Source organism: Hymenobacter qilianensis (assembly GCF_014489555.1).
GTDB lineage: Bacteria > Bacteroidota > Bacteroidia > Cytophagales > Hymenobacteraceae > Hymenobacter > Hymenobacter qilianensis.
In genome coordinates, this window is the sequence record NZ_CP060784.1 from 1,782,507 (window position 1) to 1,838,917 (window position 56,411).

Genomic DNA, 56,411 nt, shown 5'->3' on the forward strand with positions numbered 1-56,411 from the left:
AATCACGTCTTTTCAAGAGGGTAAGGTTTTGGGAAGATGAGAGGAGAGTTAAGTTTAGAGAGAAATCGGGAGAAACTCAATTTCAATGACAAAGAATGCCCCCCAGGGCTGCATTGGGGCGTTGTCTAAAGTGCACTTAAAAAAGCTGTCATGCAGAGCGGTAGCGAAGCATCTGGCGTGTTTAGTAAGATTACAAACCTCACGTCAGCACGCGAGATGCTTCGCTACCGCTCTGCATGACGGGCTGGTATTGCAGCCGATTCTTTATTCAATCAGCTTCAGCAAATCAGTGGCAATACCAGACCAGGGCTGATTTAAATCCAGGGTCACGACGCGGACGGGGTGAGCGCCGAGGGTGTAGCGCAAGTCAACCTCGCGGGTGGCGGCGGGGTAGAGCAGAATACCTTCCAGCTGCTGCGTGGGGGGCAAATCTTGGTTCTGCAGGTAAGCGTACAGCTGATACAGATGGGGCGAGATAAGCCGCTGCCGGTCGTAGCGCGGACGCAGGGCGGCGCGGTAGTATTTGGTGTCGAGGATGATTTTGCGCTCCGCAGACTCCAGCGTGGTATCGGTAATCATAGCGGGCAGGAGGCTCAGGTCTTCGGGCTCATCGGCGGCGGCTTGCCAGCTTATCGTTTCTGACAGCACCCGAAACCGGCGCTGCTCTAGGCGGTAGAAGTTGCGCACAAACGCCTCAAAAACCTGGGCCATCAGCCGTTCATCGCGCCGAAAATCGACGAAGCGTGTGCGGCCATCGGCGGCGGGCTCAGGGAGGGCGCTGCGGTGCAGAAGCTCACACACATTCAACAATAAGGCTTCGTGGCCAGTTGGCCGAGAGCGACGCACAGCCCGCAGCGCGTGGCTGCTCAGCGAGGTGGGGGGCAAATCGGTGGGGAAACGGCGCCGCAGGGCGCGCAGCTCCTGGCGCAAATCAGCGGACACTTGCCGTGCTCTGATTACCTGATCTACTGCTCCCAGCAGCAGCCGGATAAAAGGCGTATCGGGCCTCAGCTCATCATAAGCGCACACGGCCCGGCCCCGCCGCAGTAAGTCGCGCGACAGGGAAGCATCCAGCAACACGCGCCCGCGCAGCTCGTCCAGCTCTTCCTCCCGCGCCACATAGGTCTGCCGCAGCCCCTGGCTCAACAGTCGGCGGGTGCCCATGAGCAGCACTCGCCCCAGCAGCTCCACCGGCCGATGAAACGCCGTCGCTTCCGAAGTCAGCCATTCCTCCTGCTCGGGCAAACGGTTCCAAGCGTAGCAGAGCAGATAGTAGAGGTTCTGAATCGGAATCGGAATCATATGACGAATGAGGCTACCGCAACAGTCGCTTTTTATGGGCCGCTGCTTTTGCGGGCTGGTCCAGCCAGTATTCATCCAGCAGCGGCGCAATTTCCTGCTCCAGAATAAGCGTCAGCCAACTATCAGCGGCGGCAGAGTCAGGTGGCGGCTGACAGAAATAGCTGTGGCCCAGCTGGAAATCTTCGCCCAGATCGGGGTCGTCGCTGATGGCTTGGTTAAGTTCCGTGAGCCGCGTCACAAGCCGTGTAATGACAGCGGCCGGCACCCTTTTTTGGGCCAGAAAGCTTTGTAAAGGCGCGCCAAATTCCGGCTGCATTTTCACGAACGCAAACCGGCGCCGCAGGGCATAATCCAGCGGGGCCAAGGAGCGGTCGGCGGTGTTCATGGTGCCAATGACGTACAGGTTTTCGGGTACGAAAAACCGGGGCACATGGGGGGGCGAATAAGGCAGGCGCACCGCGTGGGCGGGACCGCGCTTGTCGGCTTCCAGCAACAGAAAAAGCTCCCCAAAAATCCGACTCACATTGCCCCGATTGATTTCATCAATCAGCAGAAAATAAGGCTTGTCGGGCTCCTGGGCAGCGCGGTGGCAAAACTCCAGCAGCACGCCCAGCGTCAGCCGAAAATTGCCCTGCGCATCGGGCCGGAATCCCTGCACAAAATCCTCGTAGCTGTAGCTGGGATGAAACTGGACCAGCTCCACGCGGGTAACATCCGTGGAGCCTAGCTCCAGCCAGGCCAGGCGTCGGGCCAGAAAGGTTTTGCCCGTGCCGGGCGGACCATATAAAATAATATTGCGGCGCCGCCGCAAGGCCGATAGCGTGTCATCGAGCTTTTGCTCGGAGATAAACAACTCCTGCAAGGCCGTAGCGCGGTCGTAGGATTCTGTGGGGGGCAAATTGTAGCCGGAAACCGGCTCCTGTACGTCCATTCTCTGTCCTTTCGCCTTTTCCATGGGGGCTGAGTCGCTGGGCCGGCCGGTGTACAAATCCTGCATGGCCTGCTGGGCCGCTACGTCGCCGTCAAGGGGCGAATTAGCCAGACTTGGGCGCTTGGTGGCAACGGTGAAATCGAGATGCTCGAGCAGGCCGTTGGTGGGGCCACCGGCGGGCAGGGGCCACTTGGCATCGGTCTGGCCAGTGGCTAAGCGGTAAGCGAGCTGGGCCACCGGCCGGGGCGGGTAGCGCCGGCCCCGATACACCAAGTCATAGACGGTGCTGGGGGCAAATTCAGCCCTTGCCGGTCGATGTGCCGGAGCGCGCGCAGCACATGGTCGCGGGTGAGTTGAGAAGGATCGAAAGAAGGGGTGGGCATCCGGTTCTAAAGGTAGAAGCAAAACGAATGCAACACCAGAAAGGGTTCGGTGAGAGGTCAAAACCGAATTTTGGAAAATGAGGGGCTTGCGCAAACGGGTAGCCGGCACCGAAAGCAGGCAGCTTTTAAGTAACTAGGGCGCCCATCGTGGCCTTTGCCTTATCAAAGAATGTCATGCAGAGCAGCGCGAAGCATCTCGCGTGTTTATCAGGATTACTAAACTCAACCAAGAAGAATGTCATGCGGAGCTTGTCGAAGCATCTCTACCGCTTTGTTGATTCTACTAATCAGTAGAGATGCTTCGACAAGCTCCGCATGACAATTACCGTGGCTACGACTGCAAGCGAGGTGCTTCGCGCTGCATGACGGTTAGATTAGCGCAGATAGTTTCTAGCTTGCCGCCAGCTTCCTAACCAGCCACGGTTGCCTCACGCATTCTTTTATGAACAGTTCTCTAAAGCTATTCCTGCTCATTCTTCTTGTAGCTGCCGCCGCTCAGCTGGTGCTCCCGTGGTGGATTATCACGCCTATAGCTCTCGTGTTGGCTTTTATGATAGGCCGCAGGAGTTGGGGGCTTTTTTAGCCGGTTTTGCTGGGGTTGGGCTGGGGTGGCTGGTGCTGGCCGGCTGGCTAAATATTCAGAATGAAGGCCACCTCAGCCACCGCGTAGCCGAGCTGATTCCGCTGGGTGGCAGCGGCTGGCTGCTGGTGCTGGTGACGGCTGTGCTGGGCGGATTGGTTGGCGGACTGGCTGCCTTGGCGGGCGTCTGGCTGCGCCAAGCCTTCGCCAAAAGCCATCAAGCTCCTTCGGCTTGAAGCGCTGGTTCCCGACACAGACAGACACGGACATATCCTCAAAAAAGCCCCCCAGCGTCGTTCTTACGAAAGGCTGGGGGGCTTTTTGGTGCAATCAAATTGGAAGTGGCAAGCTTCCGTGATGAACAGCCACTAGCGATGTTGCTTTGCTACTCGCAAAGCGGATGCAGGTTAGTTGATCTCCTGAAACTCGCCAAAAAAGGCCAGCGCCTCCAGCGTGTATTGGGGCACGGCGGAAAAGTGGTTGCCGTCTTTGATGGGATGTAGTTCTACCTGCGTAGCGCCACGGGCGCGCATGGCCTTGTAGGCATTTTCGGAGTTGAAAAAGGGCACGTAGTCGTCGGCGGTGCCGTGGAAAAGCGCCAGCGGAGCACGGGGGCGCCAGTCGTAGATATCGTTGTCGCGGAAGGCGGCCGTGATGGGCTGGTCGGTTTTGTTTAGCACACCCGCCCGGAAAGGCTCTGTAAATAGCTCTTTGGCCTGTTCAGGTACTTTCGCAAACGGATTGGCTTGCAGCTGCGAGGCCCAGGGCTCCTGGAAATAGCCGGTGTAGGGCCGGTTGATATTGTACACTCGATTATAAGTGTCCAGCACCCAAACATAGGAGCCGAGGAAATTCAGCGGCTTATCCGACTTCAGAATGTAGTTGGCAAAGGCTGACTTATTATAGGCTCCGGCTCCGGGCGCGCTGGCCGTGACCGTAAACTCCGTGGCGTGCTGCTCCTCAATCAGCTTGTGCAAGGCCAGCGTGGCAAAGCCCCCTCTGAGTAGCCCAGCAGGAAGTTCTTATCGTTCAGCTGAATTTTTTCCTGCTTACAAAACTCCCGCGCGGCCCGCATCATATTCAGTGAGGCCGAAGCCAGCGAAGCCGCGTGCTCGTAGGGGTGCGGCAAACTCTTGGAAGCGCCGTAGCCGATATAGTCGGGAGCCACCACCAGGTAGCCCGAAGAAGCCAGCACCGATATGGCCGTCCAGACTTCCCCGCCGGAGCGGTAGTAGGAGGGAGCCCGCGCTTCATCTTTGGGCGAAATAGTGCCATGCTGATAGCTCAGCAGCGGCAGCGGCTGCGAAGCCACGGGCACAAGCACCGCACCTGAGGCCGTCACGGGCCGCCCATCGGTATTGGGCGTGGTATACGTCAGCTTATACACCCGAATGGAATACTGCGTCAAGGCACTGACGATGGGCAGATCGGGCACGCGGCCCGCCAGCGTACTCGGCGTGTACTCACCAATCAGGGTGCTGCTCAGTAGGCGGCTGCTTGCTGCCGGAGCAATAGGTGCCGCCGGAATGGTTGGCGCAGCGGCTTCTAGGGCCGGCTCTTTGGTGCAGCCCGGGCCGGGTGCCACCAGCAGGCTCAGCCAGAAAAGAAAGGTGAAATAGGACAAGCGGCGGCTATTGATTTTCAAGGACATTAGGAAGTTGTTGGGGCAATCTGACTTCATAACACCATTCTGCTTAAAAGATTTCGTGCCGCTACCGAGAAAAGAAGGAGGCTTGCACAGTCAGCTTTCAAGCGAAAAGCAAAGGCAATAATCGCTTTCACCTAAAATATTAGTTGTTCAACTAAATTATTAGTTATATATTTATCAATACAAAAAAGCCCCCCATGCACACCTTCCCTGAGCTAACCCGTGCCGAAGAACAAGTGATGCAGGTGCTGTGGCAGCGCGGCCCCTCTTTCGTGAAAGAAGTGGTGGCCGAAATGCCCACGCCCTCACCCGCTTACAACACGGTTTCAACCATCATCCGCATCCTGGAGCAAAAGGGGTTTGTGGGGCACGAAGCTTTCGGCCGCACGCATCGCTATGAGGCTTTGGTTGCGCAGGATGAGTACCGTCGCTTCTCGCTGCGCAAGCTGCTGGGGGCTATTTTGGTAATTCGTTTCCGCAGCTGGTGTCCTTTTTTGCCAAGGAAGAAAACCTTAACGCCGCTCAGCTCGATGAGTTGCTGCGCCACGCCACCCAACCTCTTGCCCCCGACTCAGATGGACCCGATCAGCCTGCTTAAATGGATGATGCTCAGTGCGGTACTGCTGGGCGCGTGGTGGCTCTGCTACCACATAGCTTTGCGCCGTGAGCGCAGCTTTGGTTACAACCGGGCGTTTCTGGTGCTCGGGCCGCTACTAGCTGCGAGTTTGCCGCTGCTTCCGCTAGAGTGGCCGGGCAGCTGGGGAACTGGTCCGACGACGCTGGTGCCGGGCATAGCAACCGTGCTGCTGCCCACTGCTCAGGTAGGCGCATCCAGTAGCCAGGCTGCGCCCGATTGGTTGCAGTGGGTATTGATGGGCTACGTAGTTGGGGGGCTGATCGTGTTAGCGCGACTGGTTTCTGGGCTGGCCAAGCTTTGGCTGACTACTCGTCATCTGCCGCGCGAAAAACAGGCAGGCTACACGCTGGTGCGTACCGGTGGTCGGCTGCCAACCAGCTCATTTGGGCGGGTCGTGTTTTGGGATGAATCGTTGCCGCTAAGCGACGCGGAAGCCCAACAAGTGCTACAGCACGAGCTGGCGCATGTGCAGCAAGGCCACACCTACGACCGGCTGCTGCTGGAAGCGCTACGCGCAGTGCTCTGGTTCAATCCATTCGTGCACCTGTGCGCCCGCGCCCTTACGCTCACCCACGAGTATCTGGCCGACAAGGCGGCGCTAAGCCCTGCTACTGTCGCCTCATTGGTTACTGCATCTCCTGCGCACTCTTACACCCACCTACTGGCCCGGCAAGTGGCCACCCGCCTCGGTTTCTCCATTCCGCTTGCGCACTCCTTTTCTCATTCCCAAACCTTACGTCGCATTGCCATGATTCACCGAACTTCCCCCATCCGCCGCTGGAAACAGTGGCTTGCCCTGCCGCTGGTGGCTTTACTAGCGTTCACCGTCGCCTGTGAGCGACACACGGAGCCAGTTGCTCCATCTAAGCGCGCTTCTTCACAGAACGCCGAAATGCCACCCCCGCCTCCGCCGCCACCCCCAGCTCCCGATGCTGAGCCTGCGCCCCCTCCTCCGCCACCGCCTACAGCTAACCGTGTTTATACCAGTGTAGAGGAAATGCCGCTGTTTCGAACGGGCAACAACAATGATATTGTAGCCTTTATTCAAAGTAAGCTCGAGTACCCTGCTGAGGCTGTGCGAAACAAGGTAGAGGGCAGGGTTATTATTGCTTTTGTAATTGATAAAGAGGGCAACGTAACAGATGCGTCCGTCTATAAGGGAATAGGATCAGGCTGCGACGAAGCCGCGCTGAATGCTGTCCGCCAGCTTCCACGGTTTAAGGCTGGCAAGCAGGATGGCAAGCCGGTAATGGTGCGTTTTATGGTGCCTATTCAGTTCGAGCCGTACTCCGCCCCGATCAGTAATTTATTTGGCAGCTTGGTCGGTTCGCCTAAGTGCTAAAGTATAATCTGGGGGCTCCGTAGAGCTCATTACAAGGAGGAACCGTTGGAAAAGCTCCGAATTTTGTCGGGGCCTTTCTGCGTTTAGGTCAATAGTAACTGCCCGAAATGGGCTAACTTGCAGATAGTTTTGGCCTTCTAATCAAGATTTATTCAGTGTTGTTACCGTTTTCGCCGCGTCACGCCGTAGTGGCCGCCACCTTAAGCCTCTTTTCTCTGTCAGTATTGCCCAGCTGTGGCACCCGCTCCGACGGAGAAACTCCTGCCGCCAAAGCTTCGGTTGAAGCAGCCAAGCCAGCTCCCATTGACACGATGGCGCTGAAAGTGGCCGCCATGCGCCGCGACTCGCTAAAGGCCGACTCCATTGTAAAAGCCAATGGTCAGCTACCAGGGGCCATTTTGCCCGGCAAGCGCATTGTAGCTTTCTATGGCAACATCCGGGCGAAAGGCATGGGTATTCTGGGCCGCGAGCCCAAGGATCAGATGTTCCGCAAGTTTGATAAAGTAATAGCCGAGTGGCAAGCTGCTGACCCCAGCATCCCGGTGCAGCCTGCTATTCACAACGTAACTATCACGGCCCAAGCTGCACCTGGTAAGGACGGTAAATACCGTCTGATGAACTCCAAAGCCACTATTGAGGAGGTTATTCAATGGGGCAAGGAGCACAACTGCATCGTGTTCTTGGACGTGCAAGTGGGCCTGAGCAACCTAGAAAACGAACTGCACAAGCTGGAGCCCTACTTAAAGGACCCAATCGTGCACATGGGCATCGACCCTGAGTTTGCAATGGAAACCAAAGGCGTGAAGCCCGGCCGCAAAATCGGCACCTTCGATGCCAAGGATGTGAACTACGCCGTGAAGTTTCTGGCCCGCATCGTGAGCGAGAATAATTTGCCCCCAAGGTGCTCACTGTGCACCGCTTCACCCAGGGCATGATTACAAACTATAAAAACATCAAGACCGACCCCCGCGTGCAGATTGTCATGCACATGGACGGCTGGGGCGACCCAACTCTGAAGAAGGACTCCTATAAGGCGTACATCCAGAAAGAGCCCGTGCAGTACACCGGCTTTAAGTTGTTCTACGAGTACGACAACCGCCCCGCGCCTCATCACATCATGACGCCGACAGAAGTGCTGGCCCTCACGCCAAAGCCGATGTACATTCAGTATCAGTAAGCTGCTAGGTTTCAAGCAACAAAAAAGCCCCCCAGCCTTGTGTTGGGGGGCTTTTTTGTTGAGAAACAGTTGCTTCAACCGCACTAAATGCGAGCGAAAACCGAACTTAGATCCTTTGATTTAGCTCTATGAAACTTCTTAGACTGTTGCCGGTGCTAGTACTGTTGAATGCCTGCGCCGTAAGGCCAGCCACTATTGCCCCCTCCACGCTCCCCGACTTCTCCAGTTATCCAGTGTACTACGGGCCGGATCTGGGGCTTACGTTTCAAGCGGGGCGCGCCACGTTGCGGGTGTGGGCCCCACGGCCGAAGCGCTGCACCTCAAGCTTTATACAAACGGGATAGGAGGGGAGCCAGTGGTCGATTTTGCCATGCGAAAGGCCGAAAGCGGCACCTGGACCTTCACATTGCCCGCGCAGCCGGCTGGCCGCTTTTATGTAGTGCAGGCAACCATTGGGGGGCAAAAAATGGCCGAAGTACCTGACCCCTATGTGCATGCCGTGGGGCTCAACGGACAGCGTGGCGTTTTGCTCGATCCGGCCACGGTGAACCCCATGGGTTGGCTTGATGACCAACGTCCTACGCTGGCCAAGCCTACTGACGTGATAATCGGGGAGTTGCACCTGCGCGACTTGTCTATGCACCCTAAATCGGGGATTGAGCATAAGGGCAAATACCTGGGGCTAACAGAGCCCGGAACCCAAGGACCCGCTGGCGTAAGCACAGGCCTTGATCATCTGGTGGAGCTGGGTATCAGCCATGTCCATCTGCTGCCGACCAACGACTTTGCTTCCATCGATGAAAGTACACTAAGCGAAAACCGCTACAATTGGGGCTACGAGCCGCTGCATTTCTCCGTGCCCGAAGGCTCTTTCGCCACTGACCCCGCCGACCCTGCCGCCCGCATCCGGGAGCTGAAACAAGTGACACAGGCGTTGCACCGGCGCGGCCTGCGCCTGGTGCTCGACGTAGTGTACAACCACACTACCGATGCGGCCCGCACCAGTTTCGAGCAGCTCGTGCCCGGCTACTATTACCGGCACAATGACGATGGCAGCTACTCCAATGCTACTGCCTGTGGTAACGAAATAGCCTCGGAGCGGCCCATGGTGCGCAAGCTCATTGTAGAATCGGTGGCGTACTGGGCCCGCGAGTATCACGCCGACGGGTTTCGGTTTGATCTCATGGGGGTGTTGGATATAGAAACCATGCGGGCAATTCGCGTGGCCCTCGATCAGCAGGACCACAGTATTTTGCTGTACGGGGAAGGCTGGACGGCGGGCCCCAGCCCTCTGCCCGAAACGGCCCGCGCGGTAAAAGCCAACGTGCAGCGCCTAGAACGCATTGCTGCCTTCAGCGACGAGCTGCGCGACGGCGTGCGGGGGCACGTGTCGCGGCGCACGGAGCCGGGTTTTGCCAGTGGGCATCCGGGGCTGGAGGAGAGCGTGAAATTCGGCATTGTGGCGGCCATCGAGCATCCACAGATTGACTATTCGAAGGTTAATTACAGCAAAGTGCCCTGGGCCGGCACGCCCGCCCAAACCATCAACTACGTGGCCTGCCACGACGACCAGCTGCTCTGGGACAAGCTAAAATCATCGAACCCCGGCGCGACGGAAGCGGAACTGATTCAGCGGGATATCCTCAGCAACACCATTGTGTTCACCTCGCAGGGAATCCCATTCTTGCCCATCGGCGACGAGTTTTTGCGCACCAAAGGCGGCTCCCACAACTCCTTCAATCAGCCCGACAGCGTTAATCAAATTGACTGGGGCCGCAAAGCGCGCTATGCGCCGGTGTACGAGTTCTACCGTGAGCTGCTGGCTTTGCGCCGCGCCCATCCGGCGTTTCGGCTGCCCACGCGCGAGCTGATACAGCAGCACCTAGAGTTTCTGCCAAATTTGCCCCCCGGCACCATTGCTTACCGCCTGCGAGACCACGCCGGGGGCGATACATGGCGGAATATCGTGGTGGTTTTCAACGGCAACCAGGCCCCGGCTTCCGTCACGGTGCCGGCTGGTAGCTACACGGTAGTATTGCGCGGCGACCAGCTTGTGCCGGCTGGCATCGAGAAAATGCCCCCCAGCCGCGAGCCAATCGCGCTAAAAATGCCCCCCAGCACCGCCACGATTTTAGTGGAGAAATAAGAGTATGCCAAGCAAGCGCTTCTCCGTTAAGCAACGATGATTTCGTGCTTGCTGAGCAGGCCGGGCAAACCCTCCAGACTAAAGCGGGCCCGCTTCACGACGTTCGTATCGGGGTCGATGAGGAAGCCGGAAGCGGTGGTGAAATCAGTGGCGGTGAGCTGCGTTTGCTCGAATATTGCTCCCGCCAGATTACACTCCGCAAACACAGCATCTGCGAGGTCGGCGTAGGAAAAATCTACCTCCGTCAGAACGCAGTTGGCGAAGCGGGCGCCGCGCATGCGCTTGCCGTGGAAGGAAGCATAAGGAAGCTGACAGTGAGCAAACTCCACCTCAAACCACATATCCCGACAGGCCGAAAACTGCACGCCCGAAAGCTTGCACTCCCGAAATGTCACGTTCTGCAAACCCGCACCCGCCAGCGTAGCCAATGATAGGTTACAACGCTCAAACACGCAGTCAATGAAGCGCTTATCGGTCAGGTTGGCACCCGAGAAGTCGCAGGCCACGAACCGGCATTGCTCCATTTCCTGCTGGGAGGCAATTTCCGCCGCCGTCCAGCGCTCAAACACATTTTCAGGGGCGAAAACGAGCGGTTTTCTGACAGCCGGAGTAGAGCGCCGTGGTTTCATTGAGCGGGAAATAAAAGAGCCGTGAGTTGTTTGGGTTAGTCCAGCGAACGGCCATGAAACAGCAGATAGCCAATGTGGCCAAACACCCCAAAGCGCTTGGCTGAGTCGTCGTAGTAAATGCCGTGCAAGGCCAGCGGCCCAACGGGCGTCTGATACACAAAGCCAGTACTAGCCGTCAAACGAGGCCGGTCGAAGCCGGATTTTTGGATGGCCCGCTGCCCTTCGCTGTCGCGCAAGGGCTTATACACAAGGTGGGTGAAGGCTTCGGAACGCCACTCCAACTTGCTGGCCAGCAGGCTTTGGGAGAAGCGCAGACCAGCGGCAGCATAACGCGGCGAGCGGTAGTTATCCAGAAACAGCGTGCGCGAATCAACCAGTGGCGAGAATACCGGCGAGGTTGTCTGAGACGAACGGAAGTTGGCGAAGCGGGCCTGCCCACTGACGACAACTTCTCCAAAATAACCCCAGATCTGCTTTTTGCTGGGCAGCATAAAGTACTGCTCCGCGGTAGCTGAGAGCTGTAGCCATTGGTGGTCGTCGCGGTACTCATTCTCAAATACGGAGGTAGAGCCGGGGCTGTAGATTTCGGTGCCGCGCACCCCACGGATGCTGGCCAACGCCCGGCGCCCGGCCGTAGGATACTGCTTGCGGTTCAGGGAGTTGCGGCTGTAGCGGAGCGCCGCCGTCAGGCCGCGGAAGCTGGTGCGGTCCAGCACGTCGCTGGATGATACTTCCCGCGTATTGGCGTAGTTATCCTGGTTGCCGAAGTAGCCCGCCTCCAACGAAACCCGGCTGCGGTAGCGCGGACTAATCCCAATCTGTAGGCCCAGCGCCAGGTCGCTCTGCTCGATCAGGGTATTCTGAATATCGCGGCCCAGCAGGCCGCCGGTTTGCTGATAGCTCCAGTTATTGTAGGTCACGCTGGGCTCCACAAAAAAGGGTAGCTTCTCCGGAATACTCACCCGGAAGCGGCCCTGCACGGCATTGTAAAAACGCCCCAGATTGGCGTTAGCAGCCGCTGAATACAAGTATTTGGTCAGCCAGCGGTATTCCAGACCCACATAAATATTATCCACGGCCCGCGTAGCCAATACGAAGCCTGCCTCGGCCGAGAGGTTATTATTCTGGCGGGCATCGATGTTGAATATATAGCCCTGTTGCTCTTTGTCGTAGCGAATACGGGGGTAGATATTGCGGAAAAAGTCGTCGGCCGCCAAGCGGTAGTAGCCTTCCTCAATCTCGTCGATGGAATAGCTGCGGCCCTCGCGCCGGAAAAAGCGGCTTACGTAGGTATTCTGATTTTTCGCCAACCCCTGCACCGTCACGCGCTTAAAGGCCGGACCGGGAGCCGAATTCTGGAACTCGCGGCGGCGGCTGGCCAGCGCCAGCGTATCGACGCGGCGCGGAATGCGGCGCAGCATCTGCGTGAGCTTATCCTGGGCCGCCTTTTCGCCCAACTCTATCAGCTCGCGCACTTTGTCGAAGTCAGTGGCCCCGTAGCCTTCCAGATCAGGCTGAATAAATACCCCGTTCGGACCTACGGCCAGCGTATCGGCTACATCGGCGCCCAAAAACACGATGGAGCCCAGCAAAAGCTCGTCGTCCTTCTCAAACGGATACTTTTTGTAGGCCACGTCGCCTACGTTCACCCCAATGATAATATCAGGCTGAAACGCAGACCGCATCACATCGGTGGGGAAGTTGTTGTAAATGCCCCCATCGAACAGATAGCGGCCATCGGGGTTACGGATGGGCCGAAATACCAGCGGCACCGCCATCGAATTGCGCACCGCGTCGGCAAGCGAGCCGCTTTCCTGCACTACTTGCTTGCGGGTAAACACCTCGGCGGCGAGGCAGCGGAAGGGAATGAATAGGTTATCGAAATCGTAGTTGGCGGCGGCGGCGGCCGGAGCCAGAAACTTGGCCAGCGCAAAGTTCAGGTTTACATCGTTGATCAGATTGGGCGAGATGCGCGTGTTCAACGATGAGTCGATAGCCACGCCCACGCGCAAGGCCGCCGGCGAGGCGTCGGCGTTGAGGTAGTTGAAAGCTTTGTCCTGCAACTGCTCGCCCGACACCCAGTACTGAAAGTCGGGGTCCATCACGATTTCCTCAATTTCAGCCGGCGAATAACCGGCCGAGTACATAGCGCCCACCACCGAGCCCATGCTTGTCCCGATGATGTAGTCAATCGGTATCTTGTTCTTTTCCAGAACCTTCAGTACGCCTACGTGCGCCAAACCCTTGGCGCCGCCCCCGCTTAGCACCAAGCCAACTTTCTGCGCCTGAGCGGGCAGAGTGGGCCCGCCGAGCCCTATGATCAGAAGGCCGAAAAAAAGAAACCAGTTACGTATCATAGAGAAGAAGTAGCACAAAAAAGCCCCCAGGGGGAGCGAGCCGCCAACATTGAGCGCGACTGGTCAGCAAATTAGCGCTTTCCGGCGGCACTAGCGTTCAGCTTACCATTTGCGAAAGATGACATACACCGCCGCCACCAGCAGCCCGAAGCCCACCACGTGGTTCCAGGCCAGCTTATCGGTTTTGAAAATGTACACCGCGCACAGCGTAAATACGCTCAGCGAAATAACCTCCTGAATAACCTTGAGCTGAAACAGGTTGAAAGGCCCCCCGTTTTCCTCAAACCCAATGCGGTTGGCGGGCACCTGAAACACGTACTCAAAAAACGCCAGGCCCCAGCTTACCAGAATCACGCCGACTAACCCGAGCCCATGCAGCCAGGTTATCTTCTTGAACTGCAAATGCCCGTACCAGGCAAACGTCATGAAGAGGTTGGAAACAGTGAGCAGCAGAATGGTATAGAGGGCTTTCATAGGATCATTTCACTGATAACAAAAACTAAAGCACGTCATGCAGAGCGGAGCATCTCGCGTGTTTAGTTTATTGCCGCTTCCATTCTTCCTCATTCCTCGTGGCCCGGAATACTGCGTTGGGGGGCATTTTTTAGCTCCAAATTTTCCTTATCCAAGCGGCGCTGCTCGGCGGCGGAAATGCTGGGGGGCAAATTTTTCAGATCAGGCTGCCCGGCATTCACCCAGCAGGTGTACCAGAAAGCGCCTACCAGCTGCACGGCGCGCCGCATTTGGCGTTCTACCTGTCCGTGCAGACGCTCATGGTAAGCCCTGCTAAACTCGCGCGAATACACCCGCACGGCACCCTGGGCACCGCGCTCCTCGAAGCCGTATTTCTTGTCGTTGGGAAAGCGAGCCGTCAGCTCCTGCTCAAAGCGCAGCACCGAGTCGACGGCGGCATTAGAGCGGCCCACAGCTTCCCAAATGCTGAAGGCGGGGTTATCCAGGTAGGGCGCCGGGCCGGTAAAGAAGTCATAATTGGCACTCAGCAGCTCCGGCAGGCGGCTTTCCCACAACCCATGAATGCCGCGCTGATTTGTGAGCTGGCCGTTATAGTTGCGGGTGCTATGCAGCGGCACGCACGCGTCGGCTACATAGTGTCCCAGGTCGGCGGAAAGGTGCAGAATACGGTCCGTGTCGCGGGTACGAAAGGCCTCGGTTAGCTGAAGCTGCATGCGCGCCACGTGCCACGGCACAATGCCGTGTCGCTGCAAGGTGTCTTCGCCATACTTCGCTACCGCGTCGGCCCAGCTGCGGGGTAAGCGTACCATCGCGCTGTCGCCGTACGCATCTACGTCCAGAAAGTGACGGGCCGCCTCGCCCGGCACCACGGCCCGGCGCTGGTCAGGACGGGTGGCGTGGTCGGTGAGGTAATCGATGTGCTTTTTATAAAATCCCAGCAGCTCGGTCGGCAGCGTAAATACCGCCAGCCGATTAATCATTCGATGCCCGAAAAACCCCCACGCCCGCGGCTGCAAAGGCAGCAGCAGGAGCAACAAAAGCAGCGGGAGCTTCTTCATAACCAGTGGCTGGGGGGCAAATTCTTTCGACTTAGCGCCGCCCTTGCCCCGCGAAGCGCAACCGATAGTCGGCCTTCACATCGCCCTTGCTGATGCGGGTAAGCTTGCCCTTGAGCAATTGCTTTTTGAAGCCCGACAAATGATCGGTGAACAGAATGCCCTCCAGATGATCGTACTCGTGCTGAATAACGCGGGCGGTCATACCGGAGAAGGCTTCTTCGCGTACCACGCGGTTTTCGTCCTCGTAGCGCAGCACAATATTGGCCGGCCGATACACCATTTCGCGTACACCCGGAATACTCAGGCAGCCTTCCTCGAAGCCCCATTCCTCGCCAGTTTCGCTCACCATCACAGGGTTGATGAAGGCGCGCTTCACGGCTTGGTCCTGGGGGCATTTTCGTCGGCTGACGGAGCTTCAGTAGTTTCTTCATCCTCCCCATCCTCGTCGTCCAGCATAGGGGCCGAGTCGATAACGAATAAGCGCACACTCCGTCCAATCTGCGGAGCGGCCAAGCCCACGCCACGAGCGTGATACATGGTGTCATACATGTCGGCAATGAGCTGCTTTAGCTCCAGCGCGTCAACATCTGCTGATATGTCTTTGGCGGGCGTTTTCAGCACTGGGTCGCCGAAGGCAACGATGGGGTAAATCATCGGGAATTAAGGAAAGATTGCAAAATAAGCGTAGCACTCACGCGGTCAACTGTGGCTTTATCGCGACGGTCTTTCTTGGAAAGCCCCCCGGCCAGCATAGCGGCGTGCGCCATACGCGAGGTGTAGCGCTCGTCGAGTTCATGCACCGGCACCGTCGGCAGCTCGCGACGCAAACGCCGCACCAAACCAACTACCGCGCTTGTCACATCAGTTGGCTCATTGAGCAAGGTGCGTGGCATTCCTACTACAATGGCCGCCAACGGCTCGCGCTGGTGATACGCCTGAATGTAAGCCAACAGGTCCTGACTGTGGATGGTTTCGAGGGGCGTCGCAATGAGCTGCATCGGATCCGTCACGGCTAGTCCAACACGTTTGTTGCCGTAATCAATGGCAAGAATTCGGCTCATCGCTTCAAGGTAAGATAAAGGGCGTGCAGTAATGCTGCTTTCCGCCTCAAAGATACAGCCCTCATCCGTATTGCCCTGCGTGCTCGTTCAGGCTGGGCTAACGCAGGCTGGAAGCGCCAGTGATTCTTTTTATTAAAAAAATTATATAACAAACTGTTCAGGCAAGACAGCATTATTGAGCTCATATAAGTCTTTATAACCCCTTTATCTTATAAATATGTCTTACAAAATATAAAATTGTATTGTTATTTGAAATCAATTCACAGTTAATAATAGGCATGGTTTTCCCGTAATAGTTTTAATAGATTTGGAATGTTGCCTTGTCGCTAACTGCAGTTTATAGTTAAAACATCTACTCTTCCAGCTTTTTATGAACGCCAAGTCGAACACTGCTTCGACGCCTGCTCCGGAGCTTTCTCCGACGTCGGCGCCTCGTGCTTCCCGCTTCCAGGTGCGGCAGCCATGGCTATTAGCGTTGGTGCTGGCGGGCGGGATGCTGGTTGGGGCCAATCCCTTCAGGCCATCGGGGCAAAATCCTGACAGCACCTCACGGGGCTACCTGAAGTTCAAAGAGATCTTGAGCTACGTCGACCGCGATTATGTCGATTCGGTTGATGCTGAAGCCCTTTCTGACTATGCCATTGGCCGTATGCTGGAGCGCCTCGATCCACACTCGGTATTCATTCCCGCCAAAGACCAAACGCAGGCGTCAGCCTTTCTGCAAAGTGATTTTGACGGCGTAGGAGTAGAGTTTAATATTTTTCAAGACACAGTTACAGTAATAGCTTCGCTGGGGGCGGCCCGGCGGAGCATGCTGGCCTACGTCCCGGCGACCAACTGCTGGCCGTAAATGGCGAAGCTGTATCAGGGGTGCGCATGACGACCGAACTGGTGTACAGCAAGCTGCGCGGTCCGCGGGCCAGCCGGGTGCAAATCCAGGTTCATCGCCGTGGCTTACCCAAGCCGCTGAACGTAACGGTAACCCGCGAGCGGGTGCCAAACAATTCGGTGGAAGTGGCTTATATGGTTGACAATCAGACTGGCTATATCAAGGTGAGCCGGTTTGCCAACAATACTTATGAGGAGTTCAAGCAAGCCTTGGGCGACTTGCGCCGCCAAGGTATGTCGCGCCTGGTATTGGACTTGCGTGGCAACCCCGGCGGCTACCTCGACCGCGCCACCAAAATGGCCGATGAGTTTATTGCCGGCACCCGCAAAATCGTGTATACCGACGGCAAAGGCGACCAATACGATACCCAGACGTATTCCAGGGTGCTGGGCGAATTTGAAGAAGGCCCCCTGGTAGTGCTAGTCGATGAAGGCAGTGCCTCGGCCGCGGAAGTAGTGGCCGGAGCATTGCAAGACCACGACCGCGCCCTGTTAGTAGGTCGTCGCACTTTTGGTAAAGGCTTAGTGCAGCAGCCCATCGCTCTGAATGATGGCTCAGAGCTGCGCCTGACTATTGCCCGCTATTACACGCCCTCAGGGCGCTCCATTCAGAAATCGTATCAGGGGGGCACGCTGAGTATGAGCAGGAACTGGCCAAGCGTCAGCGCCAGGGCGAGTATTTCCACGCCGATAGCATTCATTTCGCCGACTCGCTTCGGTATCGCACCATGCACGGTCGCACGGTGTATGGCGGTGGCGGTATCATGCCCGACTTATTTGTGCCCCGCGATACCACGGCTTTCTCCAAGTATTTACGCCGTTTGCAAAGTCGCAATCTGGTGCGCGAGTACGCTTTGAAGTTTTACCAGGATCATCAGGCCGAGCTGGAAGGTCTGCGCTTTGAGCAGTTTAATGCTTCATTCCGCATCACGGATACTCAGCTGCAAGCTTTAAGTGCACTAGCTGCCCGCACAGGTTTGGTAGCCGATGCAGCTGGTTTGCGCCGGGCGGCCCCGCTATTGCGTACGCAACTCAAGGCACACATTGCGCGGATTGCTTACGGCAAAAACGCCTACTACACAGTGTTAGCCGCGCAAGACATAGAATTTCAGCAGGCCTTGCGCGCCATTGATACGAGTACGGCTCAGCTTACTGGGAACTGAGCATAGTTCTTGCCTATCACACCATCCCGCTATATAGTGCACAAAAGTGCGTCGGGAAAGCAGATAGGTGTTAGTAGCTCAATTGATTGATTAATAGGTGATTGTTGTTAGGACTCTAACACCTGCTTAGGCTGTTTTTTTGGTGGAAAGCCCCGCCGTTACGGTAGACGCAAGTAACTTTTTTCGGACAACGAATGAGCGACACACACAAAGATTTGCAGCAGGCTTTAGAGCAATTCTGGAGCTATATGGCGCGGCGGCAAGGTGGAACAGTGTTGGTGGAAGAACTGAAGCTAAACTTCTGGGACGACGACCACGATACTATGGAGCGTCGGCGCTACCGTAGCGACCTGCACCGGGCCACTATATCGGAGATTGAAAAGCAGAATGGCGGTTGGGGCGATGTGAGCGGCATCGACTTACTGCTGGAAGCCATTACCGCCGACTATCTGCACGAAGATGTTCTCTATGAATGCCTTGAAACACTGAAGCCCGCTCGGCGCACCATTCTGCTGGAGCGCGGGTTGCTTTCACCGCTCTACCATACGCGCTACTTAGCCGCTGAGCACGTAGCGCACTATGTCATTCCGCACCGTACGGAACTGATGGAGTTTCTCATCTGCCACGACGATCATAAATTGGTTAGTCGGTATGCATTGAATACGCTCTCCGACCTGCATCCAGCGAAAGCTGTGGAGTACGCGCTGCCTCGCCTCACCGATGAGGATGCGTATATGCGTCTGGCTAGTGTGTTGGCGCTGCAAGCAGCAGGTCACAGCTTACCAGCTGAGTTGGTGGCCGCCCTGCGCACTGATTCCAATGAGTATGTTCGCGAAGCCGCTACTGAGTTAGTAGTAGCTAAACAGTAACTTGTTACCAATATCTATTTGCTAAAACTCTACTATTAGTAATTGCTTATCAAGCAAAAAGCCGGCTGTGCCCAGTATTGGGAACGACCGGCTTTTTCTTGTTTTAGTACGCAGGACTTTTTAAGATCAAAAGGCTATTTACGCTTGCTGGGGGGCAATTTCAGGTCTTGGTAGTAGAAGTGCTGCTCTAAACTAGTAAAGGGCTGACCATCTACTTCGGCATAGGGATAAACGAAATAGTTGAGGGGCGCGCCTTGCTGGCGTGGGGCCAGGGTAAGGTCGCGGCCGCGGGTTAGCTCAACGCGGTTTTCATCGTGGGCTCCGAAAAAGTAAGTGCGCTGTGCGGGATTTTTGGCCGCTTCTGATGCATCGATAGGTACCCAGCCGGTTTCAGCAGTGTAAAACTCTGCCCAGCAGTGATACCCTTTTACCTCGCCTGTGCCTCTTTCAGGCGGTAGCGGAAAGCCGATGCTGAAGCGCGCCGGAATACCAAGGGCGCGGCAGTAGCCAATAAATACCGCGTGAAAATCGGTGCAGTTGCCCCGGCGAGCATCGCAGGCATAGTAAATGTCGCCGCGGCCCCAGCCCTGACCGGTTTTGTCGTACTTGACGGTAGAAACCACGTGATTATAAATAGCTTGCGCCTTTTCAAGATCGGTGCGCGCATGGGCTTGCACCACCACCTCGTTGGCCCACTGCCTGATCTTATTGTCCAGCGGCACGAGGCGGTCGGGCTCCAGCCAGCGGGCCATATTGGGGTCTGGTGCTTCGGTGGTTTTGGCCGCTACGGTGCTGGATTTGGGCGCTACGGCTGGGTTCAGGTGCTCGCGCCTTGCCGCCTGAAAACGCACCGACACGGTGAAAGGCTCTGCCGACGGATTCTTCACCTTTAGGTGCAGCATCTGGTTATTATACTGCGCCTTCACTACCTCGTAGGCATGCGGCGAATCTATCTTTAAGTCGCTAATGGTTTGCGACTTATCGGAGTGCGGCACAGGTAACCACAGATCAACGGCCTTCGCGCTGGGGGGCAAATCCCGAACGGTTGTCTTGTATTCGAAGGCAAACGTACGAACGCGGATCGGCTGGGGGGCTTTTTTGGGCGCTGGCTCCGGCAACGAGCCTGTGCTGGGTGTGAACGCGGTAATCAAAAACAGAAAAGCAAGTTGCCCGAGTCGTTCAGGCGAAAGAAAAGCACGAATCACAATAGGGAATAGTTTTGCTGCAAACTCCGGCTTCAATAAAAAGTTGGCGAGCAGCAGCTTATAAATGAAGTAGATATGAAGAACGGTGTCCGCCGGCAAAGGTACGGTGCCGGCGCGAGGCAAGCCTCGTGGGTAGCGTTTTTAGGGGAATTTGCCGACCTTCCAGCTCGTATTACTAGGCAATCCCACCCTTGCTTTCTTTACTTCTATGGCTTATTACCACCGCCTCGGCCAGATTCCGCGCAAGCGCCACACCCAGTTTCGCCAACCCGATGGGTCGCTCTACGCAGAGCAGCTCGTGGGCACGCTCGGCTTCCACGGCGTCTCTTCCTTGCTCTATCATATTAACCCGCCTACCCAGATAAAAGAAGTGGGCGAGCCGGTGCCTTACAGCGAAAAGCTACTAAAGGACAGAGCGTTACAGCCCAGTCATCTGCGCACACTTGCCCAAACCACCACCGGCGGCGACTACCTCCAGGCCAGGCAAACGCTGATGGGCAATGCCGATGTGATGCTCAGCATCTGCAATCCTACGGAGCGGCGCATGCAGTATTACTACAAAAATGCCTTGGCCGACGAGGTGATTTTCGTGCACGAAGGCCGCGGCGAGCTGTGGAGCCAATTGGGCAAAGTCAGCTTTGAGCCCGGCGACTACGTGGTGGTGCCGCGCACTATTATTCATCAGTTTCATTTCGAAGAAGGGCCCGTGCGGTTGCTCATTATTGAGTCGTTTAGCCCCATCGAAACGTGCCGGCGCTACCGTAACCACTTCGGGCAGCTGTTGGAGCATTCTCCTTACTGCGAGCGGGATATGCGGCCGCCCACGGAGTTAATCATTGAAGATGAGCCCGGCGAATACCGCGTGCAAGTCAAGAAAGAAGGTTTTTTGCACCAGCTTACCTACGCCCATTCGCCCTTCGATGTGGTCGGCTGGGACGGCTACTTCTTTCCCTACGCTTTCTCCATTCATGATTTTGAGCCCATTACGGGCCGCATTCACCAGCCGCCGCCCGTGCACCAGACCTTTGAGGCGCACAATTTCGTCATCTGCTCCTTCGTGCCGCGCCTGTTCGATTATCACCCCCAGAGTATTCCGGCGCCATACAATCACTCCAACGTCGACTCCGACGAGGTGCTTTATTATGTGGCCGGCAATTTCATGTCGCGCAAAGGCATTGATCTGGCGTCGTTTACGGTTCATCCAAGCGGCTTGCCCCACGGTCCGCACCCCGGCACGGTAGAGGCCAGCATTGGCAAAAAGGAAACCCATGAGCTAGCCGTAATGGTCGATACCTTCCGCCCCATGTACCTGACCGAAACGGCCCTGCAATACGTGGATGATAAATACCCGATGAGCTGGAACCCAGATTTCAAGCACGAAGCCCCTCGTGCCGCCGATATGATGGACTAAACGATTTACTAGAAAGTGAAACCGATTGGCCGAGTTGTTGCGGAATTATGGCAAAAGCTAATCATATGAAAAAAATACTGTTTCTCATTCCGCTCGCTCTTCTGTTTCTAACTGCTGGGTGCGAGAAAATTGATCAACTGCTCACTTTCTACATTGATGATACCCAGAATATTAAAGTTGCGGGCAACGCTGTAGTAGGGCTGATTCCTGTTGCGCCGGTAGCCGTGACAACCCGCTCAGAGGAACGCTTCAAGAACGAGGATACACGCGCTGATCTGGTAAAAGATGTGAGCCTGAATAAGCTCACGCTCACAATTACCGACCCGAACAACGAGAATTTCGACTTTTTGGAAAGCGTAACCATCTATATCAGCACCGATCAGAGCGACCGGGTTGCGTTGGCTTCACTGAGCCCGGTACCTACGGGGCAGAAGGTTATTGACCTCAAGCCAAGCGGCGCCAAGCTGGATAAATATCTCAAGGCATCCGGCTACACGCTTACTACGGAGGCCCGCGTGAAGCGCGCCGTTGCGCAGGATATCACCATGCGTGCCGACTCCCGCTTCAAAGTAACTGCCGATCCGCTGTAGGCAAGACGCATAAACCACATAAAAAAAGCCCCCGGAATATTCTGGGGGGCTTTTTTTATGTGGTTTATGAACGTCTAGCGACTGGTAGTGGCCGTCGCACAATCAGCCGATAATTAATTATTTAGCGTCTTATAGTGCTCCATCATCTTCGCTATGTGGGGCAGCTGCTCATAGCTTAGATTGTTCTGGCTGGCATAGGCTTCCATCTGGGGGGCTTTTTCGTTGAACAAACGCAGCACTGCCTTCTTAGTCAGACTTAGGGGCTCAACTCGCTCCTGTCCGGCGCGCAACACGTACGGCTGGGTACTGCGTAGGTATTGGGCGGCGCGTGTTTCAACGCCAAGAGCTTCATTGCGAGCAGCTGGCCGCTCCACTACTTCGTGAAGCAGAAATAAGCGTACGGGGCCCTGATTGAGCGACTCGAAATAGTTTTTGCCGCTATACGTTGCCGACCGATACGACTGGACCTCGAAAATCTGCCCGTTCTGTCCGGCTGCTCCCAGTATAAAACCGCGCACGCTGGCTGGGGGCACTACCCGAATTCCCCCTTCTGCGCTTGGGTCCTGCACCTCTACCAGTCGCATTGCCATGTTGAAGCGCATGGCCGGCACCGCCAGCGCCTGATTGTTGGCTAGCAATATCGTACCGGCCTTCCAGTCGGGCGTGTAGTAGGCCTGATCGGGCGTAAGCTTGGTTTGATCAACGATGCGGCGGTATTCGAAGGGCGTATACGAGCCCCCCGTCAGGCGCCCCATTTCGCTCATTGTTACGGTTTGGTTTTGAGCTATGCTCACGCTAATCAACGACAAATTCAATAACGCAATCAAGCTTATTCGTTTCATCTTAAATGGGATAGATATAGAGTATTAAATAGGACCAACAGTCTCAAAGCCAGAGGTGTATAAAGCCTGAAGCACAGTTTTACCGATTGCGTCCGTACTGCTCGTGGCTGCTTACCCAGTCGCTGCTCGAAATGGCCGCGCCCAGACTTAGCTCGCCGGCCAGCACCACGCCCGCCACGATTTCGGCAAACTTGTTCACCGTGCCCCGGCCCACGCAGCCCAGCATCCGCAGGCACTCATTCTGTGTGGCCAGCCCGGTGCCGCCGCCGTGCGTGGCTACGATGAGAGACGGAATAGTGATATTCAAATACAGGTCGCCCTCCTTCGTGACCTCCGAGTACAGCACCCCCGCGCTTGATTCCGACACGTTGGCCACATCCTGACCAGTAGCAATGAACATTGCCGTAATGCCGTTGGCCGAGTGCGCGCCGTTGTTATTGGCCCCCGAAATAAAGGCCCCCACGTTGCTCACCTGCCCGTGGTAAGCCAGTTGCTCAGGCGTCACGCGCATGCGTTGCTGTAGAATGTCGCGCTTCACCACGGCCTCGGCTACCACGCGCTTGCCGCGGGTGCGCATCACGTTGATCTGGGAGGCTTTTTTGTCGGTGGCGAAGTTGGATTCGAGGTAGAAGTGGCGGATACCGGGCCCCTTGTAGTTTTCCAGAATCCAGGAGCAGGCGGCGAAAGTGGCGCGCCCAACCATGTTTTGCCCGGCCGCGTCGCCGGTGCTGTAGTTGAAGCGCAGGTAGGCAAACTTGGTGGCCAGATACGTATCGATGTACTGGAGCTTGGCTACGCGCGAAGTGCTTTCGGCCTCCTGACGAATAGAGTCGATTTCGGCCTCTACCCACTTAGAAAAGTCGCGGGCGCCGCGGGCATCATCGAACACGAACACGGGGGCCCGCTGCATGGCGTCGCCGATGACAGTGCACTTCACGCCCCCGCACAGGTTAAGCACCTGCATACCGCGGTTGTAGCTGGCTACCAGCGTGCCTTCGGTGGTAGCCATCGGAATGAGGAAATCGCCCTGGGCATGCTCGCCGTGCACAGTAAGCGGCCCGGCCAAACCCAACGGAATCTGGGCCACGCCCACAAAATGCTCGCAGTTGCCCTGTAGCATGTGCGGGTCGAAGGAGTATTTTTTAAGATGCTCGAATTCCTGACCAGTGTACGTCTGGGCGAAGTGCTGCCGCTCCTGAATGGCGGCCTCGGCGTAGTCGTCGGCATCTTGGCGCGGAATGCGCGTTCGGTTGGTCGACTGATTGACGATGCTGTCCTCTACCTCCACGTGCAGGTCGCCGAAAGGATCGGCCGCGAACTGCACCTGTACGCCGTGCAAACCCTCTGACAAGGCTGTCGTGGTCAGGTAAAACGTGATGCTATGGCCCACCAGAAACTCTAGGCCGCCGGGCGTGCGGCTCAGCACATCGGGAGCAGGGCGAATGTCGCCGTCGCCCAGGTCGAGGGCAATGTGCTCGGGGGTGATGCGCTCCCCATCAATTTGCACGTAGTCGAGGCGGGTGAAGCGCACCGTGTCGAGGCGGTTTTTGATGCTGAAAGCCACGCCGTTGGGCGTGTTGCGCAGGCTGCCACGCGTGTAGAGCAGCTTGAGCAGCATAGGACTGGGCGTAAAGATCATAAGCCGGGAGAGGTGGGGTTAGAACTATCGGCTTATAAGGTGCGAATTTTTTGGGAAAGGATAGGCTGAAATACTTAGCAGTTGCTTTTGTACTTCACTCTAAGAGTAGATGAAAAGGGAACTACTCAATGCTGAATGTGATGGGAATTGTATAACGCGTGTCTATTGGTTGATCGAGCTGATACCCCGGTATCCACGGTCCCATTAGTCGCATTACTCGCAAGGCCTCCGCATCCGCTGTTGGCTCCAAGCCTTTCAGTATACGCAGATCCTCAACCTTCCCAGTTTTCGTTACGACAAAGTTGATGAACACTTTGCCGACGGGCCTTGAGCTGATCGGATACTTCATATTTTCCCGAATAAATTTTGTCAGTCCTTCTTCTCCACCGTTTTTGTAAACAGGCATTACTTCTGCTACAAAGCCCATTACTAGTTTTATCTCAGGCTTCGGTAGCTCGCCAACCGGCGCCAATACTTGCTCTAGATCTGAGGTAAGGGTTATCGGGTTTAGTTGTTCCGATATTTTGAATTTCAAAGTTGAATCTGGGTGGCGGCTACACTGATGCGCAGCTTTCTGCACCTGTGCCAGTGCCTCCAGCCTTGTGAGTCCCAACCCACACACCAATACCAGCGCCACAAGAAACCGCCGCAGCTTCGGCCGCAACTGTATCTTCGGCTGATGCCGCACCACGGGTACCAGTTGCTGCGGCGCGAAACGGCCGCACACCCGGCCATCAGGGGAAGCTGCCCTTGCCTGCTCCAACTCAGCTAGTGTGCTGTTGGTAAAATCCTGCACGAGCCGGTTGCAGAGGTCACAATGGTGACCCAGCGCCTGGGGCGTCAGGTGTTGCTCGTCCACCGTGCAAGGCTGAATCCGGACGTTGAGAATGGGCAGGTTGAGCATTAGAAGGGCCTTACGATGTGAAGACTTGCCTAGTAAGCTATCAGAAAAACTTGAAAAAGCCCCCCAACCGAGCAACTCACCATTTCACTCCTCAAAAAACTCCCGGCCCCGCGTATCGATATAGCCCGTCTGTCCGCCGACGGTGAACACCCGCGCCGCGCTGCCCACGAAGGGCTGGGCCTCGCGGTACTGAGGCTTCACCAGCAGCTTGCCGTCGGCGGCGAGGTAGCCGAAGCGGCCTGCCTGCTCGATGATGGGGAAAGCGTAGCCGTTGGCGGGCGTGGCCCGGATGGCGTCGTATTCCAGGGGCAGCACCAGCTTGCCTTTTTGGTTGATGACGCCCCATTTTGCCCCCCGGCGCACGAACAGCAGGCCGTGGTAGCTGTCCCGGATTTCGTCGTACTCGGCGGGCACTACGGCGTGGCCCACGCTGAAGCGGAAGCCGACTTTGCCGTTGCGGCGCACCAGGTCGCCCTGCTCCAGAAAGTCGGTTTCGGCTGCATATTCGGTGGAGTCGGGTGGGGCGGTGAGGCGGTTGCCGGCGCGGTCTAGCTGGAAGGTTTGGCCCTGTAGCTCCACGGTGGCGCGGCCGCGCCGGAAGTTGTCGGCACGGGTGAAGTGCAGGGGCGTGAGGGCGGTGCCATCGGGGGTGATGTAGCCGAAATTTGCCCCCCGGCGCACCCAGGCAATATCTTCCACGAAAGGGCCGGCATCGTCGTAGCGCAGGGGCAGCACGAGGCGGCGCTGCTGGTCAGAGTAGCCCCAGAGGCTGCCGCGGCGGAAGGGCACGAGGCGGCTGGGGGCATTTGGGCCAGCGCCGGCCACAGCAAAAGCTGCACAGCTAACAGCAGCAAGCCACGCCGCCCTACTTTGCAGGTTGGTAGCAGAAGCCGGGAGAGGAAGTTGTAAGGCATCAGCCCCCTAGAGATAAGTGAGCTACGGCCAGCGTATTTTCTTCGTATTCTGCCTGCATTGTACCTTGTGTACTCATTCATTCGCCAACACCACTCCTTATGAAATCCATTTACTCAGCCTTGCTGGCAGCAGCGATGCTTACTGGCCTTGGAACCGTGCCTGCCTCCGCTCAAAATTCCGGCCTAAATGCCCGTATTGCTAAACTAGCCCAGCAGGAGGAAGCGAAAGTCATTGCTTGGCGCCGCGACTTCCACGAACACCCGGAGCTGGGCAACCAGGAGAAGCGCACGGCCGAGATAGTAGCGGCTCACCTCAAAAAGCTGGGTTTGGAAGTGCAAACCGGCGTGGCCCGCACCGGCGTAGTGGGAATTCTGAAAGGCGGTAAGCCTGGCCCCGTGGTAGCGCTGCGCGCCGACATGGACGCGCTGCCCGTGACCGAAAACAACGAATTAACCTTTCGCTCGAAGGCCACCACCACCTACAATGGCCAGCAGGTGGGCGTGATGCATGCTTGCGGCCACGACTCGCACGTGGCTATGCTCATGGGAGCAGCTGAGGTGTTGAGCCAGGTAAAAAAAGATCTGCCCGGCACCGTGAAGTTTATTTTTCAGCCTGCCGAGGAAGGTTCTCTGCCCGGCGAAGAAGGCGGCGCCAAGCTCATGGTAAAGGAAGGCGTACTCGACAACCCCAAAGTAGACGCCATCTTTGGCGTCCACGTCAATGCCCAGACCGAAGTGGGTACGCTCAAGTACCGGCCGACCGGCACCATGGCCAGCTCCGACGTCTTCACGATTAAGGTGAAAGGCAAATCGGCCCACGGCGCGTATCCATGGCTGAGCGTAGACCCGGTAGTAGCCAGCGCCCAGATTATTATGGGGCTGCAAACCATTATCAGCCGCCAGACGGAGCTGACGGAGGATGCGGCTGTTATTACGGTGGGCATGGTGCACGGCGGCGTGCGCAACAACATCATCCCGGAGCAAGTGGAGCTGACGGGCACCATCCGGACGCTGAGCAAGGAGATGCAGCAGAAAATCTGGGCGGATATTCGTCGCACGGCCACCAACATAGCCGAAAGCGCCGGCGCCACGGCCGAAGTTGACATTGTGAACTATGCCCCCGTGACTTACAACGATCCGCGCCTCACCGAGCGCATGCTGCCCACGCTGCGCACGGCGGCCGGCGCGGCAGATAAGGTGGTCCTGCAAAAGGCCGTAACCGGCGCCGAAGACTTCGCATATTTTCAGGAGAAAGTGCCCGGCGTATTCGTGTTTGTTGGTGCCATGAGCAAAGGCACCGATCCGGCCACCACCGCGCCCCACCACACGCCCGGCTTTCGCCTAGATGAAAGCGGCTTTACCCTGGGAGTCAAGACGCTAACCATGCTGGCCGCTGATTACCTGACGATGAAGAAGTAGATGACTTTTCAGAAATAAACACCATCCCAATCGTCTGTCATGCAGAGCGCAAGCGAAGCATCTCGCGTGCTGACGAGAGGTTAGTAATCAGACGACCGCGAGCGAGATGCTTCGCTGCCGCTCTGCATGACAGACGATTGGGATGAGGTTCAATTGGCATGAAATCCAAACAAAAGAAATAGCACAGTGAATATCGCTTTAGTAACCTACGAGCCCGTAGGCAAATACACAGGTGCAGGCGTGGAGCAGGAGGATGCTTTGCTCACCAATCAATTGAAAAGCTGCGGCCACCGCGTGACGGCCGAAATCTGGAGTGACCCGGCCGTGGACTGGCGCAGCTATGAGGTAGTCGTGCTGAAGTCGCCCTGGGACTATTTTGATCGCATAACCGAGTTTTACGCGTGGCTTGACACCTTGGAGCGCCTGGCGGTGCGCGTGCTCAATCCGGTGGCTACGGTGCGCTGGAATTCGGATAAAAAGTATCTGCTGGACATGCAGGCGGCCGGCGTGCGTATTGTGCCCACGCACTGGTTGCCGCGCGGCTCGCGCTTCGTGCCCGAGACGTTATTTGCAGAGCTGCAAACGGAGCAGCTAATTGTGAAGCCCGCAGTAAGTGGCGGCGCCAAAAATACGTTTTCACTGCGGCCCGTCGAAGCTGCTACCCGCACTTCGGAGCTGGATACGCTGTTGGCCGAAGAGGATTTTCTGGCTCAACCTTTCCTTACCCAGATTCAAACCGAAGGCGAATGGTCCTTCATTTATCTGGGGGGCAAATTCAGTCATTGCGTGCTCAAAACGCCTAAGCTGGGCGACTTCCGGGTGCAGCACTACTTGGGCGGAGGCGTAGAGCTACGCCCAGCGCCGGCCCATCTGCTCCGCACCGCCGACGATATTGTGGCTCGATTTGCCCAGGGCTGCCTCTATGCCCGCGTGGATGGGGTAGAGGTAGAGGGCGACTTTCTGCTCATGGAATTGGAGTTGATCGAACCCTTCTTATACCTGGACGCCGACAAAAAAGCCCCCCAGCGCTACGAAGAAGCCTTGCGCTCGCTTATATAGCTGAGAGGCTTCTAAAAGAAGTAACAGGAACGGCCGGGTTGGTAGTTATGCAGCTATCAACCCGGCCGTTCCTGTTATAAAACCGGTTTCAAAAGCTAAATCCATTCACTGCAAAGCCACCATCTACGCTCAGGCATTGTCCGGTGACATAGCTGGCGGCGGGCAAGCACAGAAACGCCACGGCGGCCCCCACTTCTTCCGGATCGCCGATGCGCTTCATGGGAGTGCGGGACAATACCTGCTGCAGAAATTCGTCGTCGCTGAGTACCCCGGCCACTAGCGGCGTGCGGATGTACCACGGGGCAATGGCATTCACGCGAATCCCATCGGCGGCCCATTCTACCGCCAGGTTGCGGGTAAGCTGGAGAATGGCCGCCTTCGTCATGCCATAGATAGAGCCGGTGCGCACATGCATCAATCCCGCCACTGATGAAACATTTACAATGCTGGCCTTGCCGGCGGCTTGCAGTAGAGAAAAAGCCCCTTGACACATCCCAAACACAGATTCGAGGTTGGTAGCCATAATGTGCTGGTATTCTTCGGGCGTGTACTCGGCCGTGCGCTTGCGGATGTTGGTGCCCACATTATTGACCAGAATATGCAGCTGGGGCCACCGCTGCCCCACTTCGGCCAGAAGCGCCGCCCGCGCGGCCGCTGTGCTTACGTCGGCTGCTATAGCGTGCGCGTCGAGGCCACGTGACTGCCATTCAGCTACTTGCGTGTTCAAATCGTCGGGGTTGCGGGCTACGGCTACCACCGTAGCGCCAAAGCTCAGCAGCTCTTCGGCCGCCGCCGCGCCGATGCCTTTGGAGGCACCCGTAACAAGAGCAACCTGGCCCGTTAAGCGCCAGCGGTTATTGAAAGTTGAAGGATTGGGAGTAGACATTTTGATTATAGCAGGATTGTAGGAGAGAAACTGAATGGACCAGAAGTCACAAATGAGCGATTCTTTAGGCTGCATGCAAGCAGCAACAGTGGTCAGATGGTGGCAGAAGAGACTTTTTAGTTGCAAAAATCACTTTTCATTCTCTATATAGCCACGTCACATTTCGGGGGTTGTTGGGTGGTAAAGGAGTGGGCAAAATCGTAATTTGAGGCATAAGCCGATTGCAGTCGGCTGTACTCCGTTCCTTTTCCATCACCAAACTCCTTTTAAATGGTTAATAAATACTCTATTGCCGCTCTGCTATTGCTGGGGGGCATTTCTTCCGCTTACGCACAAGGTCAGGATTTGACTCGCGTGAAGCACAAGGAAGTAGGCGAAAAAGGCATGCCTACGCTTATCCAGTTTCGGCTGGAAGGTAAATCGTACCAGATGAGCGAAGCCCGTAAGGCGCTGGCCGAACAGCTAGAATTGACGGCCGACGACCAGTTTCAGAGCGCCAAAATCGAAACGGACCCAATGGGTTTCGTGCACGAAAAGTTCGAGCAGTACTACAAGGGTATCAGAGTTGAGCATGCCGCGTACACCGTACACGCCCGCCAGGGCACGGTGGAAAGCATGAGCGGCAGCTTTGAGCGCGTGCAGAATGTGAAGACAGCACCTGCGTTGAATGAGCAAGCCGCCTTACAGCGGGCGCTCCGCTTTGTGGGGGGCAAAAAGTATATGTGGGAAGATGCCGGTGAAGAGGCTACCCTAAAAGAGCACGAAAACAACCCGCGCGCCAGCTACAAGCCGGAGGGCGAATTGGTTATTGTAACTAACACCCAAGCTGAGCCGGGAAGTCCGGAGTTTGGGCAGCCTACGCTGGCCTGGAAGTTCAATATCTATTCCCAGCAGCCCGTAAGTCGGGCCTACATTTATGTAGATGCCGAAACGGGCGACATTGTAGCGAAGGATGCTATTATCAAGCACGCGGCAGCCACTGGTACTTTTGCCACCCGCTACAGCGGCACCAAAACTGGCGCTACGGAAAGCATCAACGGCAGCTACCGCCTGCGCGAGCTAACCCGCGGCTCCGGCATCGAAACGTATAACTGCCGGAAGGGAAACAGCTATACCACCGCCGTCGACTTCACGGATTTAGACAATAGCTGGACGGAGTACGCCAACGCCAACCTCGACAACGCGGCACTCGATGCGCACTATGGCGCCCAAAGCACCTACGACTACTTCAAGAACATTCACGCCCGAAACAGCTACAACAATGCGGGCGCCAAAATCAAGAGCTACGTTCACTTCGACGACACCCCCGGCGACGGCAAAGGCTATGAGAATGCCTACTGGAATGGCTCGGTAATGACCTATGGCGACGGCTACACTCGCTTCGACCCATTGACCTCGCTCGACGTTGCGGCCCACGAAATCGGCCACGCTATATGCTCCAGCACTGCTAATCTCACGTATTCGTACGAGTCGGGTGCGCTGAACGAGGGCTTCTCCGACATCTGGGGAGCGGCCGTGGAGTATTACAAAGACCCTAATAAAGCCACTTGGCTCATCGGGGAGGATATCGACAAAGTGCGGCCTTCACTGCGCTCGATGAGTAACCCCAACGCCGAAAGTCAGCCCGACACTTATAAAGGCACTTATTGGTACGCCGGCAGCGGCGACAACGGCGGCGTACACACCAATAGCGGCGTGCTTAACCACTGGTTTTATCGGTTGGTCGTGGGCGGCAGCGGCACCAATGACATAGGCAGCAGCTTCAGCGTAACGGGTATCGGTATTGATGCGGCGGCCAAAATCGCGTATCGTACGGAGAGCGTATACCTCACGGCATCAAGCAACTACGCAGCGGCTCGTACCTATTCTATTCAGTCGGCTACTGACTTGTATGGAGCAGGCTCGGCCCAGGTAATTGCGACCACCAATGCTTGGTATGCGGTGGGTGTAGGCGCTGCGTACAGCGGCGGCACTACTCCGCCCCCAACCACCGGCGTAACGTATTGCGCTTCTAATGGCACAAACAACGCATACGAGTGGATTGATTTGGTCAACTTGGGTACCATCAACCGTACTTCCGCCAAAGAAACCGGTGGATATTACAATGGCACGGCCCTAAGCACCAGCGTAGCAGCGGGCTCTTCGCAAACCATCCGCTTTAGCGCAGGTTTCGCTTCTACGGCGTACACCGAATACTGGAAAGTGTATATCGACTGGAACAAGGACGGTGACTTTATAGATGCCGGTGAAACAGTAGTGAGTGGTACTTCCGCCAGCGCGGCTACCCTCAGCGCCACTTTCACGGTGCCCACCACGGCCCGTAGCGGCAGCACCCGCATGCGGGTTTCGCTGAGCGACGCGGCTCAAACTAGCTGCAGCAGCTTTACATATGGCGAAGTAGAAGACTACACCATCAACGTGACGGGCGGCGCCGCCCTCACCAGCAACGTAGTAGCCAGCAGCAATGTAAGCAGCAGCGCCACGCTCGGCAGCGACAATCTGGTAGGCACTGAAGTCGGTATCTATCCGAATCCGGCTACCGATGTGCTGCGCGTGACCTTGCCAAATAACGCCTCAGCCGTATCGGTGCAGGTGGCAGATATGCAGGGCCGGAGCATCAAGGGCACTCAACTTACCAGCAACGGCGAGCTGAACGTGACGCATCTAGCCAAAGGCATGTACATGCTCAGCGTCAGCGACGGGCAGAAAACCTTCCGCCAGCGTTTTGTGAAGCAATAAGCTTTGGAACAGGGCAAAAAGCCCCCAGAACTACAAAAGGCCCGTCGCACGACGGGCCTTTTGTAGTTCTGGGGGCTTTTTTTAGGCTATCCTACTTAATGGAGTACTCAATCTTCAGCTCCACGGTGCCGTAGCCATCATTCTTTTTGGTGTTGCCGCGCAGGCTGACATCATCCAGGTTGTCGGTGCTGGTGAAGTTGTAAACGGCCTCGGCAGTAGCGCTGAAGTCGCGGGAAAGGCGGAACGTAAGGCCGACGCCCACGGGCGCAATCACGGCTATGTTGGGGTAGCCGGTGCTTTCGGGGGCCAGATACACCTGGTTGTTTACGGGGCGGCCGCTGCCAATGTAGGTCTTCGGATTATACATCGCCAGCCCTAAACCGGCTTTCACATACGGCTTAATAATGGCCGCCGGGCCACGGGGAGCGGCAAACTGCGACTCGTCGCCTAACAGCTCGTAGCGCAGAAAAGTGGTCAGCGCCCCGTTGCGGCCCCGGAAAGCCAGATTACGCTCGGGCAGCTGGTCGGTGGCTCCAATCTGAAAGTACGACACCTCGCCCCCGACTTGCAGGCGCGGACGCAGCAGATACAGGCCGCCCAAGCTGATGCTCGGCCCCGGCAGGTTTTGCGACCATTTACCTAGGTCGCCGGTGTAGAGGGCCACGCCTCCGCCCACCGTCACACGGAATGGACCACGATAATAAGGACGAGCTTGGTTGCTAAAATAGCGCTGGCGTTGGCCGGGCCCCTGAGCAGCGGCGGTGTAAGAAGAAGCTAAAGACCAGAACAGCAAAGAGCTGAGTAGAAGCAAACGAAGTTTCACAGGCAAAGACTTAGTTGAAAGTAGCCGCCACTTACGCGGTTAACTACCAGTTCGTTGCCTAACGTCGTTTGCCCCTGCTTTATTTGAACTTGCCTGTGGGGTCGGGTTGCTTGGCCAACAGCTCGCCAATAAAGCCGAAGTCGAAGCTGGCCATATTTAGGCTCTGGCCCTTGTGAACCGCCTCCCAGGCCTTGGTATAGTCTTCCTGGAAATAATAGCCCCGCGCCATCTGCTGCCACGCCACCCCATTGTTTGGGTCAGCAGTGATGGCTTTTTGCAGGAATTCCATGCCAGTATTCAGGTCTTTTTTCTTTTTGGATTGCTCATAGCGAATCAGGTAGCTGGCGCCTAAGTCGCTGAGCGTGTTACCATCGGTGGGGTTAATTGCCAAGGCTTGTGTGAGCAGCTTAATCGACTCATCGGGCGTTGGGTTGCGGCTGGCCACCACGCCCAAACCGCGGTAGGCATCGGCGTTTTTCTGATCGAGCAGCCACGCCAGGTTGAAGCGGTACATAGCCGTGTCAGGCTGGTTTTCGCTTAAGTACTCATAGCCTTTGGTGGAGAAAAACTTGCTGGCCTCGGCGCGCGAAGGGAAGTTGCGGTCGATATCAGCCAGGAAATTCGGCCCGACTACCTGCTCGGCCTGGGCCGTGGTGATGCCACCAAACAACGGCAGCAGGCGGTTAGCCTTGCTAATGGAAGCCGTGGCGGCCGAAGCTTTTTCCTTTTTGTTTTTGCGCTGTGCCAAAGTAGGCGTGGCACCAAAAGCCAGCAGCGCCGCCAGCACCAGAATATTTTTCATGCAACAGGGTAGATAGAGAAACGCTTAAAATTGCCCCCCAGCATCAAGCTGCCAGTTGAGCTTTCGTACAAATATAACGCCCTCAGCCCAAGGATAGTCTATGCATGCTGAGGTTGCTGACGGGAGATGCAAACTGAGGTTAGTACACGTTGGTAGAGCTATGATACTGTCTGGGGGCTTTTTTGAAGGCCCGACACACGCCGACAAACCAGTTGGCAGCTCCACGAGTATATGCGGGCTGATCAGCAAGTATTCTGCTACAGAAGTGCCCGCTACATATTCCCTTCCGATGTCTGTTTCCCGCTTGCTGGCGCTGCCAGCCCTGCTTGTGTTGCTGCTCTTGATAGTTGGCACCAACGAATACGCCGTGGCTCGTCCCAGCCGCCGCACCCAGGATATTGCTTATGTAGCCGCCACTGCTACTGACTTCAGTGCCGAGCGCCACCGCCTCGACGTGTATACCCCGCGGCGTAAGGCAGCGGCCAGCCATCCGGTAGTCGTCTTTATTCACGGCGGCAACTGGGACAGCGGCAGCAAGAATATTTACACCTTCATCGGGCGGCGGCTGGCCAAGCAGGGCGTAGTAGCCGTCATTATCAACTACCGCCTTTCGCCCGATGTGCAGGTGCCGGCTATGGCCGAAGACTGCGCCCGCGCCGTGCACTGGACCCAGCAGCACATTGCAGAGTACGGCGGCGACCCCCAGCGTATTTTTCTCATGGGACACTCAGCCGGGGCTGGGTTAGCAGCCCTGATTGCCACTGACAACCACTACTTTTCCCGGCTGGGTTTGCTCCAAAATTCCGTGCGTGGCGTCATCCTCGACGACCCTGCCGGCCTCGATATGTACGACTATCTACTCAAGAAGCAATATGCCGGTGACGAGCAGTACCTCACCGCCTTTGGCCGCGACCCACAGGGCTGGAAAGCAGTATCAGCGCTGTATCATCTCACGGCGGCCAGCCCGCCCTTCCTCACATTTGTGGGGGCAAAACCTACCCGTCCATTGCGAGCAGCAGCCAGAAGTTCAGGAGTCGCCTGAAGGAGCTTGGCGTGTCGCCTCAATTTATGGTGCTTCCTGGTAAACAGCACATTCCTATGGTGTTACAACTGTATTGGCAGCACAACGTAATTTATCGGCAGTTGCTGCCGTTTATAAGCAAATCCAGCCGATAAATGAGGTTAGGTAAGAGCGCTGGCTTTTAGTCCGACTTAAAAAAAGTCATAAAAAAATTAGCTGGAAAGTAATTAAAAATTAAGCAGTAACGTAAAGGGGTATTTCCAGATTTTTAAGATGCTATAAGCCTCTTTATCGTTATAAATCAGGTAGATGAAAAATAAGGAACAGGTGCTTGCCTCATCTGGGGAATTGAACCGGATGCGGATTTTGAGCCGCTACACGCTTCTACGTACTCTACCTGAGAACTTACTTGATGATTTAGTTTGTCTGACGGCCGCCTTATTCGATGTGCCGGTAGTGCTGGTATCATTCGCTGCGGCTGAAACGGAGGAGCAAGCGGCTACTTATGAGGCATTTGGCTGGGATGCCAGTGGAGAAGAGGACTTCGGCACCGTGGCCATACGACGGAGCGAAACCGCTTTACTCGAAGAAATGGCCCCCAAGCCTCTGGAACTGGCCAACCCATTCGTGACTCGCGCCCTCAACTTCCGGTTTTATGCCGCCACCGCTCTCAAGGGCGCCAACGGGCAAAACCTGGGAAACTTATGTGTGGTAGGCCGCCGGCCCCGCACGTTTTCGCCTACTGAGCGCGATGTACTGAGCAGAATGTCGGCCCTCATCATCCGCCTCCTTGATCTGCGCCGGGTGATAGGCCGCGAGGGTGCCGCGCTGGCGAGCATGTGGAATGCTATCTATGCCGCTAGCACTGATTCTTTGCACCGCATTCTAGCCCTCACGGATCGGCTAAAGCAGCAGGAAGACCTGGAAACCATCACGGCCGTTATTCAGCGGAAGCTCATCTGTAAAGATGCCAACCTGATAGCGGGCATTGCTGATCAGCACATCAGCGGCTTATTGGAAAACCAGTAACCGGCCTTAGGCAAACATCTGCTTACTAAATGTTGTGGGCCTAGGCCATGACGCGTTGCGGTTTTTGGGCATATTCAGCCGAAGCCAGCACCTCTGCAATATGGGCCTGTGCCCGCAGTAGCTCCTCCGCGTAAGGTTCATAGAGTACCCGCTGGGGTGGCCCATCGGGCAGTAGCTCCGCATCCCAAAGGCCAGACTGATGCCAGTTGTCCTGAAAATCCCAGTCGGGCCGGTCGATGATAGGGTAGAGGCAAACGCCCCACAAAGGCACCCCCTGACGCAAAGCTATGGCGCACTCCCGAGCAATATGCTGCATCCAGAGTGGCCGGTCGATGCCGGGATGACTGGTTTCGGTGAGTACTACAGGGCGCTGGTAGCGCTGGTAGGCCATTTGCAGCAGCGCACTTAGCGGCTTCCAGCGCGGGTCAAGCGGCGAATCGTTCCACCCAAGTGTTTGGTGCGGTTCCAGCTGCCATTGGTTGTCGTAGTAAAAGTTAAAGCCGAGAATATCCAGAAAATCGGGGGAGCCACCCAGCTCCGGGCACAGCCTGCCCGCCAGCATATCTACCGACTGAAACTGATTGATAGTAAACTCAGTGGTCCGGTTTCGCTCCGTGCGGTTGGCACCGAGGCGGGGTACCACATTAATCATGGGCTCCGTGGTGAGAATACGAATGCCAGGGTCTGCCTCGCGCAGGGCCGCCGTGCCTTCGATGTAGGCCCGCATCAGCCCCCGCTTAACTTCCCAGCCCTGACCCACGCAATACGGAGACGTACCACGCACATCACCGCCCAACCACGACATAAAGCTGACCTCGTTGATGGGCGTCACGATGAGCACATCATCAGGTCTATGGCTGCGGTAAAACTCCACAAAGGCACGACACAGCGCCGCGAAGCGCCGGGCAAACATGGGGTGCAGAGGCGTCAGATCGTCGGGGTAGCCGAAGTGGCAGAGGTCCCACACCTGTTGCACGCCGTGGCGCTGCCCGGTAGCCAGCATCGAGGCCACCGTGCTCCAGTCATAGTGGTAGGGCGTGCGCTCTACCTGGCTCCACCGGATACCTTCCCGCACCGTGCGAATGCCGAATGGATTCAGCGCCTGATAATCTTCATCCAGCTTCTGAAAGTGACCGGTAAGATGCAGGAAATCAACGCGGTGCCCGAAAGCGTTAAGCTGGTCAGTGCATTCATAGCCACCCATCCAGAACGATTGAAATGGGTTCTGGGGGCATTTTTGTGTAAGTGGTGCATAGGTGCCTAGTGGTTAGGACGAGGCAAGTGGGGGCTTTTTGTTACCCGAGCCACCACTTAAACCGATGCTTTGTGAGCAACGTCGGTAATAGATTTAGCCTCAATAAAACTTTGCTTAAAATCAGGGTGCTTTGCCTTAATGCTCTCCTGGAGTTGCCCAAAAGCTTTTCTCGCCTCCGCAGTTGCCGACCAAAGCGACTATGCCCGCCGCCAGCATTGCCGGGCTGCCGGTGAAGGAGGCCGCCACGAATTCCGCGGTGGCAGTTTTCGATTCAGCGTTGTTGCCCACAGGAAAGCAAAAGACAAATAAGTTCACAGCTACGCAGACTAAGGCGCAGAGGTTGGTAAGAAGAAGAGGAGCAGCGTTTATAGCAGCCAGCACGTAGGCGGGCAGCAGCCTGTCCGCTGGTTTAAAAAGCCCCCCAGACGCCTGAAACCGTAGTAAGCGCAACTATTGGCTGAACATTCTGCTTTTCTCCGACTTTTACGGCGCTGGCCACCTTATTTCTGGTCCCGACTGCTTACTTCCAACCTATGCCTCAACTCGACTCAGCAAAGCCGCCTACTCTTCGTCGCGACTTAGGACTGGTGCAAGCCACCGCCCTGAACATGATTGATATGGTGGGCATTGGGCCGTTCGTGGTGCTGCCGCTGGTCATGCACCTGATGGGGCCTTACTTCCTGCTGGCCTGGATGGTGGGCGCGGCTTTGGCAGTGGTCGATGGCATGGTGTGGGCCGAGCTGGGCGCCGCCTACCCTGAGGCCGGGGGCAGCTACCGCTTTCTCAAGCTGGCTTATGGCGAGGCTAAGTGGGGCCGACTGATGTCGTTTTTGTATGTGTGGCAAACGCTGGTGCAGGCGCCGCTGGTGGTGGCGTCGGGGGCTATCGGCTTTGCCCAATACTTCGGCTATCTGGTGCCGCTCACCGAATGGTGGCAGCCCAAGCTGGTGAGCGGGGTGGTGGTGCTGGCGCTCATTGTGCTGCTCTACCGCCGCATTGATGATATTGGACGGCTGGGCGTGCTGCTGTGGGTAGGCGTGCTGGGCCTCATGGGCTGGCTGATATTTGGGGGCGTCACGCACTCAACCCATAACGTGGCCTGGCTCCCCATGGGGGCATTTCGGACGTGCCGGGCTTGCTGTTTTCGGTGGCTTTGGGACAGGCAGCGGTCAAAACCATCTACAGCTACCTGGGCTACTACAACGTGTGTCATCTGGGGGGCGAAATCCGCAATCCGGAGCGCGTTATTCCGCGCAGCATCTTCCTGAGCATCTTAGGAATAGCGGCCTTGTACCTGCTTCTGAACTGGAGCGTGGGCACGGTCATTCCCTGGCAGCAGGCCCAGCACTCCGAGTTCATCGTGAGCACCTTCGTCGAAACGATTTATGGCAGCACCGCCGCCAAGCTGGCTACGGCCTTGGTGCTGTGGGTGGCGTTTGCGTCGTTGTTTGCCGTGCTGCTGGGTTACTCCCGCATCCCGTATGCCGCCGCCGCCGATGGCGAGTTTCTGCCATTGTTTGCCAAAGTTCACCCTACCAAGCAGTTCCCGCACGTCTCCTTGCTGATACTGGGCGGCGTAGGCTTCGTGTTTAGCCTGTTGTTTCGGCTGGGCGAGGTCATCACAGCCATACTGGCCATGCGTATTCTGATCCAATTTGTGGGGCAAGGAGTGGGCCTGATGCTGCTTCGCCGGCGCCGGGGCACGGCTCATCTGCCTTTCCGAATGCCCTTGTATCCCTTGCCGGTGTTGTTGGCCATAGCCGTTTGGCTGCTGATTTTCTGGAGCACCGGCCCGGCGTTTATGCTTTCGGGCCTGACGGTGATTGGGGCCGGTGTGGTCGTGTTTTTGCTCTGGAGTCGGCGCTTAGGAAGGTGGCCGTTTGAGCAGTAAATAACCCCGACTAAGCGTAGATAACCACGCCACGCTTTGCCGCACATGAAGCTTTTTATCCTGTTTTTTACTTTATCGTTAGCCGCCTCCGCCACATACGGGCAAGCACTCGCGCCCGACCGATTGCTATGGAGTTCCACCCGCCGCCTCCAAGCCTCCGACTTTCATATCATTGCCAAGCCTGGTACCGGTGGTCAGGCTCAATACCAGTACGATTACAATGGTCATCCTACCCAGTTTATGGGAAAGCGAGGCAATAATCAGCTAGTTCGAAATATGCTGCTATGCTCGGCCTCCAGCATTGATACGACTGGCAACGTGACTGATTTCCTGCGCTTTGAACAAACTTTGTTCGATATTCAGGAGGTGTATATCCGTCGGTTGCGTCAGACAGTTCGAGTTAGTGCGTTTCGTTCGCTTATGGTCGGCAACCAAAAGCTGAAAGCCGAGGAAGATAAATTGACGGTTGAAGCCGCCAAGCGCCGAATTGCCTATGGTGAGCAAACCAACTACGGCACATTACCGGACAAGCAAATAGAATGGGAAGCCACTATCCAAAGTGAGTTGGCTGCTTTAAGTGACTTCAGCGCTGAATAGATCTTATAATTTTACATAAAAAGCCCCCAGACCAAGTCTGGGGGCTTTTTTGCATTAGTTGAGAATACATTAGCCGCGCCGTAGCACCTGCGCTGCTTCCTTGGCGAAGTAGGTCAGGATGGCGTCGGCGCCGGCGCGCTTGATGCTGAGCAGAACTTCCATCATCGTCCGCTCACCATCGACCCAACCGTTTTGGGCCGCGGCTTTCACCATAGCGTACTCCCCCGATACGTTGTAAGCCGTAACGGGCAAGGTGGTGGCATTGCGCACTTCCCGGATGATATCGAGGTAGCTCAGGGCAGGCTTAATCATCACCATATCAGCGCTTTCCTGCTCGTCGAGGGCCAGCTCGCGCAGGGCTTCGCGGCGGTTGGCGGGGTTCATCTGATAAGTTTTTTTATCGCCTTTTTTGGGCGCCGAGCCCAAAGCATCGCGGAAGGGGCCGTAGAAAGCCGAGGCGTACTTAGCCGTGTAGCTCATAATGCTCACATGCGAGAATGCGTTGCGGTCGAGCACATCGCGGATGAAGGCCACGCGGCCATCCATCATATCCGATGGACCGATGATGTCGGCGCCGGCCCGGGCCTGAGCCAGCGCCATTTGGCCCAACACTTCCAGCGAGGCATCATTCATAATCTCACCACTTTCGGCATCCACAATGCCGTCGTGGCCATCGGAGCTGTACGGGTCCATGGCCACATCAGTCATAAGTACCACTTCCGGGAAATGGCGCTTAATTTCCGCTACCGTGCGCAGGTAAAGGCCTTCAGGGTTAGCGCTTTCGCGGGCCAAGCGGTCTTTTAGCTCCTCGTTGATCTGGGGAAACGGCGCGAAAGATTTAATGCCAAGCTCTACACAGGCGCCAATCTCGTCGATGATACGGTCGGCGGAGTAGCGGAAAATGCCCGGCATGGATTTCACCTCTACCAGTTGGTTCTGGCCTTCGGTGAGGAAAATAGGATAGATAAAATCGTGGGTGGTGAGGTTGGTTTCCTGCACCATATTGCGAATGACTTCAGACTTGCGGTTGCGCCGGGGGCGGTGCGTGGGAATAAGCGCCATAGGTTGTTTTTAGTAATAGGACGAGGTAGAACAACTCGCGCAAAGGTAAGGTTGCGGCCGCGCCCGAATCCGGTTGGGCTTTCTTATTGAAGATGGAAAAGCAAGCGGACGCTTGGCTTAAAGATTGAAAAACTCCTGAAAGATTTCTGTCCAGGCATGTGGTCCGCCCATACCTAGGATCAAGAAGTAATATCCCAGCAATACAATCAGCGCCCCAACGCCCAGGCCCAGCCAGCCGCCCAGCAGCAAACCCGTTACCACACCGCCAACTACCAATATCCCACCCAGCACAAGGTTCAAGGCTTTTCGGTCAGTCGCAGTTTGATACGCCAACGCCGCTGAAGGCTTCTTCTTGAACTGCCCAATCGGTAACGCCGTTTGCGCCAGGCTCTTGGCCTTGACCGGCTTGGGCGTCAAGTGTTTGGTCTGGCGGGAAGCAGATGCTACGACTTTCAGCGCATGTGCCGCTCTGGTTTTGCTGGCTGCCGTTGTCACAGCGGAAGTACTGTCTGATAGTACACTGACGTAGGCTGCAGGCTCTGTTTGCGTGGTGGGCGGGTGAAAGGTAAAAGCTGCCTTCCCGCTCCGGCAGCCGACAAACGGTAACAACAAAAAAGCCCCCAGAGGTGCCAAAGTCTCAAACGCATGGGTCGAAGATGAAAAAATAAGCGGACTTCCCAGCCTTGGGAAGTCCGCTTACAGAGAGCCGAAAGAATGATTTAGAAGGCCAGCAGCACCGATTCGATGATGTCGCAGGCTTCGTGCAGCTGCTCCTCGGTGATAACCAGCGGGGGGCAAACCGGATGATGTCGCCGTGGGTGGGCTTGGCCAGCAGGCCGCGCTCCATCAGTGTCACGCACACATCCCAGGCGGTGCGCCCATCATCGGTGGGCTTGATAATCACGGCATTAAGCAATCCTTTGCCTCGTACCAGCTCTACCACGTCGGGGCGCTTTTGCTGTACCTGGCGCATCCGCTCCCGGAATATCTCGCCCAGCGCGCGCGCATTTTCCACCAGGTTTTCATCTTTGATTACATCCAGAGAAGCGCGCATGACAGCGCAGGCCAGCGGGTTGCCGCCAAAAGTGGAGCCGTGCTGCCCCGGCTGAATCGTGAGCATCACCGCATCCTGCGCCAGCACCGCCGACACAGGCATGGCACCGCCCGATAAGGCTTTGCCCAAAATCAGAATATCGGCGTGCACACCTTCGGCGTAACTGGCCAGCCACTCGCCCGTGCGACCCAGGCCGGTCTGAATTTCGTCGGCAATGAACAGGACATTATGGGCTTTGCACAGCGCTTGCGCCTTGGCCAGATATCCCTCAGACGGCACCACTACGCCGGCCTCACCCTGAATGGGCTCCACCATGAAAGCGCATACCTGATGATCCTTCACGGCTTCTTCCAGTGCCTCCAAGTCGTCGTAGGGTACTACCTCGTAGCCAGGATTGTAGGGACCAAAGCCGCCGGTGCTGTCGGGGTCGGTGCTGAAGGAGATGATGCCGGTGGTGCGGCCGTGGAAGTTGCGCTCGGCCACAATAATGCGGGCCTGATTGGGCGCAATGCCCTTTTCCTGGTAGCCCCATTTGCGCGCTAGCTTCAGGGCGGTTTCAACGGCCTCGGCCCCGGAGTTCATCAGCAAGGCTTTGTCGTAGTTGAACAGCTCGCACAGCTGCTTTTCAGCTAAGCCGAGCTGGTCATTGAAAAAAGCCCGGGAAGTAAGTGTCAGGCGCTGAGCCTGCTCTACCATTGCCCCAATAATGCGCGGGTGGCAATGACCCTGATTTACAGCCGAGTAGGCCGACAAAAAGTCGAGATACTGCTTGCCCTCCACATCCCAGAGGTGCACGCCCTCACCCCGGCTCAATACCACTGGCAGGGGGTGATAGTTGTGGGCGCCGTAGCGGTCTTCGAGCGCCATAAACTCCTGACTGCGATGGGCGGTGGTGGGGGTGGTTTCCATAAGCGAAGCAGAATGGGGTGGTATAAGCGAGAACAATTTCCAGACTCGAAATTACGCAAAAACGCCGGGAAGGGTGCTGGGGGCTTTTTCTGAAAGCTCGACCATAACAATGCATGCATTCACTACCGTACTGTTGATAATGCATTCATAATCAGATACCTGCTACTGTTTAGCTATAAGCTCGACCCTATTCTGTTAAATATGTCTTCTCTATCTTTCTCCCGCCGCCACCCGGTGCTGGCTATAGTGATAGGCTTGCTGCTGTTGCTGGTATTAGGTCTGGGCATCACTTATATAGCAACTGATAAAGGCAAAAAACTGCTGCCCACGCTGTCGAATGTTTCCATGCAGATGGGCAACATCACGCCTGATTCGTTGAAAGCCACGATGGTTGTAGAGCTGCGCAATAATGTGCCCGTCACGATGCGCGTGGACAGCTTCAGCTACATTACCCGCTTGGATGGCGAGCTGCTGGCGCACGGCTCAAACGATAAGCCTACCGTGGTGAAATCGCGGGGGATGAGTAAGCTGCAAGTGCCTGTGAATGTGGACTTGAGCAAAGTGGCTGATAAAGTGAAGGAGATACAGCAGGACTGCGTAGACGTGCAGATGACCACGATTCTTTACACACGGTTGCCCATAGTAGGACCTGAGCGCATCCCCGTGACGGTCAGCAAAAAGATATACATACCGAAGATGCCCAAGGTGGAAGTCGCCGACGTGGACATCACCGACATGGGTTTGAAGAATGGGGAGGCCACAGTGCGCCTGCGCATTACAAACTACAATCCGTTCCCGGTTACCATCAAGCGCGTCAACTACCGCTTCCGCGTCGGGGGCGACGACTTAGATGTGCGTGGAGTAGAAGAAAAAGACGTTTCCTTTCGCCAGAAAGGCACCGAAATCATGCCTATTCGGGTAACATTCGAACCCAAGAAGATGCCAAAAGTGGCTTTTAAAACCTTATTCAGAGCCGAAAAAACAGAATACAAACTGGACGGTAAAGTGGTGTTTGCGGCAGGCAAACAAAACCCCGAGGATGTCGATATGAACTTCTCCAGCACCGGCACCCTCAAGGATTTGAAGAATATTCCGAAGTAAAAAGCCCCCAGCCTTAGTAGTAGTGAAAGTCGGGGTGAGCCTGGGGCAGTAGCTTCTTGTCGATGACAATGCTCTTTACATCAAAATACAGGGCGGTTTCGGAGTTGATGTAATGGCCGGGGTCGGTGGTCAGCTCCCACTCCGTGATAAGTACCCGATGAGGCTTAACCCCGATAATGGGTTTAACTACTACATCCTCAATGCCTTTCGACCAAGCTGACTGTAATTGTGCCTCGCGGGCCAGAAGCTGCTGGTCGTACGCGGGGGCGCTGAATAGTAGTTCCTGCCAGGCCCGGCGAGGTATGCCTATCCAGCTAAATGCCCCGATGTATACCACTGGTCCCCAGCGCAATAACCAGTTGGGTAATTGCCAGGATACCGAACGCGCGTGGTAAGCCAGCCCGGCCCAGATAACTAACAAACCAGCCGGAAACAGAAACAGCAGCAAGCCATTGATGGCACGGTCTGGCGGCATCTGCTTCATCACGCCAATAAATAAGAGCATGCTCAGCCCGTAGCTTACCAACATAAAAAAAGCCCCCAGTACCACGGCAGCCGGATAGTATTGCTCAGCCAGCCGCGCTGCTGCCAATAATAGGCCGTGGGCAGCCAGAGCAGTGTAGGTAGCAGCAGCTTGAAAGCCAAGCCTCGCCGCACCAGCAAGCGAAACATAGCACTCGGAGTATCCGGTACAGCTGAAAGGAACTGCCAAACCAGGTTTTCGCGGTTAGGATCTTTAGCGTACCCTTCAAACTGCATTCTCACATAGTTGCCAGGAGCTATCACGGTGATTATGGCCACCACCAAAGTCAGCAGTAATATGGTGCTCCACCACCGCACTTGGGGCCATTGCCGACGGTACCCATTCACGGCTAACAGCAGCGTCAGACCCAGTAGCAAATGCAGCATTGTCATTTCATTAGCCGCTGTGGCCGTTATCGCGCAGATGACAGCTGCTACCTGCCAGCCACCGCGGCTCCACGCCTTAGTCGTCTGTCGGGCACGTTCGGAGGCAATTAACACGAGCAGCAGTGTGAGCCCGGCAATATGGTAGACTATAGACCCCGTAAACCAGTAGATGGCCGAATACGGGTCAGGAATCATGTGCAAATAAAACAGCAGGAAGATGCCCGCAGCCAGCGCCGCTTGCGTGCGGGGTATTTGCTGCTGACTAAGCGTGCGCAAGCCCAGGTAAATGGTACCCAATGTGGCCAGCAAGGTGAGGGCAGGAGTCCAGCGAAACCCATCGTACCACCCGTAAACGAGCGGGTTGGCCGCGGTGACAAATAGCGAAGAAGAGAACCGGCCAGTCCAGCGCAGATACAGTTCAATCTGCTGGGCCCAGAGTCCGGTAGCGCGCACATTGGCGGCGTTGTAATAATCATCCATAAAGGGATGATTGTAGTAGCTCAAAAGCAGGAAAGGAAGTACTGCCGCCACCGTTACCAGTACAAGGACGAGCAATGGCAGGTGCGAAAAGGGCCGGGAAGGGATGGCCATACGTAGGCTTTGGTATTGCTTGAAGCTGGTAGTGCAGGCGAGATGCTTGGCGCAAAACTCGGCAATCAAAGCGGGAAAGATACAACAAGCGAACCGTCGTACTTTTGCCCCTCAGCTTGTCACTAGCTCATGCCCGCAGCCCCACAACCCCTACATCCCGGCGACTTCTATTTCACGCCTGAAGGCTATATGGTGTTCACCGAGCAATACCATCTGCGGCGGGGCCACTGCTGCAAAAGCGGCTGCCGACACTGCCCGTGGAGCTTTGGTCGTGAGAAAAAAAAGCCCCCCAGCGGCTCCTTGGGCAGCTAACACGCTATTTTTCAGTGGGCCAGTTTGACGTTGTCGGACTTTTACCGATATTTGCGTCCCTTTTTCCAGTACTGAAACCTCTAAGTTCCTGATATCATGGCCCGAGTTTGTGATCTAACCGGCAAGCGTACCCGCGTAGGCAACAACGTGTCGCACGCCAACAACAAGACGAAGCGCAAGTTTTACCCCAACCTACAGAAGAAGCGCTTCTACATTCCCGAGGAAGATGCTTGGGTTACGTTGAAAGTAGCTACCAGCACTATCCGCACCATCAACAAGAATGGCATCATGGCCACCTTGAAGAAGGCGAAGGAAAAAGGCTTCATCGTTTACTAAAGATTTTTCGGCAGTTTTAGGAGCCGGAAGACGCGACGGGTGAACTACCCGGCCCAAGCGCAACGTTTGGGCGCTATTCGTAGTCTTTCTTTTACTATGCTCCTTTCCTTGCCGAAAAATGCCCCCGGCTGGTCCGTGTCGCTTGCGTAGCGATGCTGCTGGCGAGTTTTGCACCAGAGGTTAGCGCACAGCGCGCCGCTGGCTCCGACCGCCCTGCCGATTTTATGGACCCCGCCTTTCACCGGCAACGGAGAGAGCTGCTGCGACAAAAGCTGCCAGCTCGCTCCGTTGCCGTTTTGTTTGCCAGCCCCGTCCGCAACCGGGCCAACGATGTGGACTTTAAGTATCATCAGAACCCGGACCTTTTCTACCTCACCGGCTATGACGAGCCCGACGCTGTGCTCCTCTTATTCAAAGAGCCTCAGACGGTTGGGGGGCAAAGTGGCGTAACCGAAGCCCTGTATGTGCAGCCGCGCAACCCCAGGGCTGAGCAATGGACGGGTCGGCGCCTCGGCACTGAAGGCACCAAGCAGCAGCTAAAGATTCAATATGTAGCCGATAACAAAGAGTTTGCTGCCGCCAAACTACCCTGGAGCAGCTTCGAGCAAGTCATGTTCCTGGATCAGCCCCAAGACGCCCGTGATGATGCAGGCAACCCCGGCGATGTGTACAGCCTTATCCAAGCCTTCCGCCAAGGGGCAAATTTTCCCGCCGACTACAATCCAAGTCGGAGCGAAGCTTATGCGGTAATCCGCAAGTACGCTGGAACCCCAGGTGCGGCCAACTTGACGCCTTACCTGACCAATCTGACCCAAGAGCAGCCCCAGTTGGCTTCCGATCGCTACCTGCAAGCCTATTTGAAGGCCAGCACCGACGATGCCCGCAAGCAAGCAGTAGCTGCCTTGCCCACGTCGCGCCTCGACGGCTCTACTTTATCGGCGCTGCTGGATGAGATGCGGGAGGTGAAGACCGCGGAAGAGATAAAGCACCTGCGGCAAGCCATCCGCATCTCGGCAGTGGGCCAGCAGGAGGTTATGAAGGCTATGAAGCCGAACATGACCGAGATGGAAGTACAGGGCTTGCACGAATTTGTGTATAGAAAGTACGGTGCTGAATTCGAAGGCTACCCCAGCATTGTAGGCGCCGGCAACAACGCCTGCGTGCTGCATTACACCGTCAATGACAAGCCCCGCCTCGGCAACGACCTTGTGCTGATGGACTGCGGCGCTGAGTACCACGGCTACACCGCCGATGTAACCCGCACCATCCCGGCCACAGGTAAGTTTACCACGGAGCAGCGTCAGATTTATGAGCTGGTGTTAGCGGCCCAGCAAGCCGGCTTCGAGCAGTGCAAGCCCGGTAGCGCTTTCCGAGCCCCTGACGAGGCTGCCCGGAAGGTGGTTACGGAAGGATTGCTCAAACTAGGCATCATTAAAGACGCCAAAGAAGCTCGACAGTACTTCCCTCACGGCACCTCGCACTACCTGGGCCTCGATGTCCACGATCGGGGTACATATGGCCCTTTGCGCGCTGGCACCGTCATCACTGTCGAGCCCGGCATCTACATTCCCGAAAACAGCCCCTGCGACAAGAAGTGGTGGAATATCGGCGTGCGTATTGAAGATGACGTGCTGGTAACGGACAAAGGCTGGGAAAATCTGTCCAAAGAAGCCCCCCGCACCGTAGCCGAAATCGAAGCACTTATGGCTAAATCCAGCGCATTGGATGACTTTAAGCTTCCGGAGCTGAAATAGCCGCCTACTAAAGCGTAGAGGTGCGTTTACCACCTGCCAAAGTAAAAAGTAAGATTTACATTGTGCTGACCATTTGGTAATTCCGCAAAGGCTCGTACCTTTGCAGTCCTTAATCCAAAAACCCCCAGTCGAGATGGCTAAGAAAGGAAACCGGGTGCAGGTAATCCTGGAGTGCACCGAGCACAAGAACTCGGGCCAGCCAGGCACCTCGCGCTATATCACTACGAAGAATCGTAAGAACACTCCTGAGCGCATTGAATTGAAGAAATTCAACTCTGTGCTTAAGAAGATGACCGTTCACAAGGAAATCAAGTAAGCTGAGCAATGGCTAAGAAAGTAGTAGCAACCCTGAAAGTAGCGGGCGGAAAAGACTGGGCTAAAGTCATTCGTGCCGTGAAGTCGCCAAAAACTGGCGCTTACACCTTCCGTGAGGAAATGGTGCTCGTAGACAAAGTACAGGAGTATTTGGCCTCCGGGACTAAGTAATTCGGTGCCTTCGTGGCATTCCTGTAGTAAGTGAAGAAGTCCCGCCAGCAGTGGGACTTTTTTGCGTTGTAGCGCGAAGCTCCAGCTTTGCGCGTCGTTGCCCAATTAGTTTAGCTAGCTTGTGGTAACTATTTGCATGCAACGATACGCGAAGCTGGAGCTTCGCGCTACTTCCTCACCCATGGGACTTTTCGACTTTTTCAAAAAGGATAAAGAAAGCAAAGAGCAGCAGGAGTCGTTGGACAAAGGGCTGGAAAAGTCTAAAGCCAGCTTCTTCGACCAGCTCAGCAAAGCGGTTGTCGGCAAAAGCAAGGTAGACGAGGAGGTGCTCGACGACCTGGAAGGCGTACTGGTACACGCCGATGTGGGCATCGACACGACGGTTAAGGTAATTAAGCGCATTGAAGACCGCGTGGCCCGCGACAAGTTTGTGAGCACCAGCGAGCTGGACCGCATTCTGCGCGAGGAAATTGCCGAGCTGCTTTCCGAGAATAACTCCGGAAGCGCCGTCCTCGACCGCCCCGATACAGGTGCCTACACCGGCCCGTTCGTGATAATGGTGGTGGGTGTTAATGGCGTGGGCAAAACCACGACCATCGGCAAGCTGGCGCACCGCTTCCATTCAGCGGGCAAAAAAGTAGTGCTTGGTGCCGCCGATACCTTCCGTGCCGCCGCCGTGGATCAGCTCATAGTGTGGGGACAGCGCGTCGGCGTGCCCGTGATTTCACATGGCATGAACACCGACCCGGCTTCCGTTGCTTATGATGCCGTGCAGAAAGGTGTGGAAATGCAGGCCGACGTAGTCATAATTGATACGGCTGGCCGCCTGCATAACAAGGTGAACCTGATGAACGAGCTGAGCAAGATCAAGCGCGTGATGCAGAAGGTAATTCCCGATGCGCCCCACGAAGTGCTGCTGGTACTTGATGGCAGCACCGGCCAGAACGCCTTTCTGCAAGCCAAAGAATTTACCCGCGCCACAGAGGTATCTGCTTTGGCTATTACCAAGCTCGACGGCACGGCCAAGGGTGGCGTCGTTATCGGTATCTCCGACCAGTTTAATATTCCGGTACGCTATATCGGGGTGGGGGAGAAGATGACCGACTTGCAGCTGTTCGACCGACATACGTTTGTCAACTCGTTGTTTTCTAAGAAATAAGCTGAAGTACAAAAAAGCCCCCAAGATTATTCTTACATAATCTTGGGGGCTTTTTATGGTATAATTTGACTCTGCATAGCTAGCTCTATTGCTCTAACTCCACTTCGTAGAGTTGCACGTATCCTTCCTGTGCTACGAGGCGCCGGCGGGGAAAACGATCGAATATTCCGCTTTGACGCTGAGTATTAGTGGTGGTGAGATTTAAGATGAACCACGACCGTTGGTTAGGCTCCGGGCATATGCTGCTGGCAATTTTATAAGGATAGTAAGTTAATCCGAGTGGTACTTGAAAGTCGTAATAAAATGGGTATTGTCGAGCTAAGTGGTCATTGACAAATACATGCCCGCGAGTAGTAGAAGCCGGTAAGTACTTCTGAATCAGAAGCGCCTGTGAGAAGTAAGACGTTTCGCTCGATAGCAACATCGTGCGCACTGGCAATAAGGCCAGACTACCGGCCAGTGCCAGTGTTGTTAGAAGGGGGTAAAACGGAGTTCCGGTCTGAAACCACATCAAACTAACTTTTAATCTGGCTAGTAGAACCGATCCAGCAAAGTACAAGCCTAGTCCCCCGTACACCAGCGACATCAAATTGTGCATCCAAAGAGCCGCCACTAATAGAAGCACGCCAATCCAAACCCGGCCCCAGCCGCTGTTTACTACTTCCCGCAAGCCAAAGCCCGCTGCTATACACAGTGGCGGGAGCAGGGGTGTAGTCATGCGGGGTAGGAGTGTAATGGGAGTATACTGCACCAATGATGTGCTACCAAGCCAGTAGCAGGCCAGTGTAACCAGTAGCAAACCCAACCAGAACCCTGCTTCCGACGAAAGGCGCTTCCTGCACCAGCTGAGCGCGGCAACACCTGCCAGCAGAAACGCCGGAGCCAGACCTATCTCCACAAAAAATGCGATGGGCTGCCAGGTCAGACGCCCAAGCAGCTCATGTCGAAGGCCGTGCAAGTAGTTGCTGGACTTCATAAACTCATTTGTGCGCTCAATGAGGTGGATGCGGTAGAGGCTATCACCCGTTAAGGCATGATAGTACAGCAGATAGGCGGCGAGTAGCACGCCACCTAGGGCCACCGCAGTAAGCCAGAAACGGTAATTCTGTCGCCGGGCCATATCCCAAACCAGCACCACCAGGTAGAATGGAGCATAGTAGATAATGGTCTCTTTGCTAAGCAGCGCCGCGAAGTTGAACAAGGCAAAAAATGCCCCCAGACGACCTCGCGCCGCCCGGGTTGCCGTCCGGTATATAGGGCCGTGGCGGCTGCAAAGCCCCAGAGCATGAGCAGATTATCAGGGTAGAGATACCGCGCTAGATCGAGCGTGTAGTAATGCAGGCCCAGGAGTAGCATTGTTCCAACTGCTACCATTGGCTGGCGTCGGCGGAATAGAACCCAGGCTAAAACGGAGCAACCTATTGTCGCTAGTAGCGGCCAGAGGGTGGTGGTGTAAATGTTGATGCCAAATACCCAGTAAAGCAGGGCTACCGGAGCAAACACCAGGTAGCGTTCTTTTAAAGAATCAAGCAAGCCCCGTGGATCTGGGGTGGCGGGGAAGGTGCCAGTCTGGAGCTGATACGCGTAATGAGAATAGAAAAAATCGTCAATGTTATTTAGCCCTTCGTGTGCGAAAAGGAAGAACGCGAGGGTGAAGAAAATAACGAAGACAAGCGTGTAGGTGGGCAGGCGCTGAAGAATACTCGTAAAATTCATGAGCAAAATAAGGGCAGCGTAGCCAGTTCTGGCCGCTGTGACTTGTTGGAAGCCTAAAGGTTAAATTACCATATTATTCCCTGTTGGCAGGTTTGTTTTATCGACTGTACAGGTTTTCAGGGCTTTGTAATAATGATGCAAGCTAAGCATAGGTGATGGAGGGTTGGCGGCAGTAGTAGCAGCATTGCGGGCAAGCAGGATTTTATCTCGGTGCTACTGTCAATGGATGTCGGGGGAGCGGGAGGCGGAATGAACGTTCAGCCTAGGAAAAGGCGTTGGCTCATGCGTACCTTTGCGCTCCCATTTTCGCGACACGCGGCTGGGGGCCAATTTATTCAGGATTAGGCGCTTCGGCCTATTTCTGGCTTACCCAATTGACATGAAAGTAAAAGGCACTCGGGCCAATAAAGTAAACGTCATCACACTGGGCTGCTCCAAAAATGTAGTTGACTCGGAAGTACTTATGGGCCAACTCCGGGCCAATCAGTTCGATGTAACCCATGAGGCAGCTACAAGTGATGCCAACATTGTGATTATCAACACCTGCGGCTTTATCGACAACGCCAAGCAGGAAAGCATTGATACTATTCTGCGCTACGCCGACGAGAAGGAAGCGGGCCGTTTGGAAAAACTCTATGTGACGGGCTGCCTGTCGCAACGCTACAAGTCGGATCTGGAGGTTGAAATTCCGCAGGTAGACGCCTACTTCGGGACGCTGGAGCTGCCGCAACTGCTGAAGACGCTGGAGGCCGACTACAAGCACGAACTGGTGGGCGAGCGGCTGATTACCACGCCTTCACACTACGCTTACTTCAAGATTGCGGAAGGCTGCAACCGTCCGTGCTCGTTCTGCGCTATTCCGTTGATGCGCGGCAAGCACGTAGATCGGCCGATGGAGGATTTAGTGCGCGAAGCAAAGCGCCTGGCTTCCATGGGCACGAAGGAGCTTATTTTGATTGCCCAGGACCTGACGTATTATGGTTTGCAGGCTTATGGCGAGCGGAAGCTGGCCGATTTGCTGCGCAACCTCTCCGACGTGAATGGCATCGACTGGATTCGGCTGCAATACGCTTACCCTTCGCAGTTTCCGCTGGACGCGCTAGATGTAATGGCTGAGCGCTCGAATATTTGCAAGTACCTGGATATGCCCTTGCAGCATATTTCAGATAACATGCTCAAAACCATGCGCCGGGGTATCAGCAAGCGCCGCACCATAGAACTGGTGGATACCATGCGTCAGCGGGTGCCGGGCATTGCGCTGCGCACAACACTTATTGCCGGCCATCCGGGCGAAACGGAGCGGGATTTTGACGAGCTATATGACTTTGTAGAGCGTACGCGCTTCGACCGGTTGGGCATCTTCACATATTCGCATGAGGATAACACGCATGCTTATTCGTTGGCTGACGATGTGCCCGCCGAACTAAAGCAGGAGCGCGCCGACCAGATTATGGAGCTGCAACAAGGCATATCCATGGAGCTGAACGAGCAGAAAGTGGGGCAGACTTATAAGGTACTGTTTGACCGCAAGGAGAGCGGCTACTTCGTGGGTCGCACCGAGTTCGACTCGCCCGAAGTAGACAATGAGGTGTTGGTAGCAGCTACTCCTGATACCCACGTTCGCCTAGGTGATTTTGCACCGGTGCTGATCCACGATGCCTCGGATTTTGATCTGTACGGTACTCTAGTGCGCTAAAATAGGCCGCTAACCCACAAAAAGCCCCCCAGAAATACTCTGGGGGCTTTTTTGTGGGTTTATAGAAGCGACGGTCAGGCGCTACTGAAAAAGCATCCGCAGTAGGCCGGCTCGGTTCAGGCTACTTCTCTCCTGCCACCGTTGCCGGCGCCAAAATAGGTTCGGCCGCCGATGGAATGGGCGTAGCCGTGCGCGATTTGCCTTTTAATCGCAGGAATGGCATTTCGAAGAAACGGTAGCTTACCCAGGCCATTGCGGCGCTTATAAGTAAAGCCAGGGCAGAATACACAAACACGAAGCCCAGATCTTCCGGGCCGGGCCAGAAGCGGCGTACGCCTATCAGGGCTATTTGCAGACCGATAGGGTGGAGGCAGTAAAAGCCGTACGTGTAGGTGCCCCAGTAGGTAAGGAAGCGGTTGCGGCTCATTTTATAGAAGGACTCTGTAGCATAGTTCTGCTCCAAAATCACAAACACGAAAAACAGGCCCAGCACTACCCGGCGCCCGGTCAGTAGCACGGTTCCGGTTAGCACGTGCTCCTGAGCCAGAATGAGCGCTACGCCTACCATGTAGCCCGTTACGATAGCCAGCCGCGGCCAGCTGCTCACCCAGGCCCGGAAGCTGGGGCGGTGGAAAGCCAGCCAGGCCGCGCCCCCGCCCATAACCAAGTCAGAGAGCACCGAAAAAGTGTGCTGGTAGAGCACGTCGCCATCGAAGCGGTTGAGGTAGCGAAAAGCCAGGCTGAAGACAATGAGCAGCACAAACAACGCAAGCCGGGCACGCCGAAACAGTAACAGCAGGAGCGGCCAGAATAAATAAAACTGCTCTTCAATAGCCACCGACCACAGCACGTTCAGATTGAATGCTGCCGCCTCCGAGCCATCAAAAAACACCGCCACATTAGCCAGAAAAGTGACGTACCACCAAGGATTTGCGAGCTCATTCCATTCCTGACCCATTTTGGCTTTCAGCACGGGCATCACCAGAAAGCCGAAGGCTACGCAAGCAAAATACAGCGGCCAGATGCGCACAATGCGGCGGCGGTAGAAGGCCGGGATATCGTAGCGCCCCCAGTTTTTCTCTTCCTCCAGCAACAGGTAGGTGATAAGGAAGCCCGACAGCACAAAGAAGAAATTGACGCCCACGTGGCCGGTGCTAAAGGCGTTCAGGCCGTAGCGGTACACCGCCGTAGACTGCACCTCCGGGCTGGGCAGGTTGATGAAGCTATGAATAAGGAAAACGGCGAGGCACGCCACCGTCCGTAAGCCGTCGAGGTTGGGAAAGTAAGGACGTGGAGCCATACCAGGATACTAGGAATAAAGTAGAGGAGGCTAATTTACGGAAGGCTGGATATAGCGTTGATATACTTTCGGGAATAAAACGGACCCTATTTGAGACGTTTTGTAGCCTGCGCTGGAAGCTCTGCGCAGACAACTCCGGAAATAGCCCGTTACTTTGTCGGGCTTCGCTGGTTAAACCAGCTTATCAGACTCTACTCATGCACGTGACCACCCTCCCGTACGCCGCTACCGGTGCCTTTTCTGCTTTAGTTACCGATTATTTAACCCAGCACGCGGCGCTGAAGCCTTTTTACCACCACTTCCCCACCCTGGAGGCCTTTGGGGGGCAAATTGAGGAAAAACAAGCCAGCTATTCAGCCGAGAGCAGGGCGCGACTGGTGGCTAGTGTGCAGGAGCAGTACCAGGGAACAAATTTGCCCCCCAGCGTGGCCGCTAACATAGCATTGCTGGCTCAGCCCACCACGTTCACCGTTACCACAGGGCATCAGCTCAACCTGTTTACGGGGCCGTTGTACTTCATTTACAAGATCATAACCACCGTCAAGCTGAGCCGGCAGCTGAAGGAAAAGTATCCGCAGCACGACTTTGTGCCCGTGTACTGGATGGCCACCGAAGACCACGACTTCGCCGAAATCAACCATTTTCAGCTGTTTGGTAAGCGCCACGAGTGGCAAACCGAAAAGGTAGGCGGTCCCGTTGGGCGGATGGCGGTGGATGGCTTGGAGGAGCAAGTGCTCAGTCAGTTATCGGCGGATGTGCCCGCGGCTTTTGCGGAAGCTTACCGGAAATCATCGACCCTGTCCGAAGCCACGCGTAGCCTGGTAACGGAGCTGTTCGGCGAGATGGGTCTGGTGTGTCTGGATGCTGACACGCCCGCGCTCAAGCAGGCATTGGTACCCGCGCTGGAACAGGAAATCAGTGCGCAGGCGTCGTTTAAGGCGGTGCAAGCCACGAATGAGCAGCTTACCAATGCTGGTTACAAGCCCCAGGTGTACGCCCGCCCGCTCAACCTGTTTTTCCTGACCGACGAAGGCCAGCGCGAGCGAATAGAGCCCGAAAGCGACGCTTTTGTGGTGCGCAACACGGAACTGCGCTACACGACGGAAGAGCTGTTGACTTTGGCTCGCCAGCAGCCCGAGTGCTTTAGCCCCAACGTGGTGCTGCGCCCGCTGTATCAGGAGCTGCTGCTGCCCAACCTGTGCTACATTGGCGGCGGCGCGGAAGTAGCCTATTGGTTTCAGCTCAAGCAGGTATTCGCCGATAATAAAGTCCCCTTCCCGATCCTTTTGCTGCGCAATTCGGGGTTGTATATAAGCAAGCCCAACGCGGGTAAACTGCGCAAGCTGGGCCTCACTGCCACCGACTTATTCCAGCCGCTGGCAGAGTTGAAAAAGCAGGTCGGCAGCACTGTAGGGCAGGAGGAAGTAAGTCTGAAAGCTCAGCAGGACGCAATGGGGGGCATTTTTAAGGAAATAACCGACCTCGCACAGCGCCTCGACCCCACGCTGGTAAAAACCGTGGCCGCCGAAGCGCAGAAGGCTGCGGCCGGCCTCAGCAACCTGGAAAAGCGCCTCATCAAAGCCGCCGAAAACAAGCACGAAATCGTCTTTAGCCAGCTTACAGCTGTAAAAGACAAGCTTTTCCCCAACGGCGACCTGCAAGAGCGCGTGGAGAACGTGCTCAGTATTGTCATCAATAACCCTGAGTTTCTGCAGCAGCTTCTGGATTCCTTCGAGCCACTGGCGCTGGAGTTCACGGTGCTGGAGGAAGAGTAGAGCCGGCTTAGCTACGATGTCTTTAGTCGCTTGCCCAGTTTGCTGGGGGCTTTTTGCTGAACTGTTTATGCTGAAAGCAGACATTCGTCGTAATTTTTTGGCTCGCCGCCGCGCGCTGTCTGAGGTTGAAGTGCAGCGGCGCAGCGAGGGGCTCGGCCAGCAGTTTTTTAGCCAGTTTCCGGTAGCTGACTGGCATTGGCTGCACTTATTTCTGCCGATCAGCAAGCAGCACGAGCCCGACACCTGGCTCTTCATCCGCCGAATATGGGACGAGTTTCCGCAGGTGCAGCTGGCCGTCCCCGTCACGCAGGCCGATGGGCAAACGCTGCGCCACTACCTGCTTATGCCTGATACCCAGCTGGCTACAAACCGATGGGGAATACCTGAGCCTGTAGAGGCGGAAGAAATGCCTCCCAGTGTGTTTGATGCCGTGTTGGTGCCGCTGCTGGCCTGCGACTTGGCGGGCCATCGGGTAGGGTATGGCAAGGGGTTCTACGACCGGTTTTTGGCGCAATGTCGGCCGGAGACGCAGCGGATTGGGTTGTCGTTGGAGCCGCTCATTCCCCAGATTACCGACGTA

Annotated in this window: 55 protein-coding genes and 3 pseudogenes (2 of these 58 cut by a window edge); 30 read left to right on the top strand and 28 right to left on the bottom strand. The window is 55.9% G+C overall.

The genetic code is table 11. The annotated features are described in order from the left end of the window. From H9L05_RS08200 to H9L05_RS08215, 4 genes are all read right to left on the bottom strand, one after another. Positions 1-16: the beginning of a TldD/PmbA family protein gene (locus tag H9L05_RS08200; protein WP_187733743.1), read on the bottom strand. The gene continues 1,637 nt to the left of window position 1, outside the view; 16 of the gene's 1,653 nt are visible here — the first part of the coding sequence; the start codon lies at positions 14-16; its stop codon lies beyond the left edge, outside the window. A gap of 248 nt (positions 17-264) precedes the next feature. Beyond that, positions 265-1,302 carry a 5-methylcytosine restriction system specificity protein McrC gene (locus tag H9L05_RS08205; RefSeq protein ID WP_187733744.1) on the bottom strand — a complete coding sequence of 346 codons (1,038 nt, stop codon included), beginning with the start codon at positions 1,300-1,302 and terminating at the stop codon, positions 265-267. Between the two features lie 13 nt (positions 1,303-1,315). Continuing rightward, entirely contained in the window at positions 1,316-2,470 is a 1,155-nt protein-coding gene (locus H9L05_RS08210; RefSeq protein ID WP_187733745.1) for an AAA family ATPase, read from the bottom strand. After that, complete coding sequence (locus tag H9L05_RS08215; protein ID WP_187733746.1) at positions 2,446-2,616, bottom strand: hypothetical protein; 171 nt, start codon at positions 2,614-2,616, stop codon at positions 2,446-2,448. The genes H9L05_RS08210 and H9L05_RS08215 overlap by 25 nt, the downstream gene beginning before the upstream one ends. Positions 2,617-3,126: 510 nt before the next feature. Here H9L05_RS08215 and H9L05_RS08220 point away from each other — a divergent pair. Then, positions 3,127-3,432, top strand: a complete 306-nt coding sequence (locus H9L05_RS08220) for a hypothetical protein (RefSeq protein ID WP_187733747.1) — start codon at positions 3,127-3,129, stop codon at positions 3,430-3,432. 171 nt (positions 3,433-3,603) lie between these two features. Here the strand turns inward: H9L05_RS08220 and H9L05_RS08225 are convergent, their stop codons facing one another. Together H9L05_RS08225 and H9L05_RS08230 are read right to left on the bottom strand one after the other, a co-directional pair. Next, positions 3,604-4,173 (bottom strand): alpha/beta hydrolase family protein, encoded by a 570-nt coding sequence (locus tag H9L05_RS08225; protein ID WP_187733748.1) that lies wholly within the window; start codon positions 4,171-4,173, stop codon positions 3,604-3,606. After that, complete coding sequence (locus tag H9L05_RS08230) at positions 4,161-4,841, bottom strand: alpha/beta hydrolase (RefSeq protein WP_187733749.1); 681 nt, start codon at positions 4,839-4,841, stop codon at positions 4,161-4,163. The genes H9L05_RS08225 and H9L05_RS08230 overlap by 13 nt, the downstream gene beginning before the upstream one ends. 200 nt (positions 4,842-5,041) lie before the next feature. Here H9L05_RS08230 and H9L05_RS08235 point away from each other — a divergent pair. The 5 genes and pseudogenes from H9L05_RS08235 to pulA all read left to right on the top strand — a co-directional run bounded on the left by H9L05_RS08235 (position 5,042) and on the right by pulA (position 10,146). Beyond that, positions 5,042-5,442, top strand: a pseudogene (locus H9L05_RS08235) (BlaI/MecI/CopY family transcriptional regulator). 7 nt (positions 5,443-5,449) lie between these two features. Next, complete coding sequence (locus H9L05_RS08240; protein WP_394368490.1) at positions 5,450-6,823, top strand: TonB family protein; 1,374 nt, start codon at positions 5,450-5,452, stop codon at positions 6,821-6,823. Between the two features lie 188 nt (positions 6,824-7,011). Further along, a complete protein-coding gene (locus tag H9L05_RS08245) occupies positions 7,012-7,758 on the top strand; it encodes a hypothetical protein (protein ID WP_223284817.1) in 747 nt (248 codons plus the stop codon). Beyond that, positions 7,755-8,000 carry a hypothetical protein gene (locus H9L05_RS23400; protein WP_223284818.1) on the top strand — a complete coding sequence of 82 codons (246 nt, stop codon included), beginning with the start codon at positions 7,755-7,757 and terminating at the stop codon, positions 7,998-8,000. The genes H9L05_RS08245 and H9L05_RS23400 overlap by 4 nt, the downstream gene beginning before the upstream one ends. Positions 8,001-8,292: 292 nt before the next feature. Further along, entirely contained in the window at positions 8,293-10,146 is a 1,854-nt protein-coding gene (gene pulA, locus H9L05_RS08250) for a type I pullulanase (RefSeq protein ID WP_187733751.1), read from the top strand. Positions 10,147-10,172: 26 nt separating this feature from the next. On the opposite strand, the gene H9L05_RS08255 is transcribed toward pulA, so the two are convergent. The 6 genes and pseudogenes from H9L05_RS08255 to ruvX form a co-directional block, all read right to left on the bottom strand. Continuing rightward, complete coding sequence (locus H9L05_RS08255; protein ID WP_187733752.1) at positions 10,173-10,775, bottom strand: pentapeptide repeat-containing protein; 603 nt, start codon at positions 10,773-10,775, stop codon at positions 10,173-10,175. Between the two features lie 35 nt (positions 10,776-10,810). Next, the gene (locus H9L05_RS08260; protein WP_187733753.1) at positions 10,811-13,132 is read right to left on the bottom strand and encodes a patatin-like phospholipase family protein; all 2,322 of its coding nucleotides are present in this window, start codon (positions 13,130-13,132) and stop codon (positions 10,811-10,813) included. Between the two features lie 102 nt (positions 13,133-13,234). Then, complete coding sequence (locus tag H9L05_RS08265) at positions 13,235-13,606, bottom strand: DMT family protein (protein ID WP_187733754.1); 372 nt, start codon at positions 13,604-13,606, stop codon at positions 13,235-13,237. An 89-nt stretch (positions 13,607-13,695) separates the two neighbouring features. Then, positions 13,696-14,664 (bottom strand): zinc dependent phospholipase C family protein, encoded by a 969-nt coding sequence (locus H9L05_RS08270; RefSeq protein WP_187733755.1) that lies wholly within the window; start codon positions 14,662-14,664, stop codon positions 13,696-13,698. 31 nt (positions 14,665-14,695) lie between these two features. Further along, positions 14,696-15,318, bottom strand: a pseudogene (locus H9L05_RS08275) (peptide deformylase). Then, positions 15,315-15,725, bottom strand: a complete 411-nt coding sequence (ruvX, locus tag H9L05_RS08280; RefSeq protein WP_187733756.1) for a Holliday junction resolvase RuvX — start codon at positions 15,723-15,725, stop codon at positions 15,315-15,317. Before ruvX ends, H9L05_RS08275 begins: the two are co-directional and overlap by 4 nt. Positions 15,726-16,095: 370 nt before the next feature. Here ruvX and H9L05_RS23405 point away from each other — a divergent pair, with 370 nt between their 5' ends. The 4 genes from H9L05_RS23405 (at position 16,096) to H9L05_RS08290 (ending at position 18,645) form a co-directional block, all read left to right on the top strand. After that, positions 16,096-16,575, top strand: coding sequence for a S41 family peptidase (locus H9L05_RS23405; RefSeq protein WP_223284819.1), 480 nt, complete (start codon positions 16,096-16,098; stop codon positions 16,573-16,575). Next, complete coding sequence (locus H9L05_RS23410) at positions 16,566-17,471, top strand: S41 family peptidase (RefSeq protein ID WP_223284926.1); 906 nt, start codon at positions 16,566-16,568, stop codon at positions 17,469-17,471. Before H9L05_RS23405 ends, H9L05_RS23410 begins: the two co-directional genes overlap by 10 nt. Further along, a complete protein-coding gene (locus H9L05_RS23415) occupies positions 17,435-17,776 on the top strand; it encodes a hypothetical protein (protein WP_223284820.1) in 342 nt (113 codons plus the stop codon). The genes H9L05_RS23410 and H9L05_RS23415 overlap by 37 nt, the downstream gene beginning before the upstream one ends. 194 nt (positions 17,777-17,970) lie before the next feature. After that, on the top strand, positions 17,971-18,645 hold the full coding sequence (locus tag H9L05_RS08290; RefSeq protein WP_187733757.1) for a HEAT repeat domain-containing protein: 675 nt from the start codon (positions 17,971-17,973) through the stop codon (positions 18,643-18,645). A 134-nt stretch (positions 18,646-18,779) separates the two neighbouring features. Here the strand turns inward: H9L05_RS08290 and H9L05_RS08295 are convergent, their stop codons facing one another. Then, complete coding sequence (locus tag H9L05_RS08295; protein ID WP_223284821.1) at positions 18,780-19,973, bottom strand: transglutaminase-like domain-containing protein; 1,194 nt, start codon at positions 19,971-19,973, stop codon at positions 18,780-18,782. 85 nt (positions 19,974-20,058) lie between these two features. On the opposite strand from H9L05_RS08295, the gene H9L05_RS08300 reads away from it, so the two are divergent. Both H9L05_RS08300 and H9L05_RS08305 read left to right on the top strand, forming a co-directional pair. Then, positions 20,059-21,261 carry a homogentisate 1,2-dioxygenase gene (locus H9L05_RS08300; RefSeq protein WP_187733758.1) on the top strand — a complete coding sequence of 401 codons (1,203 nt, stop codon included), beginning with the start codon at positions 20,059-20,061 and terminating at the stop codon, positions 21,259-21,261. A gap of 65 nt (positions 21,262-21,326) precedes the next feature. After that, entirely contained in the window at positions 21,327-21,851 is a 525-nt protein-coding gene (locus tag H9L05_RS08305; protein WP_187733759.1) for a hypothetical protein, read from the top strand. 113 nt (positions 21,852-21,964) lie between these two features. On the opposite strand, the gene H9L05_RS08310 is transcribed toward H9L05_RS08305, so the two are convergent. The 4 genes from H9L05_RS08310 to H9L05_RS08325 all read right to left on the bottom strand — a co-directional run bounded on the left by H9L05_RS08310 (position 21,965) and on the right by H9L05_RS08325 (position 26,061). After that, entirely contained in the window at positions 21,965-22,693 is a 729-nt protein-coding gene (locus tag H9L05_RS08310) for a hypothetical protein (protein ID WP_187733760.1), read from the bottom strand. A gap of 79 nt (positions 22,694-22,772) precedes the next feature. Further along, on the bottom strand, positions 22,773-24,332 hold the full coding sequence (locus H9L05_RS08315; protein ID WP_187733761.1) for a hydroxymethylglutaryl-CoA reductase: 1,560 nt from the start codon (positions 24,330-24,332) through the stop codon (positions 22,773-22,775). A 121-nt stretch (positions 24,333-24,453) separates the two neighbouring features. Beyond that, the gene (locus H9L05_RS08320) at positions 24,454-25,236 is read right to left on the bottom strand and encodes an energy transducer TonB (RefSeq protein ID WP_187733762.1); all 783 of its coding nucleotides are present in this window, start codon (positions 25,234-25,236) and stop codon (positions 24,454-24,456) included. Between the two features lie 84 nt (positions 25,237-25,320). Then, positions 25,321-26,061 carry a WG repeat-containing protein gene (locus tag H9L05_RS08325; protein WP_187733763.1) on the bottom strand — a complete coding sequence of 247 codons (741 nt, stop codon included), beginning with the start codon at positions 26,059-26,061 and terminating at the stop codon, positions 25,321-25,323. A 188-nt stretch (positions 26,062-26,249) separates the two neighbouring features. Between H9L05_RS08325 and H9L05_RS08330 the strand changes: the two genes are divergently transcribed. Next, entirely contained in the window at positions 26,250-27,569 is a 1,320-nt protein-coding gene (locus H9L05_RS08330) for an amidohydrolase (RefSeq protein ID WP_187733764.1), read from the top strand. A 186-nt stretch (positions 27,570-27,755) separates the two neighbouring features. After that, positions 27,756-28,628 carry an ATP-grasp domain-containing protein gene (locus H9L05_RS08335; protein ID WP_187733765.1) on the top strand — a complete coding sequence of 291 codons (873 nt, stop codon included), beginning with the start codon at positions 27,756-27,758 and terminating at the stop codon, positions 28,626-28,628. A gap of 88 nt (positions 28,629-28,716) precedes the next feature. Here the strand turns inward: H9L05_RS08335 and H9L05_RS08340 are convergent, their stop codons facing one another. Further along, positions 28,717-29,514 carry an SDR family oxidoreductase gene (locus H9L05_RS08340; RefSeq protein ID WP_187734222.1) on the bottom strand — a complete coding sequence of 266 codons (798 nt, stop codon included), beginning with the start codon at positions 29,512-29,514 and terminating at the stop codon, positions 28,717-28,719. Between the two features lie 270 nt (positions 29,515-29,784). On the opposite strand from H9L05_RS08340, the gene H9L05_RS08345 reads away from it, so the two are divergent. Then, positions 29,785-32,253 carry a M4 family metallopeptidase gene (locus H9L05_RS08345; RefSeq protein ID WP_187733766.1) on the top strand — a complete coding sequence of 823 codons (2,469 nt, stop codon included), beginning with the start codon at positions 29,785-29,787 and terminating at the stop codon, positions 32,251-32,253. A 91-nt stretch (positions 32,254-32,344) separates the two neighbouring features. Here the strand turns inward: H9L05_RS08345 and H9L05_RS08350 are convergent, their stop codons facing one another. Together H9L05_RS08350 and H9L05_RS08355 are read right to left on the bottom strand one after the other, a co-directional pair. Further along, positions 32,345-33,076 carry a hypothetical protein gene (locus H9L05_RS08350; RefSeq protein ID WP_187733767.1) on the bottom strand — a complete coding sequence of 244 codons (732 nt, stop codon included), beginning with the start codon at positions 33,074-33,076 and terminating at the stop codon, positions 32,345-32,347. A 79-nt stretch (positions 33,077-33,155) separates the two neighbouring features. Then, positions 33,156-33,878, bottom strand: coding sequence for a tetratricopeptide repeat protein (locus H9L05_RS08355; RefSeq protein WP_187733768.1), 723 nt, complete (start codon positions 33,876-33,878; stop codon positions 33,156-33,158). A 289-nt stretch (positions 33,879-34,167) separates the two neighbouring features. Between H9L05_RS08355 and H9L05_RS08360 the strand changes: the two genes are divergently transcribed. Both H9L05_RS08360 and H9L05_RS08365 read left to right on the top strand, forming a co-directional pair. Further along, positions 34,168-34,920 carry an alpha/beta hydrolase gene (locus H9L05_RS08360; protein WP_317175155.1) on the top strand — a complete coding sequence of 251 codons (753 nt, stop codon included), beginning with the start codon at positions 34,168-34,170 and terminating at the stop codon, positions 34,918-34,920. 288 nt (positions 34,921-35,208) lie between these two features. Further along, complete coding sequence (locus tag H9L05_RS08365; protein WP_187733769.1) at positions 35,209-35,928, top strand: hypothetical protein; 720 nt, start codon at positions 35,209-35,211, stop codon at positions 35,926-35,928. 40 nt (positions 35,929-35,968) lie between these two features. Here H9L05_RS08365 and H9L05_RS08370 read toward each other — a convergent pair whose 3' ends face one another. After that, on the bottom strand, positions 35,969-37,132 hold the full coding sequence (locus tag H9L05_RS08370) for an amine oxidase (RefSeq protein WP_187733770.1): 1,164 nt from the start codon (positions 37,130-37,132) through the stop codon (positions 35,969-35,971). Positions 37,133-37,716: 584 nt separating this feature from the next. On the opposite strand from H9L05_RS08370, the gene H9L05_RS24930 reads away from it, so the two are divergent. The 3 genes from H9L05_RS24930 to H9L05_RS08380 are packed head-to-tail and all read left to right on the top strand — an operon-like array spanning position 37,717 to position 39,671. Further along, positions 37,717-38,451: an APC family permease gene (locus H9L05_RS24930; protein ID WP_262892656.1), complete on the top strand. Its 735-nt coding sequence runs from the start codon at positions 37,717-37,719 to the stop codon at positions 38,449-38,451. Next, the gene (locus H9L05_RS24935) at positions 38,388-39,074 is read left to right on the top strand and encodes an APC family permease (protein ID WP_262892694.1); all 687 of its coding nucleotides are present in this window, start codon (positions 38,388-38,390) and stop codon (positions 39,072-39,074) included. The genes H9L05_RS24930 and H9L05_RS24935 overlap by 64 nt, the downstream gene beginning before the upstream one ends. A gap of 45 nt (positions 39,075-39,119) precedes the next feature. After that, positions 39,120-39,671 (top strand): hypothetical protein, encoded by a 552-nt coding sequence (locus H9L05_RS08380; protein WP_187733771.1) that lies wholly within the window; start codon positions 39,120-39,122, stop codon positions 39,669-39,671. A gap of 69 nt (positions 39,672-39,740) precedes the next feature. Here H9L05_RS08380 and hemB read toward each other — a convergent pair whose 3' ends face one another. From hemB to rocD, 3 genes and pseudogenes are all read right to left on the bottom strand, one after another. Then, on the bottom strand, positions 39,741-40,733 hold the full coding sequence (hemB, locus tag H9L05_RS08385; RefSeq protein ID WP_187733772.1) for a porphobilinogen synthase: 993 nt from the start codon (positions 40,731-40,733) through the stop codon (positions 39,741-39,743). A 117-nt stretch (positions 40,734-40,850) separates the two neighbouring features. Continuing rightward, positions 40,851-41,228 (bottom strand): hypothetical protein, encoded by a 378-nt coding sequence (locus H9L05_RS08390; RefSeq protein ID WP_187733773.1) that lies wholly within the window; start codon positions 41,226-41,228, stop codon positions 40,851-40,853. Positions 41,229-41,452: 224 nt separating this feature from the next. Next, positions 41,453-42,696: pseudogene (gene rocD, locus H9L05_RS08395) on the bottom strand (ornithine--oxo-acid transaminase). A 201-nt stretch (positions 42,697-42,897) separates the two neighbouring features. On the opposite strand from rocD, the gene H9L05_RS08400 reads away from it, so the two are divergent. Next, positions 42,898-43,797, top strand: a complete 900-nt coding sequence (locus H9L05_RS08400) for an LEA type 2 family protein (RefSeq protein ID WP_187733774.1) — start codon at positions 42,898-42,900, stop codon at positions 43,795-43,797. 13 nt (positions 43,798-43,810) lie between these two features. Here H9L05_RS08400 and H9L05_RS08405 read toward each other — a convergent pair whose 3' ends face one another. Then, positions 43,811-44,302, bottom strand: a complete 492-nt coding sequence (locus H9L05_RS08405; RefSeq protein WP_187733775.1) for a hypothetical protein — start codon at positions 44,300-44,302, stop codon at positions 43,811-43,813. A gap of 14 nt (positions 44,303-44,316) precedes the next feature. Beyond that, the gene (locus H9L05_RS08410) at positions 44,317-45,297 is read right to left on the bottom strand and encodes a DUF6056 family protein (protein WP_187733776.1); all 981 of its coding nucleotides are present in this window, start codon (positions 45,295-45,297) and stop codon (positions 44,317-44,319) included. A gap of 129 nt (positions 45,298-45,426) precedes the next feature. Here H9L05_RS08410 and H9L05_RS08415 point away from each other — a divergent pair, with 129 nt between their 5' ends. The 6 genes from H9L05_RS08415 to ftsY all read left to right on the top strand — a co-directional run bounded on the left by H9L05_RS08415 (position 45,427) and on the right by ftsY (position 49,344). Then, positions 45,427-45,609, top strand: coding sequence for a DUF5522 domain-containing protein (locus tag H9L05_RS08415; RefSeq protein ID WP_187733777.1), 183 nt, complete (start codon positions 45,427-45,429; stop codon positions 45,607-45,609). A gap of 96 nt (positions 45,610-45,705) precedes the next feature. Beyond that, positions 45,706-45,945 carry a 50S ribosomal protein L28 gene (gene rpmB, locus H9L05_RS08420; RefSeq protein WP_133271380.1) on the top strand — a complete coding sequence of 80 codons (240 nt, stop codon included), beginning with the start codon at positions 45,706-45,708 and terminating at the stop codon, positions 45,943-45,945. Between the two features lie 152 nt (positions 45,946-46,097). After that, positions 46,098-47,699, top strand: a complete 1,602-nt coding sequence (locus H9L05_RS08425; RefSeq protein ID WP_187733778.1) for an aminopeptidase P family protein — start codon at positions 46,098-46,100, stop codon at positions 47,697-47,699. Positions 47,700-47,832: 133 nt separating this feature from the next. Continuing rightward, positions 47,833-48,015 (top strand): 50S ribosomal protein L33, encoded by a 183-nt coding sequence (gene rpmG, locus H9L05_RS08430; protein WP_044510387.1) that lies wholly within the window; start codon positions 47,833-47,835, stop codon positions 48,013-48,015. Between the two features lie 8 nt (positions 48,016-48,023). Then, entirely contained in the window at positions 48,024-48,185 is a 162-nt protein-coding gene (locus tag H9L05_RS08435) for a DUF4295 domain-containing protein (RefSeq protein WP_133271382.1), read from the top strand. A gap of 181 nt (positions 48,186-48,366) precedes the next feature. Next, on the top strand, positions 48,367-49,344 hold the full coding sequence (gene ftsY, locus H9L05_RS08440) for a signal recognition particle-docking protein FtsY (RefSeq protein ID WP_187310277.1): 978 nt from the start codon (positions 48,367-48,369) through the stop codon (positions 49,342-49,344). 85 nt (positions 49,345-49,429) lie between these two features. On the opposite strand, the gene H9L05_RS08445 is transcribed toward ftsY, so the two are convergent. After that, complete coding sequence (locus H9L05_RS08445) at positions 49,430-50,545, bottom strand: hypothetical protein (protein ID WP_187733779.1); 1,116 nt, start codon at positions 50,543-50,545, stop codon at positions 49,430-49,432. An 894-nt stretch (positions 50,546-51,439) separates the two neighbouring features. On the opposite strand from H9L05_RS08445, the gene rimO reads away from it, so the two are divergent. Then, a complete protein-coding gene (gene rimO, locus H9L05_RS08450; RefSeq protein ID WP_187733780.1) occupies positions 51,440-52,756 on the top strand; it encodes a 30S ribosomal protein S12 methylthiotransferase RimO in 1,317 nt (438 codons plus the stop codon). Positions 52,757-52,877: 121 nt separating this feature from the next. Here rimO and H9L05_RS08455 read toward each other — a convergent pair whose 3' ends face one another. Further along, on the bottom strand, positions 52,878-54,056 hold the full coding sequence (locus H9L05_RS08455; RefSeq protein WP_187733781.1) for an acyltransferase family protein: 1,179 nt from the start codon (positions 54,054-54,056) through the stop codon (positions 52,878-52,880). 197 nt (positions 54,057-54,253) lie between these two features. On the opposite strand from H9L05_RS08455, the gene bshC reads away from it, so the two are divergent. Together bshC and H9L05_RS08465 are read left to right on the top strand one after the other, a co-directional pair. Further along, complete coding sequence (gene bshC / locus H9L05_RS08460) at positions 54,254-55,831, top strand: bacillithiol biosynthesis cysteine-adding enzyme BshC (RefSeq protein WP_187733782.1); 1,578 nt, start codon at positions 54,254-54,256, stop codon at positions 55,829-55,831. A gap of 67 nt (positions 55,832-55,898) precedes the next feature. Beyond that, positions 55,899-56,411 carry the 5' portion of a 5-formyltetrahydrofolate cyclo-ligase gene (locus tag H9L05_RS08465; RefSeq protein WP_187733783.1) on the top strand. The gene runs 63 nt beyond the window's last position, so only the first 513 of its 576 coding nucleotides appear in the window; it begins with the start codon at positions 55,899-55,901; the stop codon falls past the right edge of the window.

Coding starts and splice junctions, on each gene's coding strand:
- H9L05_RS08205 (WP_187733744.1), bottom strand. CDS start 1,302: ATGATTCCGATTCCGATTCAGAACCTCTACTATCTGCTCTGCTACGCT.
- H9L05_RS08215 (WP_187733746.1), bottom strand. CDS start 2,616: ATGCCCACCCCTTCTTTCGATCCTTCTCAACTCACCCGCGACCATGTG.
- H9L05_RS08240 (WP_394368490.1), top strand. CDS start 5,450: ATGCTCAGTGCGGTACTGCTGGGCGCGTGGTGGCTCTGCTACCACATA.
- H9L05_RS23400 (WP_223284818.1), top strand. CDS start 7,755: ATGATTACAAACTATAAAAACATCAAGACCGACCCCCGCGTGCAGATT.
- H9L05_RS08255 (WP_187733752.1), bottom strand. CDS start 10,775: ATGAAACCACGGCGCTCTACTCCGGCTGTCAGAAAACCGCTCGTTTTC.
- H9L05_RS08260 (WP_187733753.1), bottom strand. CDS start 13,132: ATGATACGTAACTGGTTTCTTTTTTTCGGCCTTCTGATCATAGGGCTC.
- H9L05_RS08265 (WP_187733754.1), bottom strand. CDS start 13,606: ATGAAAGCCCTCTATACCATTCTGCTGCTCACTGTTTCCAACCTCTTC.
- H9L05_RS08270 (WP_187733755.1), bottom strand. CDS start 14,664: ATGAAGAAGCTCCCGCTGCTTTTGTTGCTCCTGCTGCTGCCTTTGCAG.
- ruvX (WP_187733756.1), bottom strand. CDS start 15,725: ATGAGCCGAATTCTTGCCATTGATTACGGCAACAAACGTGTTGGACTA.
- H9L05_RS23405 (WP_223284819.1), top strand. CDS start 16,096: ATGAACGCCAAGTCGAACACTGCTTCGACGCCTGCTCCGGAGCTTTCT.
- H9L05_RS08290 (WP_187733757.1), top strand. CDS start 17,971: ATGAGCGACACACACAAAGATTTGCAGCAGGCTTTAGAGCAATTCTGG.
- H9L05_RS08300 (WP_187733758.1), top strand. CDS start 20,059: ATGGCTTATTACCACCGCCTCGGCCAGATTCCGCGCAAGCGCCACACC.
- H9L05_RS08305 (WP_187733759.1), top strand. CDS start 21,327: ATGAAAAAAATACTGTTTCTCATTCCGCTCGCTCTTCTGTTTCTAACT.
- H9L05_RS08310 (WP_187733760.1), bottom strand. CDS start 22,693: ATGAAACGAATAAGCTTGATTGCGTTATTGAATTTGTCGTTGATTAGC.
- H9L05_RS08315 (WP_187733761.1), bottom strand. CDS start 24,332: ATGATCTTTACGCCCAGTCCTATGCTGCTCAAGCTGCTCTACACGCGT.
- H9L05_RS08320 (WP_187733762.1), bottom strand. CDS start 25,236: ATGCTCAACCTGCCCATTCTCAACGTCCGGATTCAGCCTTGCACGGTG.
- H9L05_RS08330 (WP_187733764.1), top strand. CDS start 26,250: ATGAAATCCATTTACTCAGCCTTGCTGGCAGCAGCGATGCTTACTGGC.
- H9L05_RS08340 (WP_187734222.1), bottom strand. CDS start 29,514: ATGTCTACTCCCAATCCTTCAACTTTCAATAACCGCTGGCGCTTAACG.
- H9L05_RS08345 (WP_187733766.1), top strand. CDS start 29,785: ATGGTTAATAAATACTCTATTGCCGCTCTGCTATTGCTGGGGGGCATT.
- H9L05_RS08355 (WP_187733768.1), bottom strand. CDS start 33,878: ATGAAAAATATTCTGGTGCTGGCGGCGCTGCTGGCTTTTGGTGCCACG.
- H9L05_RS08360 (WP_317175155.1), top strand. CDS start 34,168: ATGTCTGTTTCCCGCTTGCTGGCGCTGCCAGCCCTGCTTGTGTTGCTG.
- H9L05_RS08365 (WP_187733769.1), top strand. CDS start 35,209: ATGAAAAATAAGGAACAGGTGCTTGCCTCATCTGGGGAATTGAACCGG.
- H9L05_RS08370 (WP_187733770.1), bottom strand. CDS start 37,132: ATGGGTGGCTATGAATGCACTGACCAGCTTAACGCTTTCGGGCACCGC.
- H9L05_RS24930 (WP_262892656.1), top strand. CDS start 37,717: ATGCCTCAACTCGACTCAGCAAAGCCGCCTACTCTTCGTCGCGACTTA.
- H9L05_RS08380 (WP_187733771.1), top strand. CDS start 39,120: ATGAAGCTTTTTATCCTGTTTTTTACTTTATCGTTAGCCGCCTCCGCC.
- hemB (WP_187733772.1), bottom strand. CDS start 40,733: ATGGCGCTTATTCCCACGCACCGCCCCCGGCGCAACCGCAAGTCTGAA.
- H9L05_RS08400 (WP_187733774.1), top strand. CDS start 42,898: ATGTCTTCTCTATCTTTCTCCCGCCGCCACCCGGTGCTGGCTATAGTG.
- H9L05_RS08405 (WP_187733775.1), bottom strand. CDS start 44,302: ATGCTCTTATTTATTGGCGTGATGAAGCAGATGCCGCCAGACCGTGCC.
- H9L05_RS08410 (WP_187733776.1), bottom strand. CDS start 45,297: ATGGCCATCCCTTCCCGGCCCTTTTCGCACCTGCCATTGCTCGTCCTT.
- H9L05_RS08415 (WP_187733777.1), top strand. CDS start 45,427: ATGCCCGCAGCCCCACAACCCCTACATCCCGGCGACTTCTATTTCACG.
- rpmB (WP_133271380.1), top strand. CDS start 45,706: ATGGCCCGAGTTTGTGATCTAACCGGCAAGCGTACCCGCGTAGGCAAC.
- H9L05_RS08425 (WP_187733778.1), top strand. CDS start 46,098: ATGCTGCTGGCGAGTTTTGCACCAGAGGTTAGCGCACAGCGCGCCGCT.
- rpmG (WP_044510387.1), top strand. CDS start 47,833: ATGGCTAAGAAAGGAAACCGGGTGCAGGTAATCCTGGAGTGCACCGAG.
- H9L05_RS08435 (WP_133271382.1), top strand. CDS start 48,024: ATGGCTAAGAAAGTAGTAGCAACCCTGAAAGTAGCGGGCGGAAAAGAC.
- ftsY (WP_187310277.1), top strand. CDS start 48,367: ATGGGACTTTTCGACTTTTTCAAAAAGGATAAAGAAAGCAAAGAGCAG.
- rimO (WP_187733780.1), top strand. CDS start 51,440: ATGAAAGTAAAAGGCACTCGGGCCAATAAAGTAAACGTCATCACACTG.
- H9L05_RS08455 (WP_187733781.1), bottom strand. CDS start 54,056: ATGGCTCCACGTCCTTACTTTCCCAACCTCGACGGCTTACGGACGGTG.
- bshC (WP_187733782.1), top strand. CDS start 54,254: ATGCACGTGACCACCCTCCCGTACGCCGCTACCGGTGCCTTTTCTGCT.